Source organism: Paracoccus salsus (genome assembly GCF_021556615.1).
Classification (GTDB): domain Bacteria; phylum Pseudomonadota; class Alphaproteobacteria; order Rhodobacterales; family Rhodobacteraceae; genus Paracoccus; species Paracoccus salsus.
In genome coordinates this window covers 1-56184 of record NZ_JAKGGD010000005.1, presented here as the reverse complement: position 1 = coordinate 56184, position 56184 = coordinate 1, and the positions used below count along the sequence as shown (strand labels likewise).

Below are 56184 nucleotides of genomic sequence, written 5' to 3'. Positions count from 1 at the left end.
CGTCGATCTTGCTGGTGGCGTGGCGGCACAGCGCCAGTGGCAGGTCGTCGGGGGTCATGCCGCAGCCGTCGTCGGTCACGCGAATCAGGCGCTTGCCACCCTCTTCGATCGCGATGTCGATGCGCATGGCGCCCGCGTCCAGCGCGTTCTCGACCAGTTCCTTCACGGCCGAGGCCGGACGTTCGACAACTTCGCCCGCCGCGATCCGATTTGCGGTCGATTCGTCCAGCTGTCGTATGATGGGGCGCATGTTGCGTGCCTGAGTATTCATCTTACAAGATATAGCATCCGACGCTGGCGGCGGAAAGAAATCATTGCGCCAGAGATTCAGGCGCGAAACCACTTGCCACGCTTGCGGTTTGACGGGCACATGAAACAATCAAGACGAAGGAACGTGACGATGAGGAAGGTGAGCATGATCTTGCTGTGGGGCGCGGCGCTGACCGTGGCCGCCTGTGGCCCGGACACCGCCACCCGCGCGACCACGGGGGCCGCGGCCGGGGCGCTTGCAGCCGGCCCGATCGGCGCGGTCGCCGGCGCGGCGCTGGGGGGCAGCGGGGCAGTCCGGATCGAATGACGCCGCGCTGAAGCCGAAAAACGGCAGAACGCCCGCGGGATGCCTGATCCTGCGAGAGCCTTGCGTCGCGGCACCCGGTCAATCGGACAGGTCGGGCGCCTGGTTTCCCGCGGCGACCGGCACGCCTTCGGGCCGACCGACCAGCACGAAGCGCAGCTGATCCGAGTCCAGCAGCCGCTGTGCGACGCGCCTGACATCCTCGGCCGTCACCGATTCGACCTGCTGGTTGCGCGTGTTCACGTAGTCGATCGGAAATCCCGCCAGCTGCATCGCGGACAGGATCGACGCGATCTTGCCGTTGCCATCGAATCGCAGCGGATATTCGCCCGTCAGGTAGGTCTTGGCATCGTTCAGCTCCTCTTCGCTGACGCCCTCGGATGCCATCCGGTCCCATTCCTGCCTGATCAGATCAAGCGACTGGGCGATATTCTGGTTCGATGCGGCCATGCCGCCCCGCCAGGTCTGGCCGAAAAGCCCGGTCGCCAGTCCTGTGCCGATGCCGTAGGTCAGGCCGCGCTTCTCGCGCAGCTCCTCCATCAGCCGCGAACTGAATCCGCCGCCGCCCAGGATGTGATTGGCGACGAAGGCGGCGAAGTACTGGGGGTCGTCCAGTGGCAGGCCCGGTCCGGCAAAGCTGACGATGGTCTGCGGGCTGTCCCAGTCGATGACGGTCACGCCGCCGGTCAGCTCGAGAGTGGCCGGGTCGGGCATCGGCGCGGTGCCCTTTTCCGGCAGCCCCCCCAGCAGCGTGTCCAGCAACGGCCCCAGTTCGGCGGCGGTGATGTCGCCAGCCGCGCCGATCAGCACGCGGTCGCGCGCCAGCACGCGGTTCTTGGCGGCGATCAGATCGTCGCGGCCAAGCGCCGCGACCGATTTGGCGGTGCCGTTCACCGAGGTTGCGTAGGGATGGTCGCCCCAAGCCTGGCTGGCCATCTCCTTGGCGGCGATGGCTTGCGGGTCGTTGGCCTCGGACCGGATGATGGCCTGAACCTGTGCGCGCACCCGCTCGATGGCGGAATCGTCGAAGCGGGGCTGCGTCAGCGCCAGTGCCAGCAAGCCGGTGGCCTGATCGCGGTTCTCGGTCAGGGCGCGCATCCTCACCGACAGAGAATCGTCGCCGATGTCGAAACTGATGTTGGCGCCCAGATCCTCGACGGCCTGAGCGAAGGCCGTGGCATCCAGCTTGCCCGCCCCTTCTTCCAGCGTGCCGGCCATCAGGTTGATGGCGCCGCGCTTGCCCGGCGCCTCAAGGCTGGCACCGCCCTTGAAGTCCAGGCTGAGCGCCGTGAACGGGATCGAATGATCCTCGACCAGCCACGCCTCGATGCCGCCCGGCGAGACGACCTGCTGGATCTGGATCGCCTGCGCCGGAACCGCGATGACTGTCAGGCAAAAGGCGATGACGGCACGGATCATCCTTGCACCTCCTCGGCCGGAATGTCCCTGGGCGTGGGGCGCAACGGCGGGCGGCCCTGCGCCGCGGCGCCGCCCGAGCTGGCCGGAGTCTCGGCCTCGGCCTGCTGTTCGGGTTCGGCGGGCAGCAGCCAGCCGGTCACGGTCGCCTTGCTGGACAGCAGCGTGCGGGCGGCATCAGTGACCTCTTCGGCCGTCACCTGGGCCAGAATGTCTGGCCAGTCATTCACATCCTCGATCAACAACCCGGTCGCCAGTCCCTGCCCGTAATCATAGGCGCGGCCATGTGCCGAGTCGCGCGCATAGATCCGGGCGGCGCGGATGCGTGTCTTGACCCGCTCCAGATCGGCCTCGTCGGGGCCGGTTTCGACGAAACTGGCCAGTGCCTTGTCCAGCAGCGCCTCGGCGTCTTGTGGGGCAAGGTTCTGCGCCGGCACCATCGACACCGAGAACGTCGTGGGATCGACCGACAGCCCGTCATAGCCGGCGTTGACCCAGATTGCCTTGCCGGTCAGCGCCAGTTCGCGACCCAGAACAGAAGTCTGCATCGAGCCGCCCAGCAATTCAGCCAGAACCGTCAGCGCGGCCGCGGGCTTCTGATCGCCGGCATTGCGTTCCGTTGCCAGCATGCTGCGGATCAGCATGGGCTGGGCGACACGCGGATCGCGCATCTCCATCCGGCGGGGCGAGCGCTGGGTCGGCTCTTGTGGGCGGATGCGGGGTTCGGCCTCGCCCTTCGCCGCGACCGGACCGTAATACTGCTCGGCCAGTTCGCGCGCCTTTTCGGGCGTCACGTCGCCGGCCAGGATCAGCACTGCCTCGTTCGGGGAATAATGGTCGTCATACCATTCGATCGCGTCCGCGCGGGTCAGCCCCTCCATCTCCTGTCGCCAGCCTATGACCGGGCGGCCGTAGGGATGGTTGTAGAACTGGACCGCGCCGCGCTCTTCGGCGAAAAGCGCGCGCGGTTCGCTGTCGACGCGTTGCGCGCGCTCTTCAAGCACGACCTGCCGCTCGGCCTGCCAGTCATCCTCGCCGATCTTGAGATTGGCCATCCGATCGGCTTCCATTTCCATGATCAGCGGCAGCCGGTCCGAGGCGATGCGCTGGAAATAGGCCGTGTAATCGTAAGACGTGAAGGCGTTGTCCATTCCGCCATTGGCCGTGACGGTCTTGGAAAGCTCGCCCGGTTCCAGCTTGTCGGTGCCCTTGAACATCAGATGCTCAAGATAATGGGCGATTCCGGATTTTCCCGGTCGCTCATCCGCGGCACCGATCTTGTACCACACCATCTGCACGATGACCGGTGCGCGGTGATCCTGGATCACCACGGTTTCCAGACCGTTGGGCAGGGTGAAATGGCTGATGCCCTCGGGCATCTCGGCCAGCGCCGGCAGGCCGGAAAGGCACAGCGCCAGCGCTGCTGGCAGGACGGCGGGCAGGACGGCGGATCGGGTGGGGCGATGCATGCGGGCTCAACCTCGTCTTTCTCGGGCTGAAATCTGGCCTGCCGGGGCGGCGGGCGCAAGCCTGACTCGCGGCATTGTGTGAGCCCGCAGGACCGGCAAGGCGGGCGTTCGGCCCGCCAGCGGCATGTCGGGGGGCCGAACGGGCGCGCGATGCCGGCGGACAAGCCCATGAAACCGGCTTTCCGTGCGGCGTCACCGTGGCGGTGCCAAGGCCCGCGGATCCGCGATCACTCGGCCGTGGACACCGGCGAGGTCGATGTGCGGGCGCCGGCACGCTGCCAGCGCAGTTGCTCGGCGGCGGGGTCCAGCGTCATCTGCCGGTAGGCGCGCAGATAGACCGAGGTGCCGAACAGCGCCTCAAGCGGGCGTCGCGCATTGCGCGAACGCCAGCGCAGATCGGCGGCGGCCAGCGTGGCGCGAATATCGGGGTCGGCGCCGCGGCGCGAGGCATGGGCGACCAGCGCCTGATCCGACGCCGCGATGCCCTGATCCGCCAGCCGGGCCGGATTGCCGCCAAGCGCCGCGACCGCGTCCGCGCGCGGCGTCGGGTCGGTGATGTTCGACCCACCCGGCGTCGGCGTCGGCAGCACCGCCAGGTCGGGCGGCATGGATAGCGGCTTGGTCGGCAGAATCGCGAATTCGTCGGGACTGTTCTGGCCGGATTCGATGTTCATCAGCCGCGGATCGCCACCGCAGGCCGACAGCCCAGCCACAGCGACTCCGATCACCAGCGCAATTGCCCGCATTGCCTGCCCCTTTTTCGTTCGCGCCCGTTCTAGCGTGAATTTTCGGCCCCGTCACGGGGGTTGTCCTTGTCGGGCGCGGCGGACCGCCCGGCGGTCTTGCGCGCCGTGCCCGCCTTCGGCTTGCGCGCGGGACTTGCGGGGCGTGGCTTGCCTTGCGGCATCAGGACAAGTCCGATCGCGCCCGCGAAGATCGCGATGTCGGCGACATTGAAACTGTAGGGATTCTGCCAGCCGGGAAGCGACATGTTCAGGAAATCCGCCACCGCGCCATAGGCCAGGCGGTCGATGACATTCCCGATCGCGCCGCCGATCAGCAATCCGCCGGCGATGCGCGCGATGCGACCCGCGTCGCTGCGCCACATCCAGATCCAGACCCACAGGCAGATCGCCACCGCCACGCAGATCAGGATCCACCGGGTGATGTCCTGGTCCGACGACATCAGCCCGAAATTCACCCCCTGGTTCCAGGCCATACGCAGGTTCAGCCACGGCGGCAGGACGTCGATCTCGCGCAGGCGGTCCAGTCGCATCACATGGACGACCCAGTATTTCAGGGCCTGATCCGCCAGGATGATGGCGGCCGCCACCCAGGCTACCAGCCTCATGTTCGGGCGCTGCGGCGGCCTTGGCTTGCGCGGTGCTCGCAGTCGCTTCGGCTTTTGCGGGGTGTCCGAGGCGCGCTTTGCGGCGTTGAGGTCAAGCTCTTGTTGCATCGTCAGTGCCGGAAGTGCCGCTGCCCGGTAAACACCATGGCCAGACCCAGCCGATCGGCGGCCGCGATCACCTCGTCGTCGCGCATCGAACCGCCCGGCTGGATGACGGCCTTGGCGCCGGCCTCGGCCAGCGCCTCGATGCCGTCGGCGAACGGGAAGAACGCATCCGACGCAACCGCCGCGCCGATCGTCAGCGGCAGAGGCAGATTCAGCGCCTCGGCCATGTCCTCGGACTTGCGCCGCCCGATCCGGGTCGAATCGACACGGCTCATCTGGCCCGCGCCGATCCCGACCGTGGCCAGATCCCTTGCATAGACGATGGCGTTCGACTTGACATGCTTGGCGACGGTCCATGCAAACAGCATGTCGTCCAGTTCGGCCTCGGAGGGGCGACGCCTGGACACCACCTGCAGCGCGTCACGGCCGACATGGCCATTGTCGCGCCCTTGCGCCAGAAAGCCGCCCGCCACCTGCCGGAAGGTCAGGCCCGCCGCCTGCGGATCGGGCAGCCCTTTGGTGGTCAGCAGACGCAGGTTCTTCTTGCCGGCAAAGACGCGCCGGGCGTCCTCGTCGGCGTCCGGGGCGATCACGACCTCGGTGAAGATCTTCACGATCTCTTCGGCGGTCGGGCCGTCCAGCGGGCTGTTCAGGGCCACGATACCCCCGAAAGCCGATGTCCGGTCACAATCATAGGCGCGTCGGTAGGCGTCCATGGCGGTCTTGCCGCGGGCGACGCCGCAGGGATTGGCATGCTTGATGATGGCGCAGGCAGGGCCGTTGGCCGGGTCGAACTCGGCGACCAGTTCGAAGGCCGCGTCGGTGTCGTTGATGTTGTTGTAGGACAGTTCCTTGCCCTGCCACTGGGTCGCGGTCGCCACGCCAGGCCGCCGCTCTCCGGTCACATAGAAGGCAGCCTTCTGATGCGGGTTCTCGCCATATCGCAGGCCCTGCGCCAGCGTGCCGGCAAAGGCGCGGCGTCGCGGCGTGTCCTCTGCGATGGCCTGCGCCATCCAGTTCGACACGGCGGCGTCGTAGGCGGCCGTGCGGGCATAGGCGATCTGCGCCTGACGGCGGCGGAACTCAAGCGTCGTGCGGTCGTCATTGGCGTCCAGCTCGGCCAGCAGGGCGTCATAATCCTGGACGTCCACGATCACCGTGACAAAGCCGTGGTTCTTTGCTGCGGCGCGGATCATGGCCGGTCCGCCGATGTCGATATTCTCGATGCAGTCATCATGAGCCGCGCCCGCCGCCACGGTGTCCTCGAACGGATACAGGTTCACCACCAGAAGGTCGATCGGTTCGATGCCGTGGGCCGTCATCGCGGCCAGGTGTTCCTCGTTATCCCGCAGTGCCAGCAGGCCGCCATGCACGGCCGGATGCAGCGTCTTCACGCGTCCGTCCATCATCTCGGGGAAGCCGGTGACATCGGCGACGTCCACCACCGTCAATCCTGCCTCGCGCATCGCTTTCGCGCTGCCTCCGGTGGACAGCAGCTCGACCCCCCGAGCCGCCAGGTTTCGTGCAAAGTCGATCATTCCGGCCTTGTCGGAAACCGAGATCAGCGCGCGTTTCAGGGCAACGGGATGGGACATGGACGATCCTCGCATCTGGATGTGCGGTCCACCTAAACCCGTGCGGCCTCAAGGTCCAGCGCGGCGCGTACCGAAATTCCGGCGGAAACGCCTCCGCCTCTGCATCGGTCCGGAAATAGCCTCGGGGGGTCCGGGGGGCGGACAGCCCCCGGCCATCGCGGGACGCAAGGGACCCCGGCTTGCCGCGGGCTCGTTCAGGCGGCGGCAAGTCGCAACCGGGCCACGAAGAACCCGTCCATCCCGCCCAGTTCCGGCCAATGGTCGGGGCGCAGCCGCAATCCGCCTTCCGGCGTGATCCAGTCGGGATCGATGCACGGCAGATCCGGCGTCTCGACGGTCAATCCCGGATGGCGGGACAACGCTGCGGCGATCTGGGCCTCGCCCTCGTCGGTCAGAAGCGAGCACACCGCGTAGACCAGCCGCCCACCGGGCCCGATCAGCGACAACGCGTGGTCGATCAGACGCGCCTGAAGGTCGACCAGATCGGGGATTGCTGACCCATCGCGAAGGAACGGCAGCTCCGGATGGCGGCGGATCGTGCCGGTGGCCGAACACGGCGCGTCCAGCAGCACCGCATCCAGCCGAGTGTCCGGTCGCCATTCCAGCGCGTCGGCGGTCACCAAGCCGGCCTCCAGCCCGCAGCGCGCCAGGTTTTCGGCCACGCGCCTCATGCGCCCCGCGCTGATGTCGACGGCGGTCACCCGGGCCCCGGCGGCCGCCAGCTGCAACGTCTTGCCGCCGGGAGCGGCGCAAAGATCTGCGATCCGCTCATCCGGCCGGGGGTCCAGGATCCTAGCGGGCAGGGCCGCGGCGGCGTCCTGCACCCACCATGCGCCGGTCGCAAAGCCCGGCAGGGCTGAAACCTGCACCGGCCCGCGCAGCCTCAACGACCCGGTCGGCAGCATTTCGGCACCCTCGACCGGATTGCCCGCGACCTTCGGCGTCAGGTCAAGGGCCGCGCCCGCCTGATGGGCGCGCTCGATGGCCAGCGCGACCGGCGCGCCCCATGCGGACAGGACGGGCTCGCGCAACCAGTCGGGCATGGCTTGCGGTGGCAGCTTGTCCCAGTTCTCGTGCCGCGCGACCTTGCGCAGCACCGCGTTGACCATGCCCGCCGCCGCCTGTCCGCGCTTGCCCAGCCCGCGCGTCAGCGACACGGCGGCATCGACCACGCCATGCGCCGCGCCGCCCAGTTCCAGCAATTCGACCGTCGCCAGGCGCAGCACATCGGCCACCTGAGGGGAGGGCTTGCGCGCCATGTAGCCGGCCAGGACGGCATCGGCGCGGCCCTGCTGGCGCAGCGTCTCGGCCGCCAGCCGCGCGGCGCGGGCCTGATCGGCGGTTGGCAGCGCCTTCAGCGCAGCGGCCTGATCGGACAGCGAAAGACCCTCGCGCACGCCCTGCAGCAGGCGCAGCGCGCCTTTGCGGGCCTGATCGGCTCCCGGCTTTGCCAAATCGCTTTCCTTCACCTAGATGTTGTTGAAAGACTGACATGAAGACTTACGCCCAATCGAGGGATGTTGCCATGACCGATCGCGCCGACCTGCCCCCCGCCGCCCAACGTGCCCTTGCCGAGGCCGATCAACGCCGAAGGCTTGCCGCAGGCCAGAAACCGATGCCGACCGAATATGGCGGTCGCGACGGCCCCGAACCGGTGCGTTTCGGTGATTATGAAAAGAACGGCATCGCGGTGGATTTTTAAGCATGGACTGGCTGCGCGCCTCGGCGGTCCAGCAAGGCCGTGCCATCATGGCGGGGCTTCTGGACCCGATCGACCAGACCGAAGCCTATCTCGAGGCCGCAAGAAGCCATCCCGACGGCAAGCGCATCTATGCCCGTCTGACCTTCTCTCGCGCCCGGTCCGAGGCGATCGCGGCCCATGATCGCGCCAAGGCCGAATTGCGGCACGGGATTCTCGACGGCGTGGCGATCAGCTGGAAGGACAACATCGACAGCGGCGGCACGGTGACCGAGGCGGGATCGAAACTGCTCGAGGCGCGGGTGCCGCGCAAGGATGCCACGGTTCTGGCTCGGGCCGCGCGCGGCGGCCTGGTCTGCCTTGGCAAGACCCAGATGAGCGAGCTGGCCTTCTCGGGGCTGGGCCTGAATCCGATGACCGCAACCCCGCCCAATGCGCTGGACCCGGCGCTTGCCCCGGGCGGATCGTCGTCGGGTGCGGCGGTGTCGGTCGCGCTGGGTCTGGCGGCGGCGGCGATCGGGTCGGATACCGGCGGCTCGATCCGGGTGCCGGCGGCGTGGAACGGGCTGGTCGGCTTCAAGCCGACCCACGATTCGGTCCCGGAGAAGGGTGTCGTTCCCTTGTGTCGCAAGTTCGACGTGGTCGGCCCGATTGCCCGCAATGTCGAGGATTGCGCCGAGTTGCTGGCGGTCATGACCGGCGAAAAGCCGGTCGATCTGAACGATTCCGGTGTCGGTGGGCTGCGGCTCATGGTGCTGGACGGACTGCCCTTCGAGGATGCCGGCGAAGGCCCGGTGACCGCCTTTCAGGACGCCGTCGACCGGCTGGCCCGTGCCGGCGCGAAGGTCACCCATGTCGCGACCGAGTGGCTGGACAAGGCCATGGACCTGTCGCCGCAGCTGTTCGCGTCCGAGGCCTATGGCATCTGGCGCGCGCAGATCGAGGACGCGCCGGAACTGATGTGGAGTCCGATCCTTGAACGATTCCGTGGCGGCTCTGGGGTCAGTGCCCCCGACTATGTCGCGGCATGGGAGCAACTGATCCGCATCCGCCGCAAATGGATCAAGGAGGTCGCCTCGGTGCATGACGCGGTGCTGCTGCCGACCGTTCCGATCCTGCCGCCTGACGCCACGCGGCTGATGGAGGACGACGACTATTACGTGCATGCCAACCTGCTGACGCTGCGCAATACGCGGATTGCCAATCTTCTGGGCCTGCCTGCCGTGTCGCTGCCCACCGGGTATCCCGGTTGCGGGATCATGCTGATGGGGCATGCCGGTCGCGACCGGCATCTGCTGCGCGTGGCGGCGGGGGCCGAGGCGGTGTTGGACGCCCACTGAGCCCGCGCTGCATCACCGCTGCGCCCCGACCCGGCTTTCGCTGGACGCAAGCCTGCGTTCACGCTAGACTTTATCGCAATAACGGGGCCAAAGACCCCGAAGCGAGGCAGTAATGGCAATCCCCGAGCGGTTCTCGAACCTGCCGGATTACGCGTTCCCGCGCCTGCGGACGCTGTTGTCGGGTATCGAACCCGGCCTTAAGGCCGGCGAGGCCCCGATGGTGATGACCATCGGCGAGCCGCGCCATGCCATGCCTGATTTCGTCGCCCGCGTGATGGCCGACAATATCGGCCAGTTCGCGAAATATCCCCCGAACGAAGGCACGGCCGGATTGCTGGACGCCATCGGCGACTGGCTTGGCCTGCGCTATGGCATCGAGGTCGGGCGCGACCGGATCATGGCGCTGAACGGCACGCGAGAGGGGCTGTTCAACGCCGCGCTGGCGCTGTGTCCGGAACACAAGAACGGCCGGCGTCCGGCGGTGCTGCTGCCGAACCCGTTCTATCAGGTCTATGCCGTGGCGGCCGCGGCGGTGCAGGCCGAGCCGGTTTTCGTGCCCGCGACGCCGGCGACCGGAAACCTGCCCGACTATGCCGCGCTGCCCCCCGAGTTGCTGGAGCGCGTGGCGATCGCCTATCTGTGCTCGCCCGCCAATCCGCAAGGCGCGATTGCCGGGCGCGATGATCTGGAAACGCTGCTGACGCTGGCCGAGCGCCACGATTTCCTGGTGTTCGCCGATGAGTGCTATTCCGAGATCTATCGCGATGCGCCGCCGCCCGGCGCCTTGGCGGTCGCGACCGGGATGGGGTTGGCCGACCGGGTCGTGATGTTCAATTCGCTGTCCAAGCGCTCGAACCTGCCGGGGCTGCGGTCGGGTTTCGCTGCCGGAAGCACCAGCAATATCGCCCAGCTCCGGCGGCTGCGCAGCTATGCCGGGGCTCCGCTGCCGCTGCCCGCGCAGGCGGTCAGCGAGGCGGCCTGGCGCGACGAGGCGCATGTCACGGCCAGCCGGGCGCTGTACCGGGAAAAATACGACATCGCCGACCGTGTGTTGGGCCAGGTGTCGGGCTATCGGCCGGTCGAGGGCGGGTTCTTCCTGTGGCTTCCGGTCGCGGATGGCGAGGAGGCCGCCATGCGACTGTGGTCCAGGGCAGGCATTCAGGTCCTGCCCGGTGCCTATCTGTCGCGCGACGTGGGCGGCCAGAACCCGGGACGCGGCTTCATCCGCGTGGCGCTGGTCGCCACGCCCAGAGAGACCGAGGCCGCGCTGACGCGGCTGCGCGAGGTATTGTATGATGACGATTGAGTGCGGGGAAGGATAACGGCATGGCAAGCTGGCAGGCGAAGCATCGCGATCCGCTGTTCGATCAGAACACTCAGGCGGCGCTGGAACGGCGCGGCAAGGAACTGGCTGGCGCCGGTCTGCTGGTGCTTGGCACCCTGATCGCGATGATGCTGGGCAGTTGGTCGGCCGATGACCCCAGCTTCCTCAGCGCGACCGACGCCGCCGCCCAGAATCTTCTGGGCAGCTTCGGGGCTTATATCGCCTCGCCCCTGATGATGATCGCCGGATACGGGTCGTGGGTGCTGGTGCTGGCCGCCTTTGGCTGGGGTTTCCGGCTGATGTTGCACCGGGGCGAGGATCGGATCATGCGCGGCATCTTCACGCCGATCGCCGTGGCGCTGGTGTCGGTCTATTGCAGCACGCTGACGCCCGGGGCCGCGTGGCAGCAGAGTTACGGCCTTGGCGGGCATTTTGGCGACATGATGATGGGCGCGATGCTGAACGTGATCCCGCTGAAGGCGCAGATCGCAATCCGGTTGGCCGCGCTGATCGCGGCCCTGGGCGCGGTCGGCATCGCGATCTTCGTGCTGGGCTTCGACCGCACCGAGACGCGCGCGATCTGGCGGCGTTTCCTGATCGGACTGGTGACGGCCTATGATCTGGCGCGGCGGATCGCCTTGCTTGGCGCGCGGGCCGGGGCCAGCCTGTTGCAGCGGCTGCGCCGTCGGCACGACCGGCCGGGCGCACGCGCCGACGCGCCCTCGGCGGACCCTTCGCCGGCGACGCTTTTCCAGCGGCGCAGGGCGCAGCGGACCGAGCCTGACTATCTTGAGCTGGAAGAGGACATGCCCGAACCCGAGCTGATCGAGCGCGATGCCGATTACGACGGAGATGCCCCCTCGGCAGAAGAAGTCAGCGGCCGCATCAGCGCGGCGATTCGCAGCCGTGCGGGCAAATCCTCGGTTCTGGCGGCGGTCGCCGCACGGTTGGCCCGCGAGGGCAACCGCGATGTCCGGCGCACCGATCCGCCGTTGCGGGGCGACCCCGCAGCCGAGGACGAGGCATTCGACATCGAACCGGCGGATCCCGCCCCGTTCGGCGCCGACCGGCAACGCGTTGTCGTGCCGCCGATGCGCAAGCCTGCCGCGACGACATCGAGACAGGCCCGCGCCGAGGCCGAGCCGCAGTTGCGTTTCGACGAGGTCGAGACGGAATACGAGCGCCCGCCCCTTGCGCTGCTCAGCGCGCCTCTGGACAGCGACCGCACGCAGATTTCCGAAGAGTCGCTGATGGAAAACGCCCGGATGCTGGAGGCGGTGCTGGACGACTATGGCGTGAAGGGCCAGATCACCGAGGTTCGGCCGGGTCCCGTCGTCACCCTTTACGAGCTTGAACCCGCGCCCGGATTGAAGGCCAGCCGCGTCATCGGACTGTCCGACGATATCGCGCGGTCGATGTCGGCGCTGTCGGCGCGGGTCTCGACCATGCCGGGCCGCAGCGTGATCGGGATCGAACTGCCCAATGCACGGCGCGAAAAGGTGCTGCTGCGCGAGATCTTCGCCAGCCGGGCATTCGGCGACGGCACACAGCCGCTGCCGCTGGCGCTTGGCAAGGATATCGGCGGCGATCCGATCGTGGCGAATCTGGCCAAGATGCCGCATCTGCTGATTGCCGGGACCACCGGCTCGGGGAAATCGGTCGCGATCAACACCATGATCCTGTCGCTGCTCTACAAGCTGACGCCCGACGAATGCCGGATGATCATGATCGATCCCAAGATGCTGGAACTGTCGGTCTATGACGGCATCCCGCATCTGCTGTCGCCGGTCGTCACCGATCCCAAGAAGGCCGTCGTGGCCCTGAAATGGGTCGTGGGCGAGATGGAGGACCGCTACCGCAAGATGTCCAAGATGGGCGTGCGCAACATCGAGGGCTATAACGGCCGCGTCCGCGAGGCGCTGTCGAAGAACGAGATGTTCAAGCGCACCGTCCAGACCGGCTTTGACGAGGACACCGGCGAGCCGATCTTCGAGACCGAGGAGTTCCAGCCCGAGACCTTCCCCTATATCGTCGTGATCGTCGACGAGATGGCCGACCTGATGATGGTGGCGGGCAAGGAAATCGAAGCCTGTATCCAGCGTCTGGCACAGATGGCGCGGGCCTCGGGGATCCACCTGATCATGGCCACGCAGCGGCCGTCGGTCGATGTCATCACCGGGACGATCAAGGCCAACTTCCCGACCCGGATCAGCTTCCAGGTCACGTCCAAGATCGACAGCCGCACCATCCTGGGCGAGCAAGGCGCCGAGCAGCTTCTGGGGCAGGGTGACATGCTGTATATGGGCAACGGCGCACGGATCACCCGGATACACGGTCCCTTCGTCAGTGACGAAGAGGTCGAAGAGATCGTCACCCATCTCAAGTCCTTCGGTCCGCCGTCCTACAAGTCCGGCGTCGTCGAGGGGCCGGACGAGGAGAAAGCCGACAATATCGACGCCGTGCTGGGCCTGGGTGGCGGCGAGAACGGGGATGACGCGCTTTACGATCAGGCGGTGATGATCGTGGCGAAAGATCGCAAATGCTCGACCTCGTATATTCAGCGCAAGCTCGCGATCGGCTATAACAAGGCCGCAAGGCTGGTCGAGCAGATGGAAGAGCAGGGCGTGGTGTCCTCGGCGAACCATGTCGGCAAGCGCGAGGTGCTGGTGCCGGAGGTCTGAGACGGGCGACATGACGATCTGGAACATCCATCTGCTGAACGCGCGTCTCGATCTGACGCGCGTTTTGCCTGACATCCGGGCCGCCGCACGCGAGGCGGTCGCAGCGGTGTCCGAACATGCCGATCTGCCGCCCTTCGATCTGGTCGTGCACGGCCTGCCTGGCGGCGGCACCATCGAATGGGGCGTCGCCGGCGACGCGCCGTCACCGGGGCTGGTGCGGATCACGCTGAACCCTGACCGCTTCGATCCGGCGCCCCTGATCCGCACGCTGGTGCGGAGCATGCATCACCTGATCCGCTGGGAAGGGCCCGGCTATGGCCGTTCCCTGGGCGAGGCGCTGGTGAGCGAGGGGCTTGCGGGACATTTCGTGGGGCAGGTTCTGGGCGGCAGGACCGATCCCTGGGATGCGGTGACACCCGCGCCGGGTCTGGCCCGGCGCGCGCTGAACGAATGGGCGCGGCTGGACTATGACCACGCCCGGTGGTTTGCGGGCAAGGGCGACATCCGCAAATGGACGGGCTATGGGCTGGGCCACCGGCTGGTCGTCGAGCATCTGGCCCAGAACGTGGATCAGGACCCGGTCACCCTGGCGCAGGCCAGGGCCGACATGTTCCGTCCCGCCATGCGTCGGCTTGTCGGCACGGACGGCCAGCCAGATGACGAACCGACCGACGAGACCGTTCTGCCACTGCCGGAACCGGAACCGGAAGCAGACCGGCCCGACAGGGCACCCGACGAGCCCGCAGATTGATCAGGCGCTAGCGTCGGCGCAGGGCCAGGCCGGCACCCATCGCAAGCCCCGCCGCCGCGCCCCCCAGATGGGCCTGCCAGGCGATCGCGGGCACCAGCACGGTGATCGCCACGTTCAGCGCGACGATCAGTGCCACGCTGCGCCACATCTGCCCCATGTTCCGGCCGCGGCGGTGTCCCTCGATCGCGGCGTATCCGACCAGCGCGCCCGCGATCCCGAAGACCGCGCCCGAGGCGCCGATCATCGGCCCCGCCTGCGGCTGCATCGCCGCGAAAAGCCCCGCTGCGGCGACCTGGCTGACCAGATAGATCAGCGCCATCATCCCCGAGCCGATCAGCCGGCCAAGTTCGCGCGCGACCACCGCCAGCGAGAGCATGTTCATCGCCAGATGAAGCAGCCCGGAATGCAGCAGGCCGTAGCTCAGGAACATCAGCAGCGGCTGACCGGGATACAGGCCATAGCCCTCATGGATCAGCGGCGACCAGAAACCCGCCAGCATCAGGCTGGCCTGCCGCGCGGCCGGAAAACCCGCGACCAATGCCAGCTGCAGCACCAGCTCGATCGCGCAGCATGCCAGGATCACGCCCGTCACCCAGCGCGGCACCCGAGGTGGCGCGGCGCGGTGCCTGCGAACCAGCGGGATGCGGTCAGTCATCGGCCTTGATCTGACGTGCCTCGTCGATCAGCATGATCGGGATGCCGGCCCGGATCGGGAACGCCAACCCGGCGGCCTTCGACACCAGCTCCTGTCGTTCGGCATCGTAATGCAACGTCGCATGGGTCACGGGGCAGACAAGTGCCTCGATCATGTGACGGTCGAAGCCGTGACCTTTCCGATCCTCGCTCATTGCAACCTGTCCTCGTCATCGCCGCCGCGCAGGGCGTATTCAAGCAGTCCCTGCAGCAATTCACGCCGGTCGGCCAGGGTCGGGCTTTCCAGCAGAGCCTGCTTGTCGCCCGAGGAAAAGGGCAGCATCATCGCCAGCGAATTGATCAGGGTTTCATCCTCGGCGCGGGCCGCAGCCTCCCAGTCGGTCGACAATTCGTGCGCGTCCATGTAGCGCCGAAGCATCTCGAACAGCGCATCCCGGTTCAGATCGGGATCATGTTCCGGTCCCTTCAGGTCGCGGCCGAAGCTGTCCCAGGCGACAACGCCCTGCACATAGGGCGCGAATCCCTCTTGCGTGTCGCTGAGCCGAAAGCGGGAAACGGCCTTCAGCGAAATCATCATCCGCCCGTCATCGGTTTCCGAGAATGCCACCATGCGCCCTGCCGTGCCGATCGCTGCAAGGCCGTCGCCCTCGGGCTGGATCATGCCGATCAGCCGGTGTTCGGTCTTGAGCGTATCTTCCAGCATCTGCAGGTAGCGCGGCTCGAAGATATGAAGCGGAAGGCGGGTACGCGGCATCAGCACTGCGGATTCCAGTGGAAACAGCGCGATCCGTGTGGGCAGATCGAAATGCGGTCCCATCAGGCGAAGATCATCGAGGACAGCCGGCGGCGACCCTTCTGACCAAGCGGATCGGTGGGCTTGAGGCTGTCGAAAATGGTCAGAAGCTGGGCCTTGGCCGCACCCTCGTTCCACTCGCGGTCGCGGCGAAAGCTGTCCAGCAGGACATCGATCGCCTCTTCGACCCGGCCAACCGCATGCAGGGCCTGCGCCAGTTCCAGCCGCGCCTGCTGGTCGCCCGGATCGGCATCGACGCGGGCCTGCAAATCACCCAGCGGACCGGCGGTTTCGGCCTGCTGCGCCAGTTGCAACTGCGCGCGGGCGGCCTCGACCGGGGCGGTATGGGTGGCCGACGCGGGAACCTGCTGCAGGGTCGAGGCGGCGGCCGCTGCGTCGCCTGCCGCCAGATGGGAACGGATCAGTCCGCCCCACGCCTCGGCGCTCTCGGGGTCCTCGCCGATGATGGCGGCAAATGTCTCGAGGGCGTCGCCGAAGGCGCCCTCGTCCAGCATCGCCTCGGCTGCGGCCAGCGCATCGGCCAGCCCGCCGTCATCGCCGGAAAGCGCCGCCAGCTTTTCCACGAACTGCTTGACCTGACTTTGCGGCACGGCGCCCTGGAACGCATCGACCGGCTTGCCCTGAAAGAACGCATAGACCGTCGGGATCGACTGCACGCGCAGCTGGCCGGCGATCGCCTGGTTCTCATCGACGTTCACCTTGGCCATCTTCACCCGGCCCTTGTGACGCGCAACCTCGGCTTCCAGTTGCGGTCCCAACGTCTTGCATGGCCCGCACCAGGGCGCCCAGAAATCGACGATCACGGGGACCTGCATGGACGCCTCGACCACCTCGGCCATGAAATCGGCCTCGGTCACGTCCTTGATGAAATCGTCGGTCTTGGGGGCGTCCTGCGCGCCATCGAAAAGCATCGTCATGTCATTCCCATTCGGTTCGGGCCAACAGGCCAGAGTCAGTTCGGTTCGTCAGCAATATGGGGCGACAGCCGGCCGAACGAAAGGGCGGATGATCGGCGCGGGCCAGATCGCGGCAATCAGACGCGCCGCGAGGTCACCCGCGGGCCTGCTGCCGGAGCGGCGTCGCGCAGATCATCATCCCGCCCGGCCGACCGTGCCGCAGCCCGGCGCAAGTCGCGCGGACCGCAGGCCTGGATCAGACCTGCAGGTCAAAACTTGCCAGGACCGGCACATGGTCGCTGGGTTTCTCCCACCCGCGCAGATCGCGCAGCACGCGGCTGCCGTGGCCGGCGTTGGCGATATCGGGGCTGGCCCAGATATGGTCCAGCCGCCGACCACGATCCGAGGCGTTCCAGTCGCGGTTGCGATAGCTCCACCAGCTGAAAAGCCGGCCTTCGGGGATGTCCTGGCGGGTGATGTCCACCCATTTGCCGGCGTCCTGAGCGTCCAGCAGATGTTCGACCTCGACCGGGGTGTGGCTGACGACTTTCAGCAACTGCTTGTGCGACCAGACGTCATCCTCGCGCGGGGCGATGTTGAAATCACCGACCATGATGGCCCGCTGAGGAAGTTCGGCATGAAAGACGTCGCGCATCTCGGCGACGAAATCCAGCTTCTGCCCGAATTTCTCGTTCAGCTTGCGGTCCGGGACATCGCCGCCCGCGGGGACATAGATATTGTGAATGGTGACGCCGTTCTCGAGTCGCGCGGCGACGTGGCGGGCATGGCCCAGTGCCCCATAGTCGCGGGCGCCCGCATCCTCGATCGGCAGCCGCGACAGGATCGCGACCCCGTTATAGCCCTTCTGCCCGCGCGCCACGACATGCCGGTAGCCAAGGGCACGAAACTGTTCCAGGGGGATCTTCTCGACCGGCGACTTGCACTCCTGGAGGCACAGGATGTCGGGGGCCTGTTCGCGCAGCAGGCGGGCGACAAGCGTCTCGCGCAGGCGGACCGAGTTGATGTTCCAGGTCGCGAGTGTGAACATGGGCGGGCTCCTTTGGGTGCGGACCCTAGCGGCGGGTGCCCGGCGTGTCGAGCCAGCCGTGCCGCGCCGCCGCAATGAGTTCTTGGTGATCGCCGGTCAGGGCACTAAGCATTTGAAAAGCGAAGCTGGACAGGAGGCAAGGCGATGCAGATGACGGTCGATGAGGCGCTGTCGCGCGGCGGAACCGGGCGGTTCCAGTGGCGGCTTCTTGGCATCTTCGGCCTCGTCTGGGCAGCGGATGCGATGCAGGTTATCGCGGTCGGCTTCGCGGCCCCTTCGGTCGCGGTGACCTTCGGGATCGACCGGGTGACGGCCTTCCAGATCGGCACGATCTTCTTTCTGGGAATGTTTTTCGGGGCTTGGGGGTTTGGTCGGCTGGCCGACCGGTTCGGCAGGCGCAACCTGTTGATTCTGACCGTGCTGATGGACGCGGTCTTCGGACTGGCCTCGGCCTTTGCGCAGGACTTTACCGTGCTGCTGGTGCTGCGCTTTCTGACCGGAGCGGCGGTCGGCGGCACACTGCCGGTGGATTACGCCATGATGGCCGAGTTCCTGCCACCCCGGAACCGCGGCCGCTGGCTGGTCTGGCTTGAAGGATTCTGGGCCATCGGCACGATCATCATCGCCCTGACCGCCTGGATCGCCGCTGCCAACGGGGCTGTCGCGCCGTGGCGGTGGATCTTTGCGGTGGCTGCCATTCCGGCGACGATCGGCATCTTCCTGCGGCTTTGGGTGCCCGAATCGCCGATGTATCTGGCCCGAAACGGGCGCGAGGACGAGGCCAGGGAAGTCGTGAATCGCGTGCTGATCGGAAATGGCGTCCAGGCCCTGCCCGACGATGTCCGGCTGGTCCCCGCAAGCGTTCCCGCCGGCGCCGATCGCTCGATCTTCTCGGACACCCTGAGACGGCGCACGGTCGGCGTCATGGCGGTGTGGTTCCTTGTGTCACTTTCCTATTACGGCGTCTTTGTCTGGGTGCCTGGACAGCTGGCGACCGAGGGATTCGGCTTCGTGCGCGGCTACGGCTTTCTTGTCGTCCTGGCGCTGGCGCAGATCCCCGGCTATGCGCTGGCCGCCTGGGGGGTCGAGGCCGTGGGGCGGCGAACCACGCTGATGGCGTTCCTGATCCTCAGCGCGGCGGGCTGCATTCTGTTCACGGTTGCGTCGGGCACGGTGATGGTCGCCGCCTCGCTGATCCTGATGAGCTTTGCGCTGCTGGGCACATGGGGCGCGCTGTACGCCTTCACACCCGAGCTTTACCCGACCCATCTGCGCGGCACCGGCATGGGCACGGCCAGCGCGATGGCGCGGCTTGGCGGCCTGCTTGCGCCCAGCCTGCTGGCCATCGCCTTCGCGCGCAGCTTCGGGTTTGCCATCGGCGTGTTTGCGGTGCTGCTTCTGCTGGCGGCCGCGGCGCTGCTGCTGGTCAAGGCCGAAACCCGCGATCAGGCGATCGGCTGAGGCACGAAACCACAGCGGCCCCGTGCCCGTTATGTCTGGAACAACAGGAGGAAGCGATGGGCCAACTGGTCGAAGGCATCTGGAAGGACGATTGGTACGACACCGACGCGCATGGCGGCGAATTCGTCCGCGACACCGCGAATTATCGCAACTGGGTAACGGCGGACGGCGCCGCCGGACCCTCGGGCGAGCGTGGCTTCAAGGCCGAAAGCGGGCGCTATCATCTCTATGTTTCCTATGCCTGCCCCTGGGCGCATCGCACGCTGATCTTCCGCGCGCTCAAGGACCTTGCGGACCATATCGATGTCTCGGTGGTGCATCCCGACATGTTGAACGAGGGCTGGGAGTTCAGCGACGACTTTCCCGGCGCGACCGGTGACCGGCTTTTCGACAGCGACTACATGCGCGATATCTACCTGCGCGCCAATCCCCGCGCCTCTGGACGTGTGACCGTGCCGGTCCTGTGGGACCGCGAGCGCGATACCATCGTGTCGAACGAAAGCGCCGATATCATTCGCATGTTCAACCACGCATTCGATGCCATCACCGGCAACGAGGATGATTACCGCCCCGAGCATCTGCACGATCGCATCGACGTGGTGAACGACCGCGTCTATGACACGGTGAACAACGGCGTCTACAAGGCCGGCTTCGCGACATCGCAAGCGGCATATGACAAGGCGGTCGCGCCGTTGTTCGACAGCCTCGACTGGATCGAGGGACTGCTGGCCGATCATCGCTACCTGACGGGAAGCGAAATCACCGAAGCCGACTGGCGCCTGTTCACGACCGTCGCGCGCTTCGACGCAGTCTATCACACGCATTTCAAATGCAACCGCCGGCGGATCGTGGACTATCCCAATCTCTGGGGCTGGGCGCGCGAGCTTTATCAATGGCCGGGGGTCGCGGCGACGGTCCGCCCGGATCATTTCGTTCGCCACTACTACTACAGCCACGACATGGTGAACCCGCACCGCATCATCCCCATCGGCCCCGACGAGGACTGGACCGCGCCGCACGGGCGTGGCTGAAAAAGCGAAACCCCGGCGCGGGAAACGCCGGGGAATCAGAGAGAGGTCACATGTGGCCGCATCCGCCGGCCACCGGGCTTCGGGGGGATAACGCGGCGCGTTCGGCCAGGTTCCCGAAATATGTCCCACACGCGGAATCGACGGGTGGAGGCATGGCCCAAGACGCGTTCCGACGACCGGGTCTTCGCGAGCGTCGGAGTTTTTCCGATCAGGCGACCAGCCGATAGCCACCCGATTCGGTCACCAGAAGACGCGCGTTCGACGGGTCGGGCTCGATCTTCTGCCGCAGGCGGTAGATATGGGTTTCCAGCGTATGGGTCGTCACGCCGGCATTGTAGCCCCACACCTCGTGCAGCAGCACATCGCGCGGCACCACACCATCCTGCGCGCGATACAGGAATTTCAGGATGTTGGTTTCCTTCTCGGTCAGCCGGATCTTGCGGTCCTTCTGATCGATCAGCATCTTCATCGCGGGCTTGAAGGTGTAGGGTCCAAGCTGGAAGATCGCGTCCTCGGATTGCTCATGCGTGCGCAGTTGTGAGCGCAGCCGGGCCAGCAGGACGGGGAACTTGAAGGGCTTGGTCACATAGTCGTTGGCGCCTGCGTCGAGGCCCAGGATCGTGTCGGCGTCGGTGTCGTGGCCGGTCAGCATCACGATCGGGCATTTCACGTTCAGCTTGCGCAGTTTCTTGCACAATTCGCGGCCATCGGTGTCGGGCAGGCCGACATCCAGGATGACCAGGTCGAAGATGGCGTTCTTGCTGGCCTCGACGGCCTCGGCGCCGCTGCCTGCCTCGATCACATCGAAATCATCGGTTGCGACCAGTTGTTCGGCCAGCGCCTCGCGCAGGTCTTCCTCGTCATCGACCAGCAGGATCTTTTTCAGTCCGGGCATGCTTGCCTCCGTTGCATCATTGCGTGAATGAGTGGGGGCGCAACGCCGTCCCGTCCAGCGACATGTCGAAATTCTCACATGGAGTTGTCGGGAAAAGCCACTATGTTTCAGTTTGTTTCAACTTTACGTGCCCGCCAAGGACCTGATGAGCCTGATCCCGACCCTTGCCGAAACCGTCTCGCGCGCCCGTGCTGATCTGCGCATGGGCCTGCCGGTGATGATCGGTGGCCATCTTGCCGCGGCGGTGGAAACCCTGTCGCCTGCCCGGCTGGCCGATATCATGGCGCTGGGGCGGCCGTTTCTGGCGATCACCGGGCGCCGGGCCGAGACCCTGAAGGCGCGGGCCTATGACGACGCTCTGGCGCGGGTGATCGTGCCGGCCGATGCCGATCTGGCATGGCTGCGCGGGATCGCCGATCCCTCGAACGACCTGCGGATGCCGATGAAGGGACCGCTGTTCACCGCCCGAGAGGGGGATGCGACCCCGCATCTGGCGGCGCTGGCGCTGGCCAAGTCGGCTCAGCTTCTGCCGGCCGTGCTGGTGGTTCAGGCCCATGCGCCCGCCGGCCTGACGGTGCTGGCGCCGGGACAGGTGCTGGCGCAGCTTGCCGGAGAGGCCGCGATGGCGCCCGTCGCGGTCGCGCGCCTGCCGCTGACATCGTCGGAACGCTCGCGGCTGCACATCTTCCGGCCCGACGATGGCGGTGCCGAACATTACGCCATCGAGATCGGCGACCCGCCCCGCGACACGCCGGTGCTGGCGCGGCTGCATTCGGCCTGCTTTACCGGAGATGTGCTGGGTAGCCTGAAATGCGATTGCGGACCGCAGCTGCACGCCGCTCTGAGCGCGATGGGGCAGGCCGGGGCGGGCGTGCTGCTGTATCTGAACCAGGAAGGCCGCGGCATCGGGCTGGCGAACAAGATGCGCGCCTACGACCTGCAGAATCAGGGCTTCGACACGGTCGAGGCGAATCACCGCCTGGGGTTCGAGGACGACGAACGCGATTTTCGCATCGGCGCGGCGCTGCTGAAACGGATGGGTTTCAGTGCGGCCCGTTTGATGACCAACAACCCGCGCAAGGTCGCGATGCTGGAAAGCCACGGCATCGCGGTGCCCGAGCGCGTGCCGCTGATTGCGCCGCGCAACCGCTTCAACACCGGCTATCTGGACGTCAAGGCCGAGAAGTCGGGGCATCTGCTGTGAGCCCCGCCGACCTGGTCCTGACCCCGCAGGGCGTCCGCTTTCGTGGCCGGGTCTTTCCATGCAGCATCGGAAAGACCGGCGTGACGACCGCCAAGCGCGAGGGCGACAAGGCCACCCCGGCAGGCGTCCACCGCGTCACCGGGTTGTGGTACCGTCCCGACCGGATCTCCCGGCCGGCCGCATGGGCGCGACCGATCGGGCCGGCCGATCTGTGGTGCGACGCGCCGGGGCATCCGCACTACAACCACCATGCCCGCGCCCCGCTGGCGGCCAGCCATGAACGGCTGCGCCGCGCGGACCCGCTGTATGACCTGATCCTGACGACCGACTGGAACTGGCCCGATGCGGTGCCCGGGCGCGGCTCGGCGATCTTCCTGCACCAGTGGCGCCGGCCGTGCCATGGCACCGAAGGCTGCATAGCCTTCGCGCGGGCGGATCTGATCTGGATCGCGGAACGCGCCAGTCCCGGCACGCGCCTGATCGTGCCCGCGCGCGCACAGGGAGGTGAGGTGACGGCTCAGCCGTAATCCCGTTCGCCGAAAATGGCCGAGCCGACGCGGATATGCGTCGCGCCCTCGGCGATCGCGCTTTCGAAATCGGCGCTCATTCCCATCGACAGCAGGGCAAGCCCGTTCTCGTCCGCCAGCCGGCGCAGCATGCGGAAATGCGGCACCGGGTTCTCGTCCTCCGGCGGGATGCACATCAGCCCCTCGGGCGTCAGCCCCAGTTCGCGGCACTGGTCCAGAAACCCCGGCAGTTCATCAACCAGGACACCCGCCTTCTGCGGTTCGTCGCCGGTGTTCACCTGGACGAACAGTTGCGGGTTGCGGCCCTGTTCGCCGATCTGGTGCGCCAGCTTGCGGGCAAGGCTGATGCGGTCCAGCGTGTGGATTGCATCGAACAGTTCGACTGCGGCCCTGGCCTTGTTGGATTGCAGCGGGCCGATCATGTGGACCGACACATCCTTGAAGCGCTTACGCCAGCCGGGCCATTTGCCCTGCGCCTCCTGCACGTAGTTCTCGCCGAAGATCCGCTGACCGGCCTCCAGCACGGCCTCGACCCGGTCGTCAGGCTGCACCTTGCTGACCGCGATCAGCATCACGCTGCCGGATTCGCGTCCGGCGGCCGTTTCTGCCGCGTGCACGCGGCGTGTGATGTCATCCAGTCCCATGGCGGCAGAAGACAAAAAGAAAAGAGCGGGCGCAAGGCCCGCTCTTTCCGAAATTCGGTGATCCGTGGGATCAGAAGTCGAAGCGCACGCCCATGTCGGCGGTCACACGCTCGTCGTAGCCGCGGTGAACCGATGCACCCAGGCGAGCGCCGCCCAGATCGTAGTTCACGCCGATACCGAACGCGTTGTCGGTATCATTGCCGGTCGCGTCGTTGTTGGCGACATAGGCTTCGATGTTGGTCATGCCATCGGCCAGGGTATAGTCGCCATACAGGGCGAAGGTCCGGCCCGCATCCGCTGCGGTGTCGTTGTCCGCATCGATGAAGTTCAGACCGACGCGAGCGTTCGGCATGACCGCATAGCGGGCACCAACAAAGTACACGTCGTTGTCTGCAATGCCCGATCCGTCCATCACGGCAGCGCCCGACAGTTCCAGACGGTCATTCCAGGTGTAGGAAGCCGAGATGGCGAACTCTTCGTCGTCGGTCAGGGCACCGGTCTGATCGGGATCGACATAGGACGCCATCAGGTTCACGTCGGCGATCGCGTATTTCACGGCAACGCCAACACGGTTCTCGTCGCTGTAAGCGCCGGTGTTGTAGGCGAAGAAAGAGCCGCGACGAACCAGGTCGCGATCAAACGAACCCAGTTCCGAACCGTACAGCAGCGCAGCCGAGTCGAAGGCGGTGTCGACGTTGCCGATTTCAACGGTCATGCCGCTGGCGGTGATGTACAGCTTGCCGGCGTTCAGTTCAGCCTGCTCGCCGCGCGAACCGCTGTTCTGGTCCCACTGGATGCGGAAGCGTGCGCCGAAGTCCACGCCCTGGTCGGTCGAGGTGGCGGCGTCGATGTTCATCCGCAGGCGCGAGATGATCTGGCTGTCGTTGTTGCCGCCCGTCAGCAGGCCGTCTTCGTAATAGATCACGCCGGTGCGGCCATAACCCGAGATGGTCACGTCGGCAGCAGCGACACCGGCGGTCAGAACCAGCGCGGTGGAGGCGATAAGAGCCTTTTTCATGGTGATGTTCCCTCTTGTCTCTCTGATGCCCAGAACGGATGCCCCGCTTTGGGTATGCATTCTGTTTCCCTCTTTCGTTCATTTGATGCAACGGATTCACCACAAGGCGAAAATCATTGGGCAATTCTGTGATGCACATGGGCCACACATTTCTGTGTGATGCCGACCCTCAGAGCCGGGGGCTGCCGCGCGGATCCTGCCAAGGCGCTTGTGGCAGCGGGGCGTTCCGGGCTAAAGCTGCCGATAACGCGAAGAACCGGGGGACCGCATGAAAACCGCACGCGCCACGCGCCTGATCATCGCAACGACGCTTTGCGCCGCGCTGGCCGCCTGTGGCGGCCGCGGCGGAGGGCGGGACACCGCCGCCGGAGACATCGATCGCGAATTGCGGCCCGACGCGCGGCAGACGACGATCTGGGATCTGTTTCGCAACAACGAGAATCCCAACGTCAATGTCGCGGTGAACAAGTATCTGTGGAACGCCAGCCTGGAAGTGCTGAACTTCCTGCCGGTTCAGACGATCGATCCCTTCACCGGCGTCATCGTGACCGGCTATGGCACCCCGCCGGGCGGCGGCCGGTCCTATCGCGCGACGATCAAGATCAGCGATCCGGCGCTGGACGCGCGCAGCCTCAAGCTGTCGCTGCAGGGCGCCGGCGGTTCGGCCATCGCGCCGGGCACCGTTCGTGCCGTCGAGGACGCGATCCTGACACGGGCGCGGCAATTGCGGATCCAGGACGGCCGCCTGTAAGCCATTGCACGGCTGGACCTGATCCCGCCGGGCCTGTAGATCCTTCGGGCAAGGAATGACGCCCGAGGTCCGCCCATGCCCTATGATCCCTCTACAGCCGAAGCCCGCTGGCAAAAGGCCTGGGCCGACGCCGGCAGCTTCACGGCCGTGCGCGATGCGCGCCCGAAATACTACGTGCTCGAGATGTTCCCCTATCCCTCGGGGCGCATCCATATGGGCCATGTCCGCAACTACACGATGGGCGACGTGGTGGCGCGGTTCAAGCGCGCCCAGGGGTTCAGCGTGCTGCACCCGATGGGCTGGGACGCGTTCGGCATGCCGGCCGAGAACGCCGCGATGGAACAGGGCGGCCATCCTCGTGACTGGACCTATGGCAACATCGCCACCATGCGCGAACAGCTGAAGCCCCTGGGTCTGTCGATCGACTGGAGCCGCGAATTCGCCACCTGCGACGATGATTATGTCGCACAGCAGCAGGCGCTGTTCCTGGATTTCCTCGATGCCGGGCTGATCACCCGCAAATCGGCGCAGGTCAACTGGGACCCGGTCGACATGACCGTTCTGGCCAATGAACAGGTCATCGACGGCAAGGGCTGGCGTTCCGGCGCGGCGGTCGAGCGCAAGGAGTTGACCCAGTGGTTCTTCCGCATCTCGGATTATTCTGACGAGTTGTTGTCGGCGCTGGACGGGCTGTCGGGCTGGCCCGACAAGGTGCGGCTGATGCAGGCGAACTGGATCGGCAAGTCGCGCGGCCTGCAACTTCGCTTCGAAACCGTCTTCGCGCCCGAGGATTTCGCCGAGATCGAGGTCTATACGACGCGTCCCGACACGCTGATGGGAGCCAGCTTTCTGGCGCTGTCGCCCGATCATCCGCTGGTCCGCGCGCTGTCCGCCGCCGATCCCGGTGTCGCCGCCTTCGTCGAGGAATGCCGCCGCGTCGGCACGACCGAAGAGGCGATCGAGACCGCGCCGAAGCTGGGCTTGGACACCGGCTTCAAGGTCCGTCATCCGCTTGATGCCGATTTGCACCTGCCGATCTGGATCGCGAATTTCGTGCTGATGGATTACGGCACCGGCGCGATCTTCGGCAGCCCCGCCCATGACGAACGCGACCATGAATTCGCCACCAAATACGGCTTGCCGATCCGTGCGACGTTCGGCGAGGCGGGCATGACGCGCGAACAGGCCGACGCGCTGGCCGCCAAAGGCCCTTATGTGCCGATGAAGTCCGAAACCGTGACCTATGTGCGCGGATTTGCCGGAGAGGCCGACCAGACTGGCGAATCGGCGGTCGATGCCGCCATCGCCCACGCAGAGGCGCATGGCTATGGCAAGGGCGTGACCAGGTTCCGCCTGCGCGACTGGGGCATCTCGCGCCAGCGCTATTGGGGCTGCCCGATTCCGGTCGTGCATTGCGACGCCTGCGGCACCGTTCCCGAGGCCAAGGCCAACCTGCCGGTGCTTTTGCCGAAGGATGTCAGCTTCGACCAGCCCGGAAATCCGCTGGACCGGCACCCGTCCTGGCGACGGACCAGCTGCCCGACATGCGGTGCCGCGGCGCTGCGGGAAACCGACACGATGGACACATTCGTCGATTCGTCCTGGTATTATGCCCGGTTCACCAGCCCGCATGCCGACACGCCGACGAACCGCGCCGACGCCGATTACTGGATGAACGTCGACCAGTATATCGGCGGCATCGAACACGCGATCCTGCATCTGCTGTATTCGCGCTTCTTCGCCCGCGCGATGGTCAAGACCGGCCATCTGCCGGACAGTGCGAAAGAGCCGTTCGACGCGCTGTTCACGCAGGGGATGGTGACGCACGAGATCTACCTGACCCGCGATCAGCGTGGCCGTCCGGTCTATCACCTGCCCGAGGACGTGACCGACGGAGGGCTTGCGGATGGAACCCCGGTCGAGGTCATCCCCTCGGCGAAGATGTCGAAGTCGAAAAAGAACGTCGTCGATCCGGTCAATATTGTCGCCAGCTTCGGCGCCGATACCGCGCGCTGGTTCATGCTGTCCGACAGCCCGCCCGAACGCGATGTCGAATGGACCGCCGCCGGGGCCGAGGCCGCGCACAAGTTCCTGTCCCGCGTGTTCCGGCTGGCCGAGGAGGCGCCCACCGATGGCGGCGACGACCCCGACCTGACCCGAAGCGCCCATCGCGCCATTGCCGAGGTCACGAAGTCCATCGAGGGCTTCGCGTTCAACAAGGCCGTCGCCAGGATTTACGAACTGGCCAATGCCATCGGCAAATCGAAGGCTGGCGGCGTGGCACGGCGCGCGGTGTTGCGGATCATGGCGCAGTTGATGGCGCCAATGGTGCCGCACCTGGCCGAGGACGTCTGGGCGATGGCCGGCGGCGAGGGCATGATCGTCGATGCCGGCTGGCCCAGGGCCGATCCGGCGATGCTGGTCGATGATACCGTCATCTTGCCGATCCAGATCAACGGCAAGCGCCGGGCCGAGATCAGCGTGGCCAGGGACATGCCCAAGGACCAGATCGAGGCGCTGGTGATGGCCGACGAAACCGTGCAGCGATTCCTTGAAGGCGCTGCGCCCAAGAAGCTGATCGTCGTGCCGGGCCGGATCGTGAATGTCGTCGCCTGATCGCCTGACCCGCCGCGCGGCCCTTTGTGGGCTGCTGGCGCTGACCGGCTGCGGGCTGACGCCTGTCTATGGGCCGCAAGGGGCCGGCACGCGGCTGTTCGGCAAGGTCCGACCCCGCGATCCGCAGACCTATCAGGATTTCGGCTTCAACCAGCGCCTGGCCGAACGGCTGGGACCGGATGGCGATGCGATCTATGACCTGGATTACCGTCTCAGCGTGGGCGTGGTGCCGCAGGCGATCACGCCGGACGAGGTCACGACCCGCTATTCGCTGAACGGCACCGCGGATTTTGCGCTGACCGACGCCGCAGGCCGTAAGCTGGCCGAGGGTCGGGTCAGCAGCTTCACCTCGTATTCCACCACCGGCACGACCATCGCCACGCTTGCGGCCGAGGGTGATGCGCGCGAGCGACTGGCCCGGATGCTGGCCGACCAGGTGGTCACGCGCCTGCTGGCGGCGGCCGCCAGTCTGCCGGAATGAATCTCAAGGGCGGAGAGATCGGTCGCTATCTGGCCCGGCCAGATCCTTCGCGCCCGGCCTTGCTGATCTATGGTCAGGACGCGATGCGGGTGGCGCTGAAACGCGCCGAGGCGGTCACGGCGCTGGTGGGCGAGAAGGCCGAGGAGGAGATGCGCCTGAACCGTCTGGCGGGGGCGGGGCTGAAGAAGGATCCTGCCGGGCTGATGGACGCGATCAAGGAAGTCGGTTTCTTTCCGGGTCCGCGCGTGGTTCTGGTCGAGGATACGCCCGACAGCGGCGCCGACGCGGTCAAGGCTGCGCTGGACGCCTGGCAACCCGGCGATGCCGTGATCGTGGTGACCGCGGGCGGGCTGGCGAAATCCTCGGCCTTGCGCAAGCTGTTCGAACCGCACCGCCTGGCGGTCGCGGCGCCGATCTACGACGATCCGCCGGGCGAAGAGGAAATACGTCGCTGGCTTGAGGCAGCCGGGCTGCGCGAGGTGCCACGCGAATCGATGCGCGATCTTGTCGCGTTGGCCCGGGCGCTGGATCCGGGCGATCTGCGCCAGACGATCGAGAAGATCGGTCTGTACAAATATGGCGACGACACCCCGCTGACCCCCGACGAGATCGGCTTGATGATGCCCGCCACGATCGAGGCCGATCTGGACGAGTTGCTGCATGTGGTGGCCGAAGGGCGGTCCGAGGAATTCGGCCCGCTGATGCGGCGAATCGAGGGGCAGGGGGTCACGCCGGTCACGTTGGCGATTGCCGCGCAGCGCCATTTTCGTGCGCTGCACCTGGCGGCGGCCGATCCGCAGGGGCCGGGCGCCGGGCTTGCGCGGCTGCGGCCCCCGGCATTCGGGCCTCGCCGCGATCGGATGACGAAGCAGGCGCAGGGCTGGGGCGCCGGGCCGCTTGAAGAGGCCGTTCGGGCATTGCTGGATACGGACCTGGCTTTGCGCACATCGACCCGCGCGCCGCATATGGCGCTGGTCGAACGGACGCTGATCCGGCTGGCGATGACGGCCCGAGGCCGGCGGTGACCGAGTCCGTGGACGCGCTGGTGATCGGCGCGGGACCCGCCGGGCTGATGGCGGCCGAGATGCTGGCGGCTGCCGGTCGCCACGTGGTGCTGGCCGAGGCGATGCCGACGCCGGCGCGGAAGTTCCTGATGGCCGGCAAGTCCGGGCTGAACCTGACGAAGGATGAGCCTTGCCAGCAATTCGCGCGACATTTCAGCGTCGGGCCGGGAGACCCGCCCGAAGCCGGGGGATGCTTCGAGCGCGACTGCCTGGATTTCGGACCGGCAGAGGTCATGGCCTGGGCCCGTGGGCTGGGGATCGCGCTGTTCACCGGTTCGACCGGGCGCGTGTTCCCGGTGGGCATGAAGGCCTCGCCGCTGTTGCGGGCCTGGCTGGCGCGGCTGCGTGAATCCGGGGTCGCGTTGCGGCCGCGTTGGCGCTGGGTGGCCATCGAGGACGGCTTCCGTTTCGAGACTCCGGCGGGCACCCGTCTTCTGAAACCACGCGTGACCGTGCTGGCCCTGGGCGGGGCAAGCTGGCCGCGGCTGGGATCGGATGCGGGCTGGGTTCCGGTCCTGCGAAAGGCGGGCGTCGCTATCGCCGATTTCCGGCCCGCGAATATGGGCCTTCGGGTCGAGTGGTCATCGCCCATGGCGCGCTATTTCGGGCATGCCGTGAAGGGGGTGGCGATTCGCGCCGGGGGCCTGGTCAGCCGGGGCGAATGGGTGATCTCGCGCCACGGGATCGAGGGGGGCGGCCTCTATCAGGTTTCCGCCGCGATCCGCGACGGGGCGTCGGCGCAGGTCGATCTGACGCCGGATCTGGATCTCGCGGCGCTGTCGGCAAGATTCGCGCGCCCCAAGGGCAGGCTGTCGGTCGGGAACTGGTTGCGGCGCGTGCTGGGCGATCCGGTAAAGGTCGCCCTGCTGCTGGAATGGGGACGACCCTTGCCGGATGCCCCTGAGGACTGGGCGGCGCGCGCGAAGGCGCTGGAGTTGCGGCATGACGGCCCGGCAGGGCTGGAGCGGGCGATTTCGTCGGCGGGTGGCATCGCGTGGTCCGCGGTCACCCGCGATCTGGAACTGCTTGCCCTGCCCGGCGTGTTCGCGGCCGGTGAGATGCTGGACTGGGAGGCGCCGACGGGGGGCTATCTTCTGACCGGTTGTCTGGCGACGGGCCGGCGGGCAGGGCTGGCAGCCGCGCGACATGGGGCCGCCTGGCGCGGTTCCTGACCGGGCGAGCACGACAACGGGCCGCGTCCGGCGATCCGCCCGTGCCGGTCCCGTCGCGATGAGCCGCGTTTATCGCGGCACCTGTTTCAGCCGGCTTCGGTTCGTCAAAGGGCAGCGGCGCGCTGAAAGGCAGGCCGCTGCCGCATTCTGTCCAGATAGGTGGTCAGCCGGGTCTCGACGATCGGAAAACGCGCGGACAGAGCCCAGATCAGGCAATGGGTGAGGATCAGGTCGGGCACGGTCAACTGGTCGCCCATCACGAATTCTCCGTCTCCGATCCGGTGAACCAGCGTCTTCTGGCTGCGCTCGAATTCCCAGCGAAGCGTGTTCTTGATTGCGCTGAGCCGCTTTTCCTCGGGCAGGACGAAGCTGTGGCGCGCTGCCAGCCACAGTGCGGCATCGAATTCGTCCAGCAGGAACTGGGTCAGGCTGTCCTGCCGGGCGCGATCCAGCGTGCCTGCCGGATAGGTGAAGCGGCCGTGGCGGTCGGCCAGATAGGTCAGAATCGCGGTCGAATCGGTGATGGGCGTGCCATCGTCGATCAGCACCGGGACCTTCCCGGCGGGATTGAACTCGACAACGCCCTCGCCATGCGGATTGGCCGGGATATGGCGATAGGGCTGGCCAAGCTCTTCCAGCAGCCAGAGCACGCGCAGGCTGCGGCTGTTCGAGGTTCCGATGACGGTGTACATGCCGCGCCCCCTATTCGGTCCAGTTGATGACAAGCTGTGTCTGCGTGACGATCGCCGCCAGCTTGCCGTCCCCGCGCGTCACCCTGGTTTGCCAGACCTGGGTGGTGCGGCCACGATGCAGCGGTTCGCAAACGGCCCGGGCCGTGTCGCCGATGCGGATCGGGCGCAGGAAATTCGTCTTGCTTTCGATGGTCGTGGTGCTGCGTCCCTCGGCCAGGTTGAGGAATGTCGCCGTGCCGCCGGCATTGTCGGCCAGCCCCATGATCGCGCCGCCATGCAGGACGCCGTTGCGATTGGCCAAGGCCTGGGTGACCGTCATCTCGAAGACCACCTTTTCCGGCGTCGATTCAAGCAGCCGCGCGCCCAGATGTCCGGCGAAATCGGGTTGCGCGTCGGCGACCGCGCGCAAGCGTGCTTCCTGGTCCTGCATCGGATCTCCATGGTCCATGACAGGATCATAACGACGCGAAAAAGGCCCGGTTGGCAAGGGACCGCGCGTCTAGGCCTTTCTGCAGGACACAAGCTGGGCGCGATACATCTGGGCGCGCTCGCCGACCCGTCCAGCGACCCGGACGAGCCAGCTTTTCGACAGATAGGACTGTCGCGCATAACCGGCGCGGCCTTCGTGATAAGCCAGATACTGCGAGGTCGCATCCCATTTCGAGATGCCGAGGGTTCGTGACGATCCGTTCATGTACCAGCCCATGAAGTCGGTGGCGTCATCGATGTCGTCGCGGCGGGCACGGCGATTGCCGGTGTCCTTCAGGTATTCCTCCCAGGTGCCGTCCAGCGCCTGGCTGTAGCCATAGGCGCTGCTCTGGCGACCGATCGGGATCACGCCAAGCGCGTATTGATGCGGCGTGCGGGCGTCGCTGACGAACTTCGATTCCTGGTGGATCGAGGCCATCTGCACGTGGATCGGGATGCCCCAGCGCCGCTCGGCCTTTTTCATGGCGCGCAGATAGGCCGGCCGCTCGGCCACGATCGCGCAGGCGTTGTCAAGATTGCGCGGCGCCTCATAACGGCCGCCGCCGCACGACGCGACCAGACCGACGATCGCGAGTTTCAGAAACCTGTTCATCCTGCCCTCTTGTCGTTTTCCCGTGATACTAGGGGAAAACGACAAGAGGTGAAATCACAAACCCGGAAGTCTAGACAGACAGCACGGCCCGGACGGCGCGCTGCCATGCAGAGTATCGCCGGTCGCGCGTTTCCTGATCCATCCGCGGCTCGAAACGCCGGTCCAGTTGCCACGCCTTGGCATATTCCTGTGGCCCCGGGCACAGCCCGGCGCGGTACCCGGCCAGCCATGCTGCGCCCTGCGCGGTGGTTTCGGTGTTCCGGGGCCGGTCCACCGGGGCGCCCAGGATATCGGCCAGGAACTGCATTGCAGGTTCGCTTGCCGACATCCCGCCATCGACACGCAAGACCGCGTCGCCGGCGCCGGACCAGTCGGCGCGCATCGCCTCGAGCAGATCGCGGGTCTGAAAGCCGACGCTTTCCAGAGCGGCGCGGGCAAATTCGGCAGGGCCGGTGCTGCGGGTCAGGCCGAAGATCGCGCCGCGCGCCTGCGGGTTCCAGTGCGGTGCGCCCAGACCCGTGAAGGCCGGAACCATGATGATCTGCTGGTTGTCGTCGGCCTGGTCCGACAGTGGCGCGGTTTCGCTTGCCTCACGGATCAGCTTGAGCCCGTCGCGCAGCCACTGGACGACCGCCCCGGCGATGAAGATGCTGCCTTCCAGCGCATAGGTGGTCTTGCCGTCCAGCCGATAGGCGATGGTCGTGAGCAGCCGGTTGTCGGACCGCACCGCCTGGTCGCCGGTATTCAGCAAGGCAAAGCAGCCCGTCCCGTAGGTCGATTTCATCATGCCCGGATCGAAACAGGCCTGGCCGACCGTCGCGGCCTGCTGGTCGCCCGCCACGCCGAGGATCGGGATCTCGCGCCCGAACAGGTCGGCGCGGGTGGTGCCGAATTCATCGGCGCAATCGCGAACCTCTGGCAGAATCGCGGCGGGCACATCGAACAGGCGACACATCTCGTCCGACCAGTCGCCCTTCCGGATGTCATAGAGCAGGGTGCGGCTGGCGTTCGTGGCATCGGTGACATGGGATCGGCCGCCGGTCAGTTTCCAGATCAGGAACGTATCGACCGTGCCGAAGGCAAGCTCGCCGCGCTTCGCCCGCGCTCGTGCGCCCTCGACCTGATCCAGCATCCAGGCAATCTTGGTGGCGCTGAAATAGGGGTCCAGCAACAGACCGGTCACTGCGGTCACCTGACCCTCGGCCCCCTCGTCCTTGAGGCGCTGGATCACGTCCGCAGTGCGGCGGTCCTGCCAGACGATTGCATTGTGGATGGGCTGGCCGGTCTTGCGGTCCCAGATCAGCACGGTCTCGCGCTGGTTGGTGATGCCGATGGCGTCGATGCGCGGATTGCCGACCTTTTCGATGGCGCCGCGCGCGGTGGCCGCGCTGGTTGTCCAGATGTCGTCGGGATCATGCTCCACCCAGCCAGAGCGCGGGAATTGCTGCCGGAATTCCTGCTGCGCCGAGGCTTCGACCTGCAGATCATCGCTGAAGACCAGCGCCCGCGAGGATGTGGTTCCCTGGTCCATCGCCAGAATGGTCATCGCGCCTCTCCCCCTTTGCGTTTCTTCATTGCGCAGATACCCAGGTCAGGCCTTGCCGGCCTTTCCGCGAGCGCAGCGTGGGTAGCTGGGCAACAAGGAAGAGGGCAGCCCCGAAGGGCTGCCCCTGCTGTCAAACGATCATTCCTGCCAGCTTTTCACCAGCTCGTCATAGCTGATGGTTTCCGCCTGCGGCTTCTCGTTCTCAAGCTTCAGTTGCGGCGCGAGGTCGCCGTTCTCGGTGGCGAAGTTGTTCCACCATTCCAGGTCGTGCTTTTCGGCCATTTTCGGGCCGATATCGCCCTGGATGCCGGCCCGCTCGAGCCGCTCGAGCACGTTTTCCTGTTCGGCGCAAAGGCTGTCCATGGCTTCCTGTGCGGATTTCGCGCCCGAACTGGCGTCACCGATCGCCTGCCACCACAGCTGTGCCAGCTTGGGATAGTCAGGAACGTTGGTGCCGGTCGGCGACCACTGAAGACGGGCCGGCGAGCGGTAGAATTCGACCAGGCCACCCAGCATCGGCGCGCGTTCGGTGAAGCTGTCGTGCTGGATCGTCGATTCGCGGATGAAGGTCAGCCCGACATGGGATTTCTTCACGTCCACGGTCTTCGAAGTCACGAACTGCGCGTAAAGCCACGCGGCCTTGGCGCGATCGTCGGGCGTCGATTTCATCAGCGTCCAGGACCCTGCATCCTGATAGCCCAGCTTCATGCCGTCCTGCCAGTAAGCACCCTTGGGCGAGGGGGCCATGCGCCATTTCGGCGTGCCGTCCTCGTTCACCACGGGCAGACCTTCCTTGATCATGTCTGCGGTGAAGGCGGTGTACCAGAACATCTGCTGCGCGATCTCGCCCTGCGCCGGAACCGGGCCGGATTCGCCGAAGGTCATGCCTTGCGCGGCTGGCGGGGCATAGGCTGTGATCCAGTCGAGATATTTCTGGATCGCATAGACCGAGGCGGGACCGTTCGTGTCGCCGCCGCGCGCCACGCAGCTGCCCACCGGGCGGTCATTCTCGTCAACCCGGATGCCCCATTCGTCGACCGGCTTGCCGTTCGGGATGCCCTTGTCGCCGTTTCCGGCCATCGACAGCCACGCATCGGTGAAGCGCCAGCCGAGGCTGGGGTCCTTCTTGCCGTAATCCATGTGACCGAAGACCGTCTTGCCATCGATTTCACGGCCGGTGAAGAATTCGGCGATGTCCTCGTAGGCCGACCAGTTGACGGGCACGCCCAGATCGTAGCCATACTTCTCCTTGAAATCGGCTGCGATCTCGGGATCGTTGAACCAGTCATAGCGGAACCAGTAGAGGTTCGCGAATTGCTGGTCCGGAAGCTGGTAGAGTTCGCCGTCCGGCGCGGTGGTAAAGCTGAGCCCGATGAAATCGTCCAGGTCCAGATTGGGGTTGGTGACGTCCGCGCCCTCGTTCGCCATCCAGTCGGTCAGGCTGCGCGCCTGCTGATAGCGCCAGTGCGTGCCGATCAGGTCGCTGTCGTTGACATAGGCGTCATAGATGTTCTCGCCTGACTGCATCTGTGTCTGCAGCTTTTCGACCACGTCGCCCTCGCCGATCAGGTCGTGGGTGATGTTGATGCCGGTGATCGCCGAGAAGGCCGGGGCCAGGACCTTGGCCTCGTATTCATGCGTTGTGATGGTCTCGGATACCACGTTGATGTTCATGCCGGCAAAGGGCGCGGCGGCGTCGATGAACCACTGCATCTCGGCCTCCTGCTCCTCGCGGGTCAGGGTCGAATTGTCGATCTCGGCGTCGAGAAACGACTTGGCCTCCTCGATACCGGCCTGTGCGCCGGTCACCATCAGCGCAAGCGCCATGGCGGTCGTCAGATGTAGTTTCATAGTCTCCCTCCCAGTGGATGCCGGTTGAGTCCGGCGGTCGTCATACCCAGCGGAACACCGCTGCGGCATAGATCAGCGCGATGACCAGCGCCCCCCAGACCGGCGTGCCCACGACGCCGAGCCAGATCAGGCAGATGAAGGCCGAGCCGAGCAGGCTGATGAACAGCCTGTCGCCGCGCGTGCTGTTGATGCCCAGAACGCCCTTGCGCGGCGTTTCGGGAAAGCGGATCGCAAGCCATGTGAACAGGACCAGCAACCCTGCAATAATGGTGAAGAACAACGCCGCCGGAAAGGTCCAGGCCATCCAGCCGCCGGGGTTCATGCTGCCGAACCAGTCGCGCGACCCGTCGCGCATGGGAACCTGCATGACCAGCCAGGCGATGAAGCCCATCCAGACGAGGCCGGCGAGGCCGAAGCCGATCGTTACCGATTTTTGCATCAGAGCCTCCTATCCTGCGTCCCGCGACGGCCGGGGGCTCTGCCCCCGGACCCCCGGGATGCCCTTGCAAAGACGAAACCTGCCATATCCTGCATCACACCCGTCCCAGGGCAAAGCCCTTGGCAATGTAGTTGCGGACGAACCAGATGACCAACGCACCCGGGATGATCGTCAGGATACCCGCCGCCGCCAGCACGCCCCAGTCGAGGCCCGAGGCGCTGACCGTTCGGGTCATCGTCGCGGCAATCGGCTTGGCGTCGACACTGGTCAGGGTGCGCGACAACAGCAGTTCAACCCACGAGAACATGAAGCAGAAGAACGCCGCGACGCCGATGCCCGATGCGATCAGCGGCATGAAGATCCGGACGAAGAAGCGCGGGAAGGAATAGCCGTCGACATAGGCGGTTTCGTCGATCTCGCGCGGGACGCCGGACATGAAGCCTTCGAGGATCCAGACCGCCAGCGGCACATTGAACAGGCAGTGCGCCAGCGCCACCGCGATATGCGTGTCGAACAGCCCGATCGAGGAATAGAGCTGGAAGAACGGCAAGGCAAAGACCGCCGCTGGCGCCATCCGGTTGGTCAGCAGCCAGAAGAACAGGTGCTTGTCGCCCAGGAACCGATAGCGACTGAACGCATAGGCCGCCGGCAGCGCCACCGCGATCGAGATTGCGGTGTTCAGCACCACATAGGTCAGGCTGTTCACATAGCCCATGTACCAGCTGGGATCGGTCAGGATGGTGCGATAATTGTCCAGCGTCGGGTTTTGCGGCCACAGGCTGAACACGCCCAGGATCTCGCGGTTGGTTTTCAGGCTCATGTTCAGCAGCCAATAGATCGGCAGCATCAGGAACAGCAGGTAGAGCACCATCACAAGTGCTGCGCCCCGGCCTTTCGATTCAGCAACGGCAGCCATCAGAGCGCCTCCCCTTCCTTGGTCATGAGTGTGTAGAAGACAAACGAAATCACCAGGATGACCAGGAAGTAGATGAGGCTGAACGCCGCCGCAGGACCCAGGTCGAACTGGCCGACCGCCATCTTCACCAGGTCGATGGACAGGAAGGTGGTGGCGTTGCCCGGTCCCCCGCCGGTCAGCACGAAGGGCTCGGTGTAGATCATGAAGCTGTCCATGAAGCGCAGCAGCACGGCGATCAGCAACACGCCCTGCATCTTGGGCAGTTCGATATAGCGGAACACCTTCCAGCGGCTGGCCTGATCGATCTTGGCGGCCTGGTAATAGGCATCGGGGATCGATTGCAGGCCGGCATAGCAAAGAAGCGCAACCAGCGAAGTCCAGTGCCAGACATCCATCACGATGATGGTGATCCAGGCGGCGATCGGATCGTTCACATAGTTGTAGCTGATGCCCAGCTTGGTCAGCGTATAGCCCAGCAAGCCGATATCGACGCGGCCGAAGACCTGCCAGATCGTGCCGACCACGTTCCACGGGATCAGCAGCGGCAGCGCCATGACCACGAGGCAGAAGCTGGCCCACACGCCTTTCTTGGGCATGTTCAGCGCGATGAAGATGCCCAGGGGGATCTCGATCGCAAGAATGCTCGCCGAGAACAGGACCTGACGCCCAAGGGCTGCCCGGATGCGGTCCGAATGGACCACATCCTCGAACCACTCGAGGCCGGCCCAGAAGAACTGGTTGCCGCCGAAGGTGTCCTGCAACGAATAGTTCACGACGGTCATCAGCGGCAGCAAGGCCGAGAATGCGACCAGCGCCAGGACGGGCATGACCAGAAACCATGCCCTGTTGTTGACGGGTTTGTCCATCAGGCAGCCCTTTCCTGTCGGGCGGGATCGACCCGCCAGTCATCGGTATAGACGTGGATATGCGCGGGATCGGGAATGACCCGATTGGCGTCGGCCGGAAGCGGCTGGCTTTCGGGGACGACGACATTGATGTTGGCACCGTCGACCTGACCCCGCACGATGCGATGATGGCCGACATCCTCGATCCGGTTGACCTTGAAGGGCAGGCCCTCATCGCCGGTCCCGAGGCGCATGAATTCGGGTCGGATGCCGATCTGCGTATGGCCTTTCAGCGGACCATAACCCTTGGCCAGCGACACGTGCGTGCCGGCGACATGGGCCGCGTCTCCGTCGATCTTCGCATCCAGCAGGTTCATGCCCGGCGAACCGATGAAATAGCCGACAAAGGTGTGTTCCGGGGCGTCGAACAACGCCTGCGGCGTGCCGGCCTGCACGACCTGGCCGTCATACATGACGACGACCTGATCGGCGAAGGTCAGCGCCTCGGTCTGGTCATGGGTGACATAGATCATCGTATGGCCAAAGCGGCGGTGCAGATCCTTCAGCTGGGTCCGCAATTCCCATTTCATGTGCGGATCGATGACGGTCAGCGGTTCGTCGAAGAGGATCGCGTTCACATCCTGACGCACCATGCCACGGCCCAGGCTTATCTTCTGCTTGGCATCGGCGGTCAGGCCGCGGGCGCGCCGGTCGAGGATTTCGGCCATGCCGATCATCTCGGCCACCTCGGCGACGCGGCTTGCGATCTGATCCAGCGGCAGGCCACGATTCTTCAGCGGAAACGCCAGATTCTCGCGCACCGACATGGTGTCGTAGACGACCGGAAACTGAAAGACCTGCGCGATGTTGCGCTCCAGCGTCGGCAGCGCGGTGACATCGCTGTCACCGAACAGGATCCGCCCCTTCGAGGGCACCAGCAGCCCCGATATGATGTTGAGAAGCGTCGACTTTCCACAACCCGAGGATCCCAGCAGCGCATAGGCGCCGCCATCCTCCCAGACCATGTTCATCGGTTTCAGCGCCCAATCCTCGTCCTTCGACGGGTTTGGCAGATAGCTGTGCGCCAGGTTCTCCAGCGTGATCTGTGTCATGATTTCCTCCCCTTCCGCGTCATGCGGCCGCCGCGTAGGGCGCTGTGCGTGCAAGCTGGCCGTCGGTCTTGAACAGGTAGACATGCGACGGGTCCAGCCACACGGTCATCTGCGCTCCGTGATCGCGATCGTGGACGCCATCCACCAGGCCGACCCAGCGGTCGTCACCATGCCGCAGATGCAGAAAGGTTCGCGCGCCGGTGATTTCGGTTGTCTCGAGCATGGCCGACAGCGGCACGGCGCCCGGAGTTTCCGACAGCGAAAGATGCGCGGGGCGAAAGCCTGCAAGATAGTCGCCGTCGGGCAGATCGCCGGTGTCCCACTGCGCCGAATGAATGCCCGCCCGGCCCGCCTTGATCGAGACCTTCTTGAAGTTCATCGGCGGGTCGCTGAAGACCCGGGCGGTGGTGGCATCCTGAGGCGCGCGATAGACGGAAGGCGTCGGACCGACCTGCGTCACCCGGCCCTCCCACAGCGTCGCGGTATTGCCGCCAAGCAGCAATGCCTCTTCGGGTTCGGTGGTCGCGTAAACGAATATCGCGCCCGATTCCTCGAAGATTCGCGGAATTTCGGCGCGCAACTCCTCGCGCAGCTTGTAGTCCAGATTGGCCAGCGGCTCGTCCAGCAAGACCAGCCCCGCGCCCTTGACCAGCGCGCGTGCCAGCGCGCAACGCTGCTGCTGTCCGCCCGAAAGCTCCAGCGGCTTGCGATCCAGCATGGGCGTCAGCCGCATCATGTCGGCAGTCTCGCGCACGCGGCGGTCGACCTCTTCGCGGTCCACGCCCATCAGCCTCAGCGGCGAGGCGATGTTGTCATACACCTTCATCGAGGGGTAGTTGATGAACTGCTGATAGACCATCGCAACCTTGCGGTCCTGAACGCGCTGGTCGGTGACATCGGTGCCGTTCCAGATCACCCGCCCCTGGCTGGGCTTGTCCAGCCCGGCCATCAGGCGCATCAGTGTCGTCTTTCCCGCCAGCGTCGGACCCAGCAGCACGTTCATGCTGCCCGGCTGCAAGGTCAGGTCGGTGCGGTGGATATGCATCCGGCCGCCGACCGATTTGGTGATGCCGCTAAGTTCCAGTGTCATGCGGCCGCCCTCATCTGATTCATCCATTCCTCCAGGGCGTCGATTTGTTCGACACTCATACGCAATCCCAACTTGCTGCGTCGCCACACCACGTCTTCGGCGTTGCGGGCGAATTCATGTTCCATCAGCCAGCGCACTTCGGCCTCGGTCAGCGTGGCCCCGAAATCGCGGCCCAGATCCGCCTTGGCGGCGGCGTTTCCCAACATGCGGGCGGCGTCGGTGCCATAAGCGCGCACCAGGCGCGTGGCCCAGGGCTGATCCAGGAACGGATGCCGGGCGCACAGATCCGCGATCAGCGCGGGCACGCCGTCGACCGGGAAATCGCCGCCGGGCAGCGCGACGCCCGCCGTCCATGTTGCGCTGGCCTGCGGGAAATGCGGCATCAGCTTTTCCAGCGCACTTTCCGCCAGCCGGCGATAGGTGGTTATCTTGCCGCCGAACACGTTCAGGCAGGGCGCGCCGTTCTGGTCCATGGACAGCACATAGTCGCGCGTGGCCGCCGTTGCCGATTTCGCCCCGTCGTCATAAAGTGGACGCACGCCGGAATAGGTCCAGACGATCTGGTCTCGTGTCAGCGGGCGGGCAAAATACTCGGAGGCAAAATCGCAAAGATATTGTTGTTCTTCCTCCGTGCACTCGGCCTCGAGCGGGCTGCCGTCATGGTCACGGTCAGTCGTCCCGATCAGGGTGAAATCGGTCTGATAGGGGATCGCGAAAATGATCCGGCCATCATGTCCCTGAAAGAAATACGCCTTGTCGTGATCATAAAGCCGCTTCACGACGATATGGCTGCCGCGGACCAGGCGCACGGTCTCGGTCGAGGGCAGGTGGGCGACGTCCCGGATCACCCGACCGACCCAGGGACCGCCCGCATTGACCAGTGCCCGGGCGTGAAACACCCGCCCATCCTCCAGCGTGACCCGCCACAGCTTGTCTTCGCGCGCGGCGTCGGCCACCTTCGCGCCGACGATGATGTCGGCACCCCGGATCGCGGCATCCCGCGCATTCAGAGACACAAGCCGCGCGTCCTCGATCCAGCAATCGCTGTATTCGTAAGCCTTTTTCAGGCGGTTCTGCAAAGGAGCGCCTTCCGGCGTGCCGTCCAGGGACAGGCTGCTTGTCCCGGGAAGGATCTTCCGGCCGCCCAGATTGTCATAGAGAAACAGTCCCGCGCGGATCAGGAAATTCGGCCGATGCCCCTTGTTCCAAGGCATCACTATTGCCAGCGCCTTGCTGACCGGCGTATCCGATTCGAACCTCATCTGGGGGTCCAGCGGCAGCACGAAACGCATGGGCCAGCTGATATGAGGCATGGCGCGCAGCAACACCTCGCGCTCTTTCAGCGCCTCGCGCACGAGGCGGATCTCAAGATATTCCAGATAGCGCAGCCCACCATGAAAAAGCTTGGTGGACTTGGAAGAGGTCGCCTGCGCCAGGTCGCCCATCTCGGCCAGGCGAACCGACAATCCCCGACCTGCGGCATCGCGAGCGATTCCGCAGCCGTTGATGCCGCCGCCTATGATAAAAAGATCTGTTGTATCCGACATGGCCCCTCCCCAGGTCATCCGTCGATCATCGCGAATCGGCGCGTCAAGTCAACAAAAAATTTCGCGGATACGCGTTTTTGTTCGTATTGAAGAAATTCGCGCATGGGGCTTTTCTGGCAGCAAGGGACAAGGCGACGTCATGGCACTCAACATTCGGCAAATGGAGATCCTCGATCTGGCGCGCTCATCCGGGCGGGTCGCCGTCGAGGATCTGGCAGAGCGCTTTGATGTGACGTTGCAGACAATCCGCCGCGACCTGGGTGAACTGGCCGATCAGGGCATGCTGGACCGGGTGCATGGCGGCGCGGTGATGCGCAGCGGGGTCAGCAATATCGGCTATGAAGAGCGGCGGCGCATGAACGAGGACGCCAAGCTTGCGGTGGCGCGGGCCTGTGCGGCCGAAATCCCCGACAATTCCTCGATCATCATCAACCTGGGAACCACGACCGAGGCGGTCGCGCGCGAACTGTCCAGCCACCGGAACCTGACCGTCATCACCAACAACATCAATGTCGCCAACATCCTGGTGCCCAACCAAAGCTGCGAGATCATGGTGGCCGGAGGGGCGCTGCGCAGATCCGATGGCGGGCTGGTCGGGGACATGACGACCGAGTTCATGGCACAGTTCAAGCCGGACTACGCGATTATCGGAACGTCGGCGCTGGATGCCGAGGGCGACCTGCTGGATTTCGACATGGCCGAGGTGCGGGTCAGCCGCGCGATCGCCGGGCTTGCCCGCAAGACCTTTCTCGTGACCGATATCAGCAAGTTGGAGCGGTCGGCCCCGGTACGCATCATTTCGATGGCCGAGCTGGACACGGTGTTCGTTGACAAGCCGTTGCCCGACGAGCTGATGCAGCGATGCGCCGAATGGCAGACGCGGGTGATCGTGGCCGGCTAGGTGCCCGTCCCGCCGGGTGCAGGCATCTTGCCCTCAAGGGCCCGGACCAGCAGCGCGGCGCGGCGCTGATGCATCATCAGATGCGTGCAGGAGGCGGCCCGGGCGCGCGCCGGCGCCGACAGCCGGTGCAAGGCCTGGGGCGTCAGCGCGGGATCCGACAGGCAGCGCGCCAGCGCAGCCGCGTCGCCGCGCGCCACGAACAGCGCGTTCAGGCCGTCCGTCGCGACCTCTCGATTGCCCGCAGTGTCCGAGGCGATCACCGGCACGCCCTGCGAGAACGCGTCCAGAATCACGCGGGGCTGTTCGTCGCTCGTCGTTGGCACCAGCACGGCATGATAGTTCCGCAGAAGCGGCAGGAACTCGGTCGCATAAGCCACTTCGCGCAGGATCCTCACGCGCACATGGCGTGCGTGCTCGGCGAAATCGGCGATCTGCGGCGCCATTGAGCCGCTGCCGACCACGTCCAGATGCAGGGCGGCGCCCTGCTGGTCCATCTGCCGCAAGGCCTCGAGCACCACCCCGGTGCCCTTTTCCTCGGTCAGGCGCGAGGCAAGCAGCAGCCGCAGCTGGTCCGGCTTGCCCTGCCAGAAACCCTCCAGCGCGTCCTCGGTCACGACATCCTCGGTTCTGATCCACGAGGCCGGCGTGACGGCTGCGATCCCCTCGGGGCCGACCGGCAGCGATTCGGCATAGGATCGGTGCGTGTAGATCGCCAGCGCGGCGCGGGCGGCCGACCAGCGGGCGAACCGCTCTGTCGCAGCGGCCTCGACTCGCCAGCGCAGCCCCGCCTTCGTGCCTTCAGGGATACGCCAGAATGCACTTTCGATGACGATGATCAGGGGAAGGCCGCGCCGGATCGTCATCGGATTCAGCATCACGCCCGGCGGAACCGGCCAGCCGCCCACGCCACTGTGAACCACATCGGCCTGCGCAAGCGCCTGCCGCATCGCCCGGACCATGCGCGGCAGCGCGGCTGGCAGTTGCCGCCGTCCGGTCAGGACCGGCCCGGTTGGCAGGAACGCGATCCGCTGACCCGGCTCCGGCTCGACGCGCATCATGTTTTCGCCCAGGGGACCCTCTGCCTGGGCGGCAAGCACCAACAGGTCGGGGATGTAGTTCAGATGCATCATCAGGTCGCGATGCCACAGGTCGTTGACCCAGACATCGCCCCGCTCATCCCGGTGGAACGGAACCAGCGAAGTCAGCAGGTAGCGGCGACCGGTCAGCATGGCGCGGCACGCCGCGAAATCATTGCGCATGTGTTCACCGTCCGGGTCGTTTCGATGCTCGCCGAGCATAGGCGGTTTGAGCGCGGTTCGCAATTTTGCGGTGCTTTCTGCTGTTGCGGTTGGGCAGGGCAGGCCTATGATCCACCCTTGTGGAGAAACAGGAGGAAAGTGTCATGTCCGCAGAGCAGATCGTGATTCTGTCCGCAGCGCGCAGCGCGATCGGAACCTTTGGCGGCAGTCTGGCCGGCATTCCGCCGATCTCGCTGGCCGCAAGCGTGACGCGTGCGGCGCTGGAGCGTGCAGGGACCGCACCGGAACAGATCGGCCATGTCGTTTTCGGCCACGTCATCAACACCGAGCCGCGCGACATGTATCTGAGCCGGGCCGCCATGCTCGAGGCCGGCATCCCCCATACCGCGCCCGCGATGAATGTGAACAGGCTGTGCGGTTCGGGCGCGCAGGCAATCGTATCGGCGACGCAAGCGCTTCTGTTGGGCGATACGGACTTCGCGCTGGCAGGCGGCGCCGAAAGCATGAGCCGGGCACCCTATGCGGTGCCCTCGGCCCGGTTCGGCGCGAAGATGGGGGATCAGGTCATGCTGGACATGATGACCGGCGCGCTGACCTGTCCGATGGGCACGGGGCATATGGGCGTGACCGCCGAAAACGTCGCGACCGAACACGATATCAGCCGCGAGGCGCAGGACGAATTCGCCCTGGAATCGCAGCGCCGGGCAGCCGCCGCGATCGCTGCGGGGCATTTCCGCGACCAGATCGTTCCGATCGAGGTCAAGACGCGCAAAGGCATGGTGGCCTTCGACACAGACGAGCATCCCAAGGATACCACGCTTGAAAAGCTGGCTGGTCTGAAGACGGTGTTCAAGAAGGGCGGCTCGGTCACGGCCGGCAACGCCAGCGGCATCAACGATGGCGCGGCGGCGCTGGTGCTTGCCCGTGCCGGCGCGGCCGAGAAGGCCGGGCTGAAACCGCGCGCGCGGATCCTCGGCTATGCCGTGGCTGGTGTCCGGCCCGAGGTGATGGGCATCGGCCCTGTCCCTGCGGTCGAGGAGCTGATGCGCAGAACCGGTCTGGCCGCGGACGATTTCGACGTGATCGAATCGAACGAGGCTTTCGCGGCGCAGGCGCTGGCGGTGAACAAGGGGCTGGGGCTGGACCCCGCGAAGGTCAATCCGAACGGCGGCGCCATCGCATTGGGGCACCCGGTCGGTGCGACCGGCGCGATCCTGACGGTCAAGGCGTTGCACGAGCTTGAACGTATCGACGGAAAGACAGCCCTGATCACCATGTGCATCGGCGGCGGTCAGGGCATTGCCCTGGCGATTCAGCGCCTCTGACGGCACCTCGCCGGCGACGGCGATCATCCAAGGCAGGGAATCGGCGCGGCGGCCCATCGGGGTGGCCGAGCGTTCTTCGTGCAACGAGGTTCTGCCCGGGGAGCATCCGGCGGTCGCGAAGCTTTGCGCGAGTTGGGCAATTCCTCTGCCCAGAAGAATAGGGGTGTCCGCAAATCGCGTTGGCGTCCGTTACGCCCCAACATTCTTCCCGACCGCCGAGTATCTCCTTCCGCCCCGGTCAAAATAGTCCCGAATTCCTGCAAACGGACTGATGAGGGAGGCAGTTGTCATGGAATGGAAGAAGAGAAGCCTTCGTGAATTGGCTCGCATGATCTGCGGAGACGAGGAGGCGGGGCCGCATTTCCCTTATCGTTCCGGCTCATACCTCACCGAGTTTTTCGAGGATTGCGATCTTGAGTATGTTCACGATGGCAGCACTCGTTGGCGGTGGGTCTCGGATCGGCTGGAGGAAGTCATGACACTTCCGCAGCAGTCGCCACAGCTTCCTCCCGACCCGTTCATTCGCATCATTCGAACTTTGCTCGACCCTGGGGAAGCGCAGACAGGCGACGAAGATCGCGCCAATGCGCTTTCTGCCGTGAATACGGTGCTGAGGCGAGAAGGGTGGGAAGCGTTTTACGACGATGACACCATCGCACAACTGCGACACATCAAGACGAACACGATCGCCCAGTTCGGAAATCCCCATCGCCCGTTGTCCTCAGTCGAGATCGCGCGCGGCAAGCACCTCTCGGACTACCTGGATCGGTGTTCCGAAGATGAGTTGATCGAGGAAGTGCTCTTGCCCTTGTTCCGACAGCTCGGCTTTCACCGCATCACCGCGGCAGGGCACAAGGACAAGGCCCTGGAATACGGCAAGGATGTCTGGATGAAGTATACGCTTCCGACACTTCACGTTCTTTACTTTGGCATTCAGGCAAAGAAGGGAAAGCTGGACTCATCCGGGGTAAGCAAGTCTGGAAACGCTAACGTTGCAGAAATCCACAATCAGGTCAGCATGATGCTGGGCCACGAAATATTCGATCCGGAGCTGAACCGGAGGGTCTTGGTTGACCATGCGTTCATCGTAGCCGGTGGCGAGATCACGAAGCAGGCCAGGAACTGGCTCGGCGAAAAGCTAGACGCGTCGAAGCGCTCACAGGTGATGTTCATGGAACGAGGCGATATTCTCAATCTTTTCATCACGACGAACATCCCCCTTCCTCCCGGCGCGCTCCCGGACCAACCTGCTGAGGATGACGAGATTCCTTTCTGATATCTGGGGTGCCTCTCAGGCCATCCGGAAGATGTCAGCAGGCTGGACCCCTGCGAGCCTCGCCTCCAGCCAGGACCGGCGACGTGAGGTCCGCAAGGCCCGTGCCGTCAGGCGCGCGGGTCGGTGGTGGCGCGCGGCATGCCGGATCTGCCAAGGCGCTGGTGGATCCGCAGAGGTCAGCCTGATCTCGATCGCATGACATCGCGCAGGATCCAGACGGACGATTCACCGACCGCGCGGTTCGGATCGGGATTGACCCCGGGCCGGCAAGCGCGATCTCGATGGTCGCGAACTGGAACGGGCCGCCTCGATGTGGCGGCCCGCGAGATCCACGGAGATGGTCCGGTTAGGGATGGATTGAATCCGCCCGTTCCCAATCAGGGCGCAAGACCCTTGGGGCTGCCCTCAGGCCGCGATCCCCCTGACTGTTCCGACACCTCTCTCCAATATCACTCTCGACACTGGACCACCTCCTTTCAATTTACTGACTCTGTATGGAGATGGTGCCACAGATCGACGATGTGTCAATCATATTTGTCCGCGCTGGCGCAACAAATTGCGTACAATGATACGGAAAGGCACAAGGGCAAGTAGAGCCAGACAAAGCTTGACCATCCAATCGGCAGTTGCCAACGAAATCCACAACGCCGTGACCGGACCGTAGCCAAGCAGCGGAACCACCTCGTTGGCCCAGCCCGTGTTGGCATCGCCGGGCAGAGCCGCCGAAAAGGCAATGCCGAAGAACAGCGCGGTATCGACCACCGATCCGATCAGTGTCGAGGCCAGTGGCGCGACCCACCAGCGCCCCTTGCGCAACATGTCGAAGATCGCAACGTCCAGCAACTGCGCGGTCAGGAACGCCAGCCCCGACGCAACCGCGATTCGCAGCGTGGTCTTGTCCAGCCCGGCGGCGATCAGCGAGCAGATGACACCGGCGGCAAACCCCACCAGGACCACGCGGCGCGCTGCGGGGGCGCCGTAGACGCGGTTCATCACGTCGGTGACGAGAAAGGCGAAGGGATAGGTAAAGGCCCCCCAGGTGAGCCAGTCCCCGATGACGAACTGCACCAGGATGTTCGAGGCCACGACGATCGCGGCCATGGCAAGGACGCCGGGCAAATAGAGGATCATGTCAGATTTCCGTTTTACAAGGTCGCGGAACAACTCGGCCCCGATCGGGACAGCCGGGCAGATACGCGGGCGGACCGTGGCTGTCAATGCGCGGCACCCGTGTCCAGCCTGTCAGCCGGTTCAGTCGCGTAGCCGGTATTCGACCAGTTCGGTGCGCTGCACGATCAGGAAATTGTCGTCCGAGATCATGGTCAGCCGGATACCCTGGCCATCATGCCAGACCGACAATCCTTCCAGATTGTCGTATTGCAGGGGTTTTGTCGTCAACAGGACCTGCTCGTCCTGCGGGCCGTCTTCCGAAAGGCGCATGCGGCGCACCCGCGAGGAAAAACCGAACAGGCCGTGGAAGTCACGCTCGAGCAGATAGAAGAACCCGTCCGGTCCGAAATCCGCGCCCACCGGCAGCCAACGCGGATCGCGGCGAATATGGGTCAGGGTGCTCCACTCGCGATCCTTGTAGTGCAGAACCGGAAAGGGCCAGCTTTCGCGACCCGAACGCTCTGGCACTGCGATCAGGCTGCCATCGTCACGGATCGCCAAGGCCTCCAGCCCCGCATTCAGCCGCATTCCGGGGGTTTCCGGCGGTCGCGGCTGGCGAGTGGCGGGGGCGTCGGGATCGTCATAGGCCGCGATGCGGTCCAGACCTTCGAAGCTGACCCAGATGCGGCCGTCCTGGCCGATGGCAAGCCCTTCGCTGTCGCCGAGATAGCCGGGTTTCAGGGCCTCGCCCTTGCTGTCCTTGAGATGCGCCCGCCCGGCCACGTCGAGGCCTCGGATCCGGCCCTGCGGATCGCGCTCGATGCTGCCCCAATACAGATAGGCGCGGTCGCTCAGCGCGTGAAAACCGTTGCCATCGGGGCTGACCTCGATCCCGGAAAACCCTCCGAAACTGCCCTCGCCGCCATGCCACACGAAGGTTCCGACATATTCCAGCGTCGCGGCCGGCGCCGCAAGGCTGCCGGCCGCCATCAGGAAAACCGAAAGAAACGCGATCAGGGCGCTGTTGCGACGGTTCGGCATTGCGCGGGCAGTTCGCTCAGCCGGTAGCTGCGCGGATGGCGGTAATCGGGATCCGGAGGCGTGGGTTTCACGCGGCCTGGATCAATACGGTTCTTGATCCATTCTGCTGCCTCGGCGCAGCCGTCGCCGCGCGGGGGGGAATCCTGGTCCCTGCAGATCGATCCGCGCGGACAGGTCAGCCGGACGTGGAAATGGTAGTCATGTCCGTTCAGCGGACGGACCTTGCGCAGCCAACTGCGATCGCCTTTCTCAAGCTGGCACATGGCGACCTTGACGACGGGATCGGTGAATATCCGCTCGACGCGCGCGTCGCGCGCGGCGGCGCGCATGATCGCCATATGTCCGCCATTGAAATTCGACGACAGGGCCGTGCCGCCCCTGGCGACGGCGGAAACCGATGACACGCTCTCGCGCTGCGCCGGCGACAGGTTCAGCGACGAGGGCGGCAGCATCCAGATATCGGCGTCGAGCCCCAGCTGGTGGCTTGCATGGCCCGACAGCATCGGGCCGCCGCGCGGCTGGCTGATATCGCCGATGTAAAGCCCGCGCCAGCCTGCCTGCTGCGCGGCCTGGGACAGTCCGACCAGGAAATTGATCATCTCGGGATGGCCCCAGTTGCGGTTGCGCGACAGGCGCATCGCCTGCCAGCTGGGTCCGCTTTCGGGCAGTTGCACGAAGCCCTGTCCGCAGCCCTTGGAATAGTAGCCGATCGATACGGCCGGCCCTTGCGAGGCGTTTCTGAAACTTCCGAACACGTCCTTGGCGATCGGGTCGGACATCGCGGGCGCCGCCAGCCCCGCCATGATGGCGGCGGCGGCCAGGATTTCTCGGATCACTGCCTTGCCTCTCCTTCTGGTCTGACCCAACCTAGCAGAACCAGCGCCAGAAGAAACATCACGATCAACGGAGAGATTCCGATGCGCTGGTCGCCTGTCAGATCGGTCACGGTGGCGATCAGGAACGGTGCCAGGAAGGCGGTCGCCTTGCCTGACAGCGCGTACAGTCCGAAGCCTTCCGTGGCGCGCTCTTCGGTGGTGTGACGGACCATCATCGTCCGGCTGGCGGCTTGCAGCGCGCCGCCCGCGCCGCCGATCAGCACGCCGCAGGCAAAGAAGATCAGGTCGGGAGCATGCAGCCCGGCAAGCAGCGGTGCCCGGGGCAGCGCCATGCCGTAAAGGCTCTGGCGGTCCATGCCGACGATCGTCATGCAGACGAGGATCAGGGCCAGCGTGCAGGCGATGATGACAGGGCGCGGGCCCCAGCGGCGATCGGCCCGGCCGCCCAGCCAGCTGATGATCGCGGCCGCGATCGCGCTGATCACCCCGAACACGCCGACCAGGAACACCGGCCAGCCCAGCACGGTGCCGGCATAGACCCCGCCAAACCCGTAAAGCGCGTTCAACGCATCGCGCGACAGCATCGACGAGCCCAGCCAGCTCGCAAGGCTGCGACGGTGGCGCAGGCTGCGGAGCAGCAACCACAGGTCAAGCAGCGCCACGCGAAGCCGGATCGGCGCGCGCGGTCCGGGTGGTTCCTTGACCCAAAGGAAGAACGGCACCATGAACACGATGTACCAAAGTGCCACGAACGGACCGACGAAGCGCGTGCCCTCGCGCTGCGCCGCATCAAGGCCGAACAGCGGCTCGAGCCCGACCAGGGTGCGGCCCGTTGGCGTTTCCTGGAAGGCCGCAAGCATGATGACCAGCGCCACGACTCCGCCGAGATAGCCGAACGCATAGCCTGACCCCGAAATGCGCCCGGTCTCGGAACGGGGCGCAAGTCCTGGCAGCAGGGCATTGGTGAAGATCGTCGCGAACTCCATCCCGATCAGGCCGATCCCGAACAGGATCACCGCCTGGATCAGCGCGGGCTGTTCCGGCATCAGCAGCCACAGGCCCGTGGCGCCGAAGACATAGATGCCGGAAAACAGCCAGATCCATGGCATCCTGCGCCCGGATGTGTCCGCGATCGCGCCAAGCACCGGCGCCAGCGCCGCGATTACAAGGCCGCTGATCGACAGCCCATAGCCCCACAGGGCCTGAGCCTGCGCGCCGGCCAGCGTGCTGCTGGCACCGATGGTCATGAAGTGATGTTTGGCGACATCCGCGAAATAGACCGAGAAGACGAAAGTCAGCAGCAGCGTCGAATAAGGCTGGCTGGCCCAATCGAAAAACCACCAGCCCCAGATCCGCCTGCGCTGCATCCTGCCGCCCTTCCTGCCCTGCGCGCTCATAAGGCCGAAGCGGGGCTAGGCTGGCAAGTGGCGTTTCGCCTCGGGCGGGATTTCGGGCGGCCAGGGCCGCTGCGCGTCGGCATCGATCCAGGCCTGCACCCAATCCGGCAGCGCGGGGCTGTCCATCCTGTGACCCAGGGCCTCCAGGACCCTTGCGGGCGGCACGATCCCCTGCGCCGAGGTGAACGCCGACCGCAGCAGCATGTGATTGCAGCATTCGCCGCCCTTCCACATGGATTGCTCCATATATGCGAAGCGGTCATCCCAGCCGATCATGCGAGAGATCATGGTGAAACGGTCGAACATGCGGATGCGCCGCCGGTAACGGGTCGAGTTGCCCGCTACCGTGATGCCCCAGCCATTGGCCGGAAGAACCCGGGTCAGACCGGCCCGGTGCGCCATCGGGATGCGGCCAAGGTCGAACAGGGTCAGCGTGCGGCCGTTGTTCAGTTCGATCCACGGATCCAGATCCCAGGGCCAGCACATATGGGTGGACACATGCGCCTCGAGCGGCGCAAGTGCCGGCGCGTTGCGAAACTTGATCATTTCCTTGGCAAATCGGATCAGCGGATACATGAGCAACCCCGTTCTGGACGGGCACGGCCTGCCTCTCTGCCACGGCATCGTCAACCCGGACGCTGCGGCAACCGGGTTGCACCCGCACGCCCCCGCCGCCATACAGGGCCCGACGGCTGCAAAGAGGACACGATGGGAACGCTGTACGAGGCACTGCAACTGATCCTGCAGGTGGTGTGGTTCGTGATGATCGTCCACATCATCATGTCGTGGCTCATCAACTTCCAGGTGCTGAACCTGCGGCAACCGCTGGTCGCACAGATCTGGGACGGGCTGAACCGCCTGCTTGAACCGATCTATCGACCGGTCCGCAACATCCTGCCCAATACCGGCGGGCTGGATCTGGCCCCGCTGGTCGTCTTCATCATCATCATCGTTCTGCAGCGCGCCCTGGCCAACAACGCCGGCTTCTTCTACGGCATGTGATGCCGAGGGACGTGGTGGCGGGGGATCTTCTGCGGCAGGTTTGGGGGTTTGACGGCTTCCGGCCCGGTCAGGGCGAGATCGTCGAGGCTGTCGCGGCGGGACAGGATGTTCTGGCGATCATGCCGACCGGCGGCGGCAAGTCGCTTTGCTATCAGCTTCCGGCATTGATGCGCGAAGGGGTGACGGTGGTGATATCGCCGCTGATCGCCCTGATGCGCGATCAGGTGCGGGCCCTGCGCGCTGCGGGCGTGGGGGCGGGCGCGCTGACCAGCGGGAACACCCAGGACGAGACCGACGCCGTCCTCGAGGCGCTTGGTCTGGGCGAACTGAAACTTCTGTACATGGCGCCAGAACGCCTGGCCTCTGGCGGGACGGTCGCCCTGCTGCGCCGCGCGGGCGTCACCGCGATCGCCGTGGACGAGGCGCATTGCGTCAGCCAGTGGGGCCACGACTTCCGCCCGGACTATCTGCGCATCGGCGAGCTGAAGCGCGTCCTGGCGGTTCCTCTGTCGGCCTTTACCGCCACCGCCGACGCCGAGACGCGCGCCGAGATCGTCACGCGCCTGTTCGAGGGGCAGGAGCCCACGACCTTCCTGCGCGGATTTGACCGTCCGAACATCCGCCTGGCATTCCAGCCAAAGGACAGCCCGCGCACGCAGTTGCTGGCGTTCGTGGCGGCCCGGCGCGGCCAGTCCGGCATCGTCTATTGCGCCAGCCGGGCAAGAACCGAGACGCTGGCCGCGGCGCTGACCGCCGAAGGCCACAGCGCGGTCGCCTATCATGGCGGCATGGAGGCCGACCGCCGCCGCGAGGTCGAGGGCCGGTTTCAGCGAGAAGACGGGCTGATCGTGGTCGCGACAGTGGCCTTCGGCATGGGCATCGACAAGCCCGACATTCGCTGGGTCTTGCATGCGGACCTGCCCAAGAGCATCGAATCCTACTATCAGGAAATCGGTCGCGCCGGCCGAGACGGCGATCCGGCCGAGACGCTGACCCTGTATGGGCCTGACGACATCCGCCTGCGCCGCGTCCAGGTCGATGAGGGTCTGGCGGAATCGGCGCGCAAGGGCGCAGACCATGCGCGGCTGAACGCGCTGCTGGGGCTGGCGGAGGCCACCGGCTGTCGGCGCAAGCGACTGCTGGCCTATTTCGGCGAGCATCTGCCCGAGGATTGCGGCAATTGCGATCTGTGCCTGTCGCCGCCCAGGCTGTTCGACGGTACGCAGGCCGTGCGCATGGCGCTGTCCGCGATGCTGCGAACAGGAGAATGGTTCGGTGCGGGCCACCTTATCGATATCCTGACCGGCAACGCGACCGAGAAAATCCGCGAACGCGGCCATGACAAGCTGCCGACCTTTGGTGTCGGCCGCGACCACACGCGCGGACAGTGGCAGGCAATCTTCCGGCAGATGATGGGACTGGATCTGTGCCGCCCCGACCCGGATCGTCACGGTGCGCTGTTCCTGACCGAGGCCGCGCACCCGATCCTGCGGGGCGAATCCAGCGTGACGCTGCGCCGTGACACCACCCTGCGGGCCAAGGCCGCGAATGTCGTGCATACACAGGTGTCGGAAGAGGACGAGCCGCTGCTGTCGGCGCTGAAGTCCAAGCGCCGCGCCCTGGCCGAGGCGGCGCGCGTGCCCGCCTATGTCATCTTCCCCGACCGGACACTGATCCAGATGGCGCAAAGCCGTCCGCAGACGCTGGATCAGATGGCCCAGGTGAACGGCGTCGGCGCAAAGAAGCTGGAAAGCTACGGGCGCGAGTTCCTCTCGGTGATCGCCGGCGATCAACCCGACATGCATCCGCACCGGCGCGCGCTTGCGGGTCGCCCGGAAGGCGCGTTGTTCGACCGGCTGATCGACGTCCAGAAGCGATTGGCCCGTGGCGAGGACGGGACCGAAAAGCCGCTGTCATGCTCGACCGCGCAACTGCGCCGCATTGCCGAAACGCATCCCGCAGACAAGGCCGCGCTGGCCCGTCATCTGGATGCGCCACGCCTCGATCGCTTCGCCGACGCCTTCCTGCGGGAAATCACGGAAGGCTGAGCAACGCCGGCGGGCGGGGCGTCAGGGATCTCTGCCGCCGTTCGCAGGGGCGCAAGCTGCGCCACCCGCGATGAGTATGGCGGCTCAGTTCAGCGCCAGCGCCTCGGCGATGATGTCGTCCAGCATCTCGGCCACGGGTTCCATCGAAGGACCGTAGTCGCGCCGGCCCACCGTGATGGTGCCGGGTGCGTCCGCCGCTTCGAACATGAAGATCGAATACGGGCAGTGCTGGATGTTCATGATGTCGGCTTCCATGACCTGCCGCGACACGATGGCCGAGCAGAAGGTGAAGACGTCCGCCTTCGTGAAAAGGTCATCCGACCCGCCGACATCCTCCTTGGTTCGCGCCAGCATCTCGCCGACGAAGCTGCGATGGTCGATGACCAGCCCGGCGTTGATGATGGCGTTCTCGACAGCGAATGCGACGTCGTCGAACTCACCCTCGACCTGATGCGTTAACGCCGGGCTTTCGGCATGGGCGGTAACAGACAGCCCGGCAAGTACGAAGGGTAATAGGAATGTGATGCGCATTTCAGCCTCCTTCATCGTGACTGTGCGATGATGGGTCAGCATGCGTAGCCGACGCAAGACATATCGGAGGAAGAATATGAAACTTTCATGGTCTGACGTGACCCCCAAGGCCGACTGGCTCAGTCGGCGTGGGTTTGTTGCGGCGTGCACCGCCTTCGCGGCGTCCCCGGCCCTGGCGCTGACTGCCAGGCCGTCGCGTTTTTCGACCGATCAGGCACCGAATACGCTGGAAGAGATCACCAATTACAACAATTTCTACGAATTCGGCACCGGCAAGGAGGATCCCGCCCGCCATGCGGGGGCGCTGACGACCGACCCATGGTCGGTCGAGATCGGCGGCATGGTCGAGAGGCCGGGCAGTTACGCGGTCGAGGATCTGGCGCCCGAGAATGCGCTTGAGGAACGGATCTATCGGCTGCGCTGTGTCGAGGCATGGTCGATGGTGATCCCGTGGATCGGCGTGCCGCTTGCCTCGGTGCTGGAAAAGGCGGGCGTCCGGCCTTCCGCGAAATACGTCGCGTTCGAGACGTTGTTCCGCCCCGACGAGATGCCGGGCCAGACCCGGCCGATCCTGGACTGGCCCTACCGCGAGGGGCTGCGCCTGGACGAGGCAATGCATCCGCTGACGATCCTGGCCACCGGCCTCTATTCCGATCCTTTGCCCAATCAGAACGGTGCACCGATCCGGCTGGTGGTGCCCTGGAAATATGGTTTCAAGTCGATCAAGTCGATCGTGAAGATCACGCTGACCGACAAGCAGCCCCTGGCGACCTGGAACGCGCTGCAGCCTTCGGAATACGGCTTCTATGCCAATGTGAACCCCGAGGTGAACCATCCGCGCTGGTCGCAGGCGACCGAGAGACGCATCGGTGCGGGCCTGTTCGCGGGGCGAGACAGGACGCTGATGTTCAATGGCTATGCCGAGCAGGTTGCCTCGATGTATGCGGGCATGGATCTGGCGAAGCACTACTGATGATAAGGCAGGTCAACGATGCATTGAGGCGGCTGCCGGTCTGGGCGGTCTGGCTGGGCGGTCTGGTTCCGCTGCTGCTACTGGTCTGGGACGCGGTGGCGGGCGGCCTGGGGATCGATCCGATTCGCGATATCGAGCACCGACTCGGCCGCACCGCGCTGTACTTCCTGGTCGCGAGCCTGACGGTAACGCCGCTCTTGCGGATCGGCGGCATCAGTCTCATGCGCTTTCGGCGCGCGCTTGGATTGCTGTGCTTTACCTATGCGGGCCTGCATGTGCTGTCGTGGCTGTCGATGGACATGGGCTTCCTCTGGGGCCAGATGGCCAAGGACATCGTGAAGCGCCCCTATCTGCTGTTCGGGATGACTGCCTTCACGCTGCTGGCGGTTCTGGCCGTGACATCGAGCAATCTGGCGATCCGACGCATGGGCGGGCAGGCGTGGCGACGCCTTCACAGGCTTGTCTACATCGCCGCGCCGCTTGTGGCGCTGCACTGGATCTGGGCGCTGAAGACATTTCCGGTCACGCCCGGCTTCTGGCTGCTGGTGATTCTGTCGCTTCTGGGGCTGCGCGTGGCAATCCCGCGGCCGCTGAAACGGGGCGCGCTACAAAAGGCATAGAAAAAACATATCTGTAACAATGGCTTGAGAGTGATTTCAGCTTCCGCGGCGATTTTTTCGCGAAACCCTCTTGCGGGTTTTGGTTCTGGTCCGTAAATACCGCTTCACCGAACGGCGGGAGACGCTGTGAGGGACGGGATAGCGGGACTTGGTTTTGCTGTTTCG

At 65.5% G+C, this 56184-nt stretch carries 55 protein-coding genes (1 of these 55 only partly in view); 22 read left to right on the top strand and 33 right to left on the bottom strand.

Annotated elements, in window-relative coordinates; genetic code table 11:
- On the bottom strand, positions 1 to 250 hold the start of the coding sequence (gene mutL / locus L1965_RS11035) for a DNA mismatch repair endonuclease MutL (protein WP_235756498.1). It extends 1553 nt beyond the left edge of the window; the window shows 250 of its 1803 coding nt (coding positions 1-250); it begins with the start codon at positions 248 to 250; its stop codon lies beyond the left edge, outside the window.
- 150 nt (positions 251 to 400) lie between these two features.
- Here mutL and L1965_RS11030 point away from each other — a divergent pair, with 150 nt between their 5' ends.
- Positions 401 to 577 carry a hypothetical protein gene (locus tag L1965_RS11030; protein ID WP_235756497.1) on the top strand — a complete coding sequence of 59 codons (177 nt, stop codon included), beginning with the start codon at positions 401 to 403 and terminating at the stop codon, positions 575 to 577.
- Positions 578 to 655: 78 nt separating this feature from the next.
- Here L1965_RS11030 and L1965_RS11025 read toward each other — a convergent pair whose 3' ends face one another.
- The 6 genes from L1965_RS11025 to L1965_RS11000 all read right to left on the bottom strand — a co-directional run bounded on the left by L1965_RS11025 (position 656) and on the right by L1965_RS11000 (position 7964).
- On the bottom strand, positions 656 to 1993 hold the full coding sequence (locus L1965_RS11025; protein WP_235756496.1) for a M16 family metallopeptidase: 1338 nt from the start codon (positions 1991 to 1993) through the stop codon (positions 656 to 658).
- A complete protein-coding gene (locus L1965_RS11020; protein WP_235756495.1) occupies positions 1990 to 3459 on the bottom strand; it encodes a M16 family metallopeptidase in 1470 nt (489 codons plus the stop codon). Before L1965_RS11020 ends, L1965_RS11025 begins: the two co-directional genes overlap by 4 nt.
- Positions 3460 to 3686: 227 nt before the next feature.
- Positions 3687 to 4205: a DUF3035 domain-containing protein gene (locus L1965_RS11015; RefSeq protein ID WP_235756494.1), complete on the bottom strand. Its 519-nt coding sequence runs from the start codon at positions 4203 to 4205 to the stop codon at positions 3687 to 3689.
- 29 nt (positions 4206 to 4234) lie between these two features.
- A complete protein-coding gene (gene lspA / locus L1965_RS11010) occupies positions 4235 to 4810 on the bottom strand; it encodes a signal peptidase II (protein ID WP_235756493.1) in 576 nt (191 codons plus the stop codon).
- A gap of 110 nt (positions 4811 to 4920) precedes the next feature.
- The gene (gene purH, locus L1965_RS11005; protein ID WP_235756492.1) at positions 4921 to 6510 is read right to left on the bottom strand and encodes a bifunctional phosphoribosylaminoimidazolecarboxamide formyltransferase/IMP cyclohydrolase; all 1590 of its coding nucleotides are present in this window, start codon (positions 6508 to 6510) and stop codon (positions 4921 to 4923) included.
- Between the two features lie 194 nt (positions 6511 to 6704).
- Complete coding sequence (locus L1965_RS11000) at positions 6705 to 7964, bottom strand: RsmB/NOP family class I SAM-dependent RNA methyltransferase (RefSeq protein WP_235756491.1); 1260 nt, start codon at positions 7962 to 7964, stop codon at positions 6705 to 6707.
- 71 nt (positions 7965 to 8035) lie between these two features.
- On the opposite strand from L1965_RS11000, the gene L1965_RS10995 reads away from it, so the two are divergent.
- The 5 genes from L1965_RS10995 to L1965_RS10975 all read left to right on the top strand — a co-directional run bounded on the left by L1965_RS10995 (position 8036) and on the right by L1965_RS10975 (position 14305).
- A complete protein-coding gene (locus tag L1965_RS10995) occupies positions 8036 to 8212 on the top strand; it encodes a DUF1674 domain-containing protein (protein WP_235756490.1) in 177 nt (58 codons plus the stop codon).
- A gap of 2 nt (positions 8213 to 8214) precedes the next feature.
- Positions 8215 to 9549 carry an amidase gene (locus tag L1965_RS10990; protein ID WP_235756489.1) on the top strand — a complete coding sequence of 445 codons (1335 nt, stop codon included), beginning with the start codon at positions 8215 to 8217 and terminating at the stop codon, positions 9547 to 9549.
- A gap of 112 nt (positions 9550 to 9661) precedes the next feature.
- Positions 9662 to 10855: an aminotransferase class I/II-fold pyridoxal phosphate-dependent enzyme gene (locus tag L1965_RS10985; protein WP_235756488.1), complete on the top strand. Its 1194-nt coding sequence runs from the start codon at positions 9662 to 9664 to the stop codon at positions 10853 to 10855.
- A gap of 20 nt (positions 10856 to 10875) precedes the next feature.
- A complete protein-coding gene (locus L1965_RS10980) occupies positions 10876 to 13554 on the top strand; it encodes a DNA translocase FtsK (RefSeq protein WP_235756487.1) in 2679 nt (892 codons plus the stop codon).
- Positions 13555 to 13564: 10 nt separating this feature from the next.
- Entirely contained in the window at positions 13565 to 14305 is a 741-nt protein-coding gene (locus L1965_RS10975) for a DUF2268 domain-containing putative Zn-dependent protease (protein ID WP_235756486.1), read from the top strand.
- A gap of 7 nt (positions 14306 to 14312) precedes the next feature.
- On the opposite strand, the gene L1965_RS10970 is transcribed toward L1965_RS10975, so the two are convergent.
- The 5 genes from L1965_RS10970 to L1965_RS10950 all read right to left on the bottom strand — a co-directional run bounded on the left by L1965_RS10970 (position 14313) and on the right by L1965_RS10950 (position 17717).
- Positions 14313 to 14960, bottom strand: coding sequence for a rhomboid family intramembrane serine protease (locus L1965_RS10970; protein WP_235756485.1), 648 nt, complete (start codon positions 14958 to 14960; stop codon positions 14313 to 14315).
- Positions 14953 to 15153, bottom strand: a complete 201-nt coding sequence (locus tag L1965_RS10965) for a Trm112 family protein (RefSeq protein ID WP_235756484.1) — start codon at positions 15151 to 15153, stop codon at positions 14953 to 14955. Before L1965_RS10965 ends, L1965_RS10970 begins: the two co-directional genes overlap by 8 nt.
- Positions 15150 to 15776, bottom strand: coding sequence for an LON peptidase substrate-binding domain-containing protein (locus L1965_RS10960; protein ID WP_235756483.1), 627 nt, complete (start codon positions 15774 to 15776; stop codon positions 15150 to 15152). The genes L1965_RS10965 and L1965_RS10960 overlap by 4 nt, the downstream gene beginning before the upstream one ends.
- Positions 15776 to 16690 carry a thioredoxin gene (gene trxA, locus L1965_RS10955; protein ID WP_439332083.1) on the bottom strand — a complete coding sequence of 305 codons (915 nt, stop codon included), beginning with the start codon at positions 16688 to 16690 and terminating at the stop codon, positions 15776 to 15778. Before trxA ends, L1965_RS10960 begins: the two co-directional genes overlap by 1 nt.
- A 235-nt stretch (positions 16691 to 16925) precedes the next feature.
- On the bottom strand, positions 16926 to 17717 hold the full coding sequence (locus L1965_RS10950) for an exodeoxyribonuclease III (RefSeq protein ID WP_235756482.1): 792 nt from the start codon (positions 17715 to 17717) through the stop codon (positions 16926 to 16928).
- A gap of 144 nt (positions 17718 to 17861) precedes the next feature.
- Between L1965_RS10950 and L1965_RS10945 the strand changes: the two genes are divergently transcribed.
- On the top strand, positions 17862 to 19178 hold the full coding sequence (locus L1965_RS10945; protein WP_235756481.1) for an MFS transporter: 1317 nt from the start codon (positions 17862 to 17864) through the stop codon (positions 19176 to 19178).
- Positions 19179 to 19234: 56 nt separating this feature from the next.
- A complete protein-coding gene (locus L1965_RS10940; protein ID WP_235756480.1) occupies positions 19235 to 20209 on the top strand; it encodes a glutathione S-transferase family protein in 975 nt (324 codons plus the stop codon).
- 208 nt (positions 20210 to 20417) lie between these two features.
- Here L1965_RS10940 and L1965_RS10935 read toward each other — a convergent pair whose 3' ends face one another.
- A complete protein-coding gene (locus tag L1965_RS10935; RefSeq protein ID WP_235756479.1) occupies positions 20418 to 21104 on the bottom strand; it encodes a response regulator transcription factor in 687 nt (228 codons plus the stop codon).
- Positions 21105 to 21249: 145 nt separating this feature from the next.
- On the opposite strand from L1965_RS10935, the gene ribA reads away from it, so the two are divergent.
- Both ribA and L1965_RS10925 read left to right on the top strand, forming a co-directional pair.
- Positions 21250 to 22308, top strand: a complete 1059-nt coding sequence (gene ribA / locus L1965_RS10930; protein WP_235756478.1) for a GTP cyclohydrolase II — start codon at positions 21250 to 21252, stop codon at positions 22306 to 22308.
- Positions 22305 to 22835: a L,D-transpeptidase family protein gene (locus L1965_RS10925; RefSeq protein WP_235756477.1), complete on the top strand. Its 531-nt coding sequence runs from the start codon at positions 22305 to 22307 to the stop codon at positions 22833 to 22835. The genes ribA and L1965_RS10925 overlap by 4 nt, the downstream gene beginning before the upstream one ends.
- On the opposite strand, the gene L1965_RS10920 is transcribed toward L1965_RS10925, so the two are convergent.
- Positions 22826 to 23479: a YggS family pyridoxal phosphate-dependent enzyme gene (locus tag L1965_RS10920; RefSeq protein WP_235756476.1), complete on the bottom strand. Its 654-nt coding sequence runs from the start codon at positions 23477 to 23479 to the stop codon at positions 22826 to 22828. The genes L1965_RS10925 and L1965_RS10920 overlap by 10 nt on opposite strands.
- 70 nt (positions 23480 to 23549) lie before the next feature.
- Positions 23550 to 24497, bottom strand: coding sequence for a porin (locus L1965_RS10915; RefSeq protein ID WP_235756475.1), 948 nt, complete (start codon positions 24495 to 24497; stop codon positions 23550 to 23552).
- 268 nt (positions 24498 to 24765) lie between these two features.
- On the opposite strand from L1965_RS10915, the gene L1965_RS10910 reads away from it, so the two are divergent.
- From L1965_RS10910 to L1965_RS10890, 5 genes are all read left to right on the top strand, one after another.
- A complete protein-coding gene (locus L1965_RS10910; protein ID WP_235756474.1) occupies positions 24766 to 25248 on the top strand; it encodes a DUF3576 domain-containing protein in 483 nt (160 codons plus the stop codon).
- Between the two features lie 75 nt (positions 25249 to 25323).
- Positions 25324 to 27864 (top strand): leucine--tRNA ligase, encoded by a 2541-nt coding sequence (leuS, locus tag L1965_RS10905; protein WP_235756473.1) that lies wholly within the window; start codon positions 25324 to 25326, stop codon positions 27862 to 27864.
- Positions 27851 to 28345, top strand: coding sequence for an LPS assembly lipoprotein LptE (gene lptE / locus L1965_RS10900; RefSeq protein ID WP_235756472.1), 495 nt, complete (start codon positions 27851 to 27853; stop codon positions 28343 to 28345). The genes leuS and lptE overlap by 14 nt, the downstream gene beginning before the upstream one ends.
- A complete protein-coding gene (gene holA, locus L1965_RS10895; RefSeq protein ID WP_235756471.1) occupies positions 28342 to 29370 on the top strand; it encodes a DNA polymerase III subunit delta in 1029 nt (342 codons plus the stop codon). Before lptE ends, holA begins: the two co-directional genes overlap by 4 nt.
- Positions 29371 to 29378: 8 nt before the next feature.
- The gene (locus L1965_RS10890) at positions 29379 to 30581 is read left to right on the top strand and encodes a BaiN/RdsA family NAD(P)/FAD-dependent oxidoreductase (RefSeq protein WP_235756704.1); all 1203 of its coding nucleotides are present in this window, start codon (positions 29379 to 29381) and stop codon (positions 30579 to 30581) included.
- Between the two features lie 104 nt (positions 30582 to 30685).
- On the opposite strand, the gene L1965_RS10885 is transcribed toward L1965_RS10890, so the two are convergent.
- The 11 genes from L1965_RS10885 to glpD all read right to left on the bottom strand — a co-directional run bounded on the left by L1965_RS10885 (position 30686) and on the right by glpD (position 41718).
- Complete coding sequence (locus tag L1965_RS10885) at positions 30686 to 31273, bottom strand: glutathione S-transferase family protein (protein WP_235756470.1); 588 nt, start codon at positions 31271 to 31273, stop codon at positions 30686 to 30688.
- 10 nt (positions 31274 to 31283) lie between these two features.
- The gene (locus L1965_RS10880; RefSeq protein ID WP_235756469.1) at positions 31284 to 31721 is read right to left on the bottom strand and encodes a PaaI family thioesterase; all 438 of its coding nucleotides are present in this window, start codon (positions 31719 to 31721) and stop codon (positions 31284 to 31286) included.
- A gap of 51 nt (positions 31722 to 31772) precedes the next feature.
- Complete coding sequence (locus L1965_RS10875; RefSeq protein ID WP_235756468.1) at positions 31773 to 32354, bottom strand: transglycosylase SLT domain-containing protein; 582 nt, start codon at positions 32352 to 32354, stop codon at positions 31773 to 31775.
- A gap of 70 nt (positions 32355 to 32424) precedes the next feature.
- On the bottom strand, positions 32425 to 33900 hold the full coding sequence (gene glpK, locus L1965_RS10870) for a glycerol kinase GlpK (RefSeq protein ID WP_235756467.1): 1476 nt from the start codon (positions 33898 to 33900) through the stop codon (positions 32425 to 32427).
- Positions 33901 to 34038: 138 nt separating this feature from the next.
- Positions 34039 to 35751: an ABC transporter substrate-binding protein gene (locus tag L1965_RS10865; RefSeq protein WP_235756466.1), complete on the bottom strand. Its 1713-nt coding sequence runs from the start codon at positions 35749 to 35751 to the stop codon at positions 34039 to 34041.
- Positions 35752 to 35791: 40 nt separating this feature from the next.
- Positions 35792 to 36073: a DUF2160 domain-containing protein gene (locus L1965_RS10860; protein WP_338421487.1), complete on the bottom strand. Its 282-nt coding sequence runs from the start codon at positions 36071 to 36073 to the stop codon at positions 35792 to 35794.
- A 211-nt stretch (positions 36074 to 36284) separates the two neighbouring features.
- Positions 36285 to 37106: a carbohydrate ABC transporter permease gene (locus tag L1965_RS10855; RefSeq protein ID WP_235756464.1), complete on the bottom strand. Its 822-nt coding sequence runs from the start codon at positions 37104 to 37106 to the stop codon at positions 36285 to 36287.
- On the bottom strand, positions 37106 to 37972 hold the full coding sequence (locus L1965_RS10850; RefSeq protein ID WP_235756463.1) for a carbohydrate ABC transporter permease: 867 nt from the start codon (positions 37970 to 37972) through the stop codon (positions 37106 to 37108). Before L1965_RS10850 ends, L1965_RS10855 begins: the two co-directional genes overlap by 1 nt.
- Positions 37972 to 39063: an ABC transporter ATP-binding protein gene (locus L1965_RS10845; RefSeq protein WP_235756462.1), complete on the bottom strand. Its 1092-nt coding sequence runs from the start codon at positions 39061 to 39063 to the stop codon at positions 37972 to 37974. Before L1965_RS10845 ends, L1965_RS10850 begins: the two co-directional genes overlap by 1 nt.
- Before the next feature lie 19 nt (positions 39064 to 39082).
- Positions 39083 to 40153 carry an ABC transporter ATP-binding protein gene (locus L1965_RS10840; RefSeq protein WP_235756461.1) on the bottom strand — a complete coding sequence of 357 codons (1071 nt, stop codon included), beginning with the start codon at positions 40151 to 40153 and terminating at the stop codon, positions 39083 to 39085.
- Positions 40150 to 41718, bottom strand: coding sequence for a glycerol-3-phosphate dehydrogenase (gene glpD / locus L1965_RS10835; RefSeq protein ID WP_439332082.1), 1569 nt, complete (start codon positions 41716 to 41718; stop codon positions 40150 to 40152). The genes L1965_RS10840 and glpD overlap by 4 nt, the downstream gene beginning before the upstream one ends.
- 121 nt (positions 41719 to 41839) lie before the next feature.
- Here glpD and L1965_RS10830 point away from each other — a divergent pair, with 121 nt between their 5' ends.
- Positions 41840 to 42601 carry a DeoR/GlpR family DNA-binding transcription regulator gene (locus tag L1965_RS10830; RefSeq protein WP_235756459.1) on the top strand — a complete coding sequence of 254 codons (762 nt, stop codon included), beginning with the start codon at positions 41840 to 41842 and terminating at the stop codon, positions 42599 to 42601.
- On the opposite strand, the gene L1965_RS10825 is transcribed toward L1965_RS10830, so the two are convergent.
- The gene (locus L1965_RS10825) at positions 42598 to 43860 is read right to left on the bottom strand and encodes a glycosyltransferase family 4 protein (protein WP_235756458.1); all 1263 of its coding nucleotides are present in this window, start codon (positions 43858 to 43860) and stop codon (positions 42598 to 42600) included. The two genes, L1965_RS10830 and L1965_RS10825, sit on opposite strands and share 4 nt — an antisense overlap.
- 143 nt (positions 43861 to 44003) lie before the next feature.
- Here L1965_RS10825 and L1965_RS10820 point away from each other — a divergent pair, with 143 nt between their 5' ends.
- Positions 44004 to 45185 (top strand): acetyl-CoA C-acyltransferase family protein, encoded by a 1182-nt coding sequence (locus L1965_RS10820; protein WP_235756457.1) that lies wholly within the window; start codon positions 44004 to 44006, stop codon positions 45183 to 45185.
- A gap of 289 nt (positions 45186 to 45474) precedes the next feature.
- Complete coding sequence (locus L1965_RS10815; protein ID WP_235756456.1) at positions 45475 to 46461, top strand: PDDEXK family nuclease; 987 nt, start codon at positions 45475 to 45477, stop codon at positions 46459 to 46461.
- A gap of 528 nt (positions 46462 to 46989) precedes the next feature.
- Here L1965_RS10815 and L1965_RS10810 read toward each other — a convergent pair.
- The 5 genes from L1965_RS10810 to L1965_RS10790 all read right to left on the bottom strand — a co-directional run bounded on the left by L1965_RS10810 (position 46990) and on the right by L1965_RS10790 (position 51421).
- Positions 46990 to 47592, bottom strand: coding sequence for a queuosine precursor transporter (locus tag L1965_RS10810; RefSeq protein WP_235756455.1), 603 nt, complete (start codon positions 47590 to 47592; stop codon positions 46990 to 46992).
- Positions 47593 to 47712: 120 nt separating this feature from the next.
- Positions 47713 to 48612 (bottom strand): esterase-like activity of phytase family protein, encoded by a 900-nt coding sequence (locus L1965_RS10805; RefSeq protein WP_235756454.1) that lies wholly within the window; start codon positions 48610 to 48612, stop codon positions 47713 to 47715.
- On the bottom strand, positions 48585 to 49448 hold the full coding sequence (gene mepA, locus L1965_RS10800; RefSeq protein ID WP_235756453.1) for a penicillin-insensitive murein endopeptidase: 864 nt from the start codon (positions 49446 to 49448) through the stop codon (positions 48585 to 48587). The genes L1965_RS10805 and mepA overlap by 28 nt, the downstream gene beginning before the upstream one ends.
- On the bottom strand, positions 49445 to 50815 hold the full coding sequence (locus L1965_RS10795) for an MFS transporter (RefSeq protein ID WP_235756452.1): 1371 nt from the start codon (positions 50813 to 50815) through the stop codon (positions 49445 to 49447). The genes mepA and L1965_RS10795 overlap by 4 nt, the downstream gene beginning before the upstream one ends.
- Before the next feature lie 45 nt (positions 50816 to 50860).
- Positions 50861 to 51421 (bottom strand): acyl-CoA thioesterase, encoded by a 561-nt coding sequence (locus L1965_RS10790; protein WP_235756451.1) that lies wholly within the window; start codon positions 51419 to 51421, stop codon positions 50861 to 50863.
- Between the two features lie 132 nt (positions 51422 to 51553).
- Here L1965_RS10790 and L1965_RS10785 point away from each other — a divergent pair, with 132 nt between their 5' ends.
- The gene (locus L1965_RS10785; RefSeq protein ID WP_235756450.1) at positions 51554 to 51847 is read left to right on the top strand and encodes a YggT family protein; all 294 of its coding nucleotides are present in this window, start codon (positions 51554 to 51556) and stop codon (positions 51845 to 51847) included.
- On the top strand, positions 51847 to 53895 hold the full coding sequence (gene recQ / locus L1965_RS10780; RefSeq protein ID WP_235756449.1) for a DNA helicase RecQ: 2049 nt from the start codon (positions 51847 to 51849) through the stop codon (positions 53893 to 53895). The genes L1965_RS10785 and recQ overlap by 1 nt, the downstream gene beginning before the upstream one ends.
- Positions 53896 to 53979: 84 nt before the next feature.
- Here the strand turns inward: recQ and L1965_RS10775 are convergent, their stop codons facing one another.
- Entirely contained in the window at positions 53980 to 54426 is a 447-nt protein-coding gene (locus L1965_RS10775; RefSeq protein WP_235756448.1) for a DUF302 domain-containing protein, read from the bottom strand.
- A gap of 76 nt (positions 54427 to 54502) precedes the next feature.
- Between L1965_RS10775 and msrP the strand changes: the two genes are divergently transcribed.
- Positions 54503 to 55399, top strand: a complete 897-nt coding sequence (gene msrP / locus L1965_RS10770; protein ID WP_235756447.1) for a protein-methionine-sulfoxide reductase catalytic subunit MsrP — start codon at positions 54503 to 54505, stop codon at positions 55397 to 55399.
- The gene (gene msrQ / locus L1965_RS10765) at positions 55399 to 56019 is read left to right on the top strand and encodes a protein-methionine-sulfoxide reductase heme-binding subunit MsrQ (RefSeq protein ID WP_235756446.1); all 621 of its coding nucleotides are present in this window, start codon (positions 55399 to 55401) and stop codon (positions 56017 to 56019) included. Before msrP ends, msrQ begins: the two co-directional genes overlap by 1 nt.
- The last annotated feature ends 165 nt before the right edge of the window (positions 56020 to 56184 follow it).

Bases quoted from the DNA above. Each gene is read 5' to 3' on its own strand.
- L1965_RS11030 (WP_235756497.1), top strand. From the start codon at position 401: ATGAGGAAGGTGAGCATGATCTTGCTGTGGGGCGCGGCGCTGACCGTG.
- L1965_RS11025 (WP_235756496.1), bottom strand. From the start codon at position 1,993: ATGATCCGTGCCGTCATCGCCTTTTGCCTGACAGTCATCGCGGTTCCG.
- L1965_RS11020 (WP_235756495.1), bottom strand. From the start codon at position 3,459: ATGCATCGCCCCACCCGATCCGCCGTCCTGCCCGCCGTCCTGCCAGCA.
- L1965_RS11015 (WP_235756494.1), bottom strand. From the start codon at position 4,205: ATGCGGGCAATTGCGCTGGTGATCGGAGTCGCTGTGGCTGGGCTGTCG.
- lspA (WP_235756493.1), bottom strand. From the start codon at position 4,810: ATGAGGCTGGTAGCCTGGGTGGCGGCCGCCATCATCCTGGCGGATCAG.
- purH (WP_235756492.1), bottom strand. From the start codon at position 6,510: ATGTCCCATCCCGTTGCCCTGAAACGCGCGCTGATCTCGGTTTCCGAC.
- L1965_RS10995 (WP_235756490.1), top strand. From the start codon at position 8,036: ATGACCGATCGCGCCGACCTGCCCCCCGCCGCCCAACGTGCCCTTGCC.
- L1965_RS10990 (WP_235756489.1), top strand. From the start codon at position 8,215: ATGGACTGGCTGCGCGCCTCGGCGGTCCAGCAAGGCCGTGCCATCATG.
- L1965_RS10985 (WP_235756488.1), top strand. From the start codon at position 9,662: ATGGCAATCCCCGAGCGGTTCTCGAACCTGCCGGATTACGCGTTCCCG.
- L1965_RS10980 (WP_235756487.1), top strand. From the start codon at position 10,876: ATGGCAAGCTGGCAGGCGAAGCATCGCGATCCGCTGTTCGATCAGAAC.
- L1965_RS10975 (WP_235756486.1), top strand. From the start codon at position 13,565: ATGACGATCTGGAACATCCATCTGCTGAACGCGCGTCTCGATCTGACG.
- L1965_RS10970 (WP_235756485.1), bottom strand. From the start codon at position 14,960: ATGACTGACCGCATCCCGCTGGTTCGCAGGCACCGCGCCGCGCCACCT.
- L1965_RS10965 (WP_235756484.1), bottom strand. From the start codon at position 15,153: ATGAGCGAGGATCGGAAAGGTCACGGCTTCGACCGTCACATGATCGAG.
- L1965_RS10960 (WP_235756483.1), bottom strand. From the start codon at position 15,776: ATGGGACCGCATTTCGATCTGCCCACACGGATCGCGCTGTTTCCACTG.
- trxA (WP_439332083.1), bottom strand. From the start codon at position 16,690: ATGACGATGCTTTTCGATGGCGCGCAGGACGCCCCCAAGACCGACGAT.
- L1965_RS10950 (WP_235756482.1), bottom strand. From the start codon at position 17,717: ATGTTCACACTCGCGACCTGGAACATCAACTCGGTCCGCCTGCGCGAG.
- L1965_RS10945 (WP_235756481.1), top strand. From the start codon at position 17,862: ATGCAGATGACGGTCGATGAGGCGCTGTCGCGCGGCGGAACCGGGCGG.
- L1965_RS10940 (WP_235756480.1), top strand. From the start codon at position 19,235: ATGGGCCAACTGGTCGAAGGCATCTGGAAGGACGATTGGTACGACACC.
- L1965_RS10935 (WP_235756479.1), bottom strand. From the start codon at position 21,104: ATGCCCGGACTGAAAAAGATCCTGCTGGTCGATGACGAGGAAGACCTG.
- ribA (WP_235756478.1), top strand. From the start codon at position 21,250: ATGAGCCTGATCCCGACCCTTGCCGAAACCGTCTCGCGCGCCCGTGCT.
- L1965_RS10920 (WP_235756476.1), bottom strand. From the start codon at position 23,479: ATGGGACTGGATGACATCACACGCCGCGTGCACGCGGCAGAAACGGCC.
- L1965_RS10915 (WP_235756475.1), bottom strand. From the start codon at position 24,497: ATGAAAAAGGCTCTTATCGCCTCCACCGCGCTGGTTCTGACCGCCGGT.
- L1965_RS10910 (WP_235756474.1), top strand. From the start codon at position 24,766: ATGAAAACCGCACGCGCCACGCGCCTGATCATCGCAACGACGCTTTGC.
- leuS (WP_235756473.1), top strand. From the start codon at position 25,324: ATGCCCTATGATCCCTCTACAGCCGAAGCCCGCTGGCAAAAGGCCTGG.
- lptE (WP_235756472.1), top strand. From the start codon at position 27,851: ATGTCGTCGCCTGATCGCCTGACCCGCCGCGCGGCCCTTTGTGGGCTG.
- holA (WP_235756471.1), top strand. From the start codon at position 28,342: ATGAATCTCAAGGGCGGAGAGATCGGTCGCTATCTGGCCCGGCCAGAT.
- L1965_RS10885 (WP_235756470.1), bottom strand. From the start codon at position 31,273: ATGTACACCGTCATCGGAACCTCGAACAGCCGCAGCCTGCGCGTGCTC.
- L1965_RS10880 (WP_235756469.1), bottom strand. From the start codon at position 31,721: ATGGACCATGGAGATCCGATGCAGGACCAGGAAGCACGCTTGCGCGCG.
- L1965_RS10875 (WP_235756468.1), bottom strand. From the start codon at position 32,354: ATGAACAGGTTTCTGAAACTCGCGATCGTCGGTCTGGTCGCGTCGTGC.
- glpK (WP_235756467.1), bottom strand. From the start codon at position 33,900: ATGACCATTCTGGCGATGGACCAGGGAACCACATCCTCGCGGGCGCTG.
- L1965_RS10865 (WP_235756466.1), bottom strand. From the start codon at position 35,751: ATGAAACTACATCTGACGACCGCCATGGCGCTTGCGCTGATGGTGACC.
- L1965_RS10860 (WP_338421487.1), bottom strand. From the start codon at position 36,073: ATGAACCCCGGCGGCTGGATGGCCTGGACCTTTCCGGCGGCGTTGTTC.
- L1965_RS10855 (WP_235756464.1), bottom strand. From the start codon at position 37,106: ATGGCTGCCGTTGCTGAATCGAAAGGCCGGGGCGCAGCACTTGTGATG.
- L1965_RS10850 (WP_235756463.1), bottom strand. From the start codon at position 37,972: ATGGACAAACCCGTCAACAACAGGGCATGGTTTCTGGTCATGCCCGTC.
- L1965_RS10845 (WP_235756462.1), bottom strand. From the start codon at position 39,063: ATGACACAGATCACGCTGGAGAACCTGGCGCACAGCTATCTGCCAAAC.
- L1965_RS10840 (WP_235756461.1), bottom strand. From the start codon at position 40,153: ATGACACTGGAACTTAGCGGCATCACCAAATCGGTCGGCGGCCGGATG.
- glpD (WP_439332082.1), bottom strand. From the start codon at position 41,718: ATGACCTGGGGAGGGGCCATGTCGGATACAACAGATCTTTTTATCATA.
- L1965_RS10830 (WP_235756459.1), top strand. From the start codon at position 41,840: ATGGCACTCAACATTCGGCAAATGGAGATCCTCGATCTGGCGCGCTCA.
- L1965_RS10825 (WP_235756458.1), bottom strand. From the start codon at position 43,860: ATGCGCAATGATTTCGCGGCGTGCCGCGCCATGCTGACCGGTCGCCGC.
- L1965_RS10820 (WP_235756457.1), top strand. From the start codon at position 44,004: ATGTCCGCAGAGCAGATCGTGATTCTGTCCGCAGCGCGCAGCGCGATC.
- L1965_RS10815 (WP_235756456.1), top strand. From the start codon at position 45,475: ATGGAATGGAAGAAGAGAAGCCTTCGTGAATTGGCTCGCATGATCTGC.
- L1965_RS10810 (WP_235756455.1), bottom strand. From the start codon at position 47,592: ATGATCCTCTATTTGCCCGGCGTCCTTGCCATGGCCGCGATCGTCGTG.
- L1965_RS10805 (WP_235756454.1), bottom strand. From the start codon at position 48,612: ATGCCGAACCGTCGCAACAGCGCCCTGATCGCGTTTCTTTCGGTTTTC.
- L1965_RS10795 (WP_235756452.1), bottom strand. From the start codon at position 50,815: ATGCAGCGCAGGCGGATCTGGGGCTGGTGGTTTTTCGATTGGGCCAGC.
- L1965_RS10790 (WP_235756451.1), bottom strand. From the start codon at position 51,421: ATGTATCCGCTGATCCGATTTGCCAAGGAAATGATCAAGTTTCGCAAC.
- L1965_RS10785 (WP_235756450.1), top strand. From the start codon at position 51,554: ATGGGAACGCTGTACGAGGCACTGCAACTGATCCTGCAGGTGGTGTGG.
- recQ (WP_235756449.1), top strand. From the start codon at position 51,847: ATGCCGAGGGACGTGGTGGCGGGGGATCTTCTGCGGCAGGTTTGGGGG.
- L1965_RS10775 (WP_235756448.1), bottom strand. From the start codon at position 54,426: ATGCGCATCACATTCCTATTACCCTTCGTACTTGCCGGGCTGTCTGTT.
- msrP (WP_235756447.1), top strand. From the start codon at position 54,503: ATGAAACTTTCATGGTCTGACGTGACCCCCAAGGCCGACTGGCTCAGT.
- msrQ (WP_235756446.1), top strand. From the start codon at position 55,399: ATGATAAGGCAGGTCAACGATGCATTGAGGCGGCTGCCGGTCTGGGCG.